This is a genomic window from Pacificibacter maritimus, assembly GCF_003814915.1.
Classification (GTDB): Bacteria; Pseudomonadota; Alphaproteobacteria; order Rhodobacterales; family Rhodobacteraceae; genus Celeribacter; species Celeribacter maritimus.
The window spans coordinates 468,608-526,278 of the sequence record NZ_RKQK01000002.1 but is presented as its reverse complement, the minus strand read 5'-3'; the positions used below and the strand labels follow the sequence as shown (position 1 = coordinate 526,278).

Sequence of the window (57,671 nt, the reverse complement as noted above, 5' to 3'; positions counted from 1 at the left end):
AAATAAGCGATGATTGCATCGTCCATGCGGTCACCACCAACGCGCACGGAGCGCGCGTAAACGATGTCACCCAAGGACAAAACCGCAACCTCGGTTGTGCCGCCACCGATATCGACAACCATATTCCCAGTTGGATCGGTGATTGGCATGCCTGCGCCAATCGCCGCGGCAATCGGTTCTGCGATCAGGCCAGCACGGCCAGCGCCTGCGGATAAAACAGAATTGCGGATCGCACGTTTTTCAACAGGGGTGGCGCCGTGAGGCACACAAACGATGATTTTTGGTTTTGCGAAAAGCGTGCGGCGGTGCACTTTGCGGATGAAATGTTTGATCATTTCTTCGGCGGTGTCGAAATCGGCAATCACACCATCGCGCATGGGGCGGATCGCTTCGATTGAACCTGGCGTTTTGCCAAGCATGTGTTTCGCGTCTTCGCCGACAGCCAAAACCTGTTTGCGACCATCTTTGACGTGATAGGCGACAACCGAAGGTTCATTCAGAATAATGCCTTTGCCCTTCACGTAAACGAGCGTATTCGCTGTCCCGAGGTCAATTGCCATGTCTGCAGAGAAAAGTCCGCGAATGCCCGCCATAATATATTCATCCTCGTCAAAGTAGAAAAAGGGAGAATCCCCCCGTAGACCGCCTTATAAGACGGTCTTTGCCTATGGGAAAGGGGCGGATCGGTGGGGCAGGCAAAGACTTGCTATTGCAGGTCTTTAGGTAGGCGCGCCGCAAACCTGCTGCGCGCCTAAGTTTGTTATGGCCTGAGCATCACTTTGCCCGCACGCCCTGTGACCTGTGCGGCCTTCATGGCGTCTTTTACATCTTCAAGTGCGTAGTCGCCGCCAGACGACAGGGGCAATTTGCCTTGGGCTGCGAGTGTGGCCAATTCTGTGATCAAAGCGACGCGTTTTTCAGGCGCCATATGTTCGCTGACCTTCGCGCCCCAAAAGCCTTTGAGCGTGATGTGTTTAAAGATCAACATCCCTGAATTTAACGTCAAAGGCGCGCCTGTGGCTGTGCCGAATGTGATCAACTGACCTTCCCAGCCCAGCAAATCCACCAAGTCTTCCGCCAAAGATCCGCCAACAGAATCGACAGCGGCTGTCGCGCCAGCTTCGCCAATCACAGCCTTGGCTTGGTCTTTCCAGCCGTCTTGATCTGTCGAGATCACGTTGGTCATGCCTAGGGCTTCCAGTTCGGCCACGGCATCTTGGCGGCGCACCAGATTGAGTGTTTTGAAGCCTTTTGCTTCAGCTAATGCAGCGAAAACTTTGCCCACCGCGCCGTTGGCTGCGGTTTGAACGATCCAATCACCTTCAGAAACGGTGATGAAATCCAAAAGCGAAATAGCAGAAAACGGCATTGCGATAAGCTGTGCTGCGGCGTCGTCGGGAATCGCATCTGGCAGCGGCACCACGCCTTGCGCGGGGGCTGTGAATTTTTCGGCCCATGTGCCGTGAATGCCAGCAGCAGCCACGCGTTTTCCGATCAAGGCGTCATCAACGCCAGCGCCGACAGCTTCGACGATGCCCACCGCTTCTGTACCACCAACTGCGGGCAGTTCTGGTTTGTAACCGTAGTCGCCGCGCACAGTCCAAAGGTCGTGATTGTGGATCGGAGAGAGGATAGTTCGGATCAAAACCTCGCCCTCTTGAGCCACAGGCGCGGTTGTTTCTGCGAATTGCATAACCTCGACGGGGTCGCCAAATTTTGAATGCGTTGCGCTTTTCATATCGTTTATCCTTTTATGCGTTTGGGCTTGATTTGCGCCTTCGGTTCCTCGGGTTCAACCCCATATAAGCCCGTAACGCTACGTCACAGCTTGCACGCATATCGGTCATGATGAGGTGGCATGCTTTTCCTGACCCACGTTTATTTTTCAAAGCGTTATACGGAAAAAGGCGCACATGGCTGTGCGCCTTTGGTACCGTTGCTGTGTATCTACGCGTTGCGCCAGTTTCTAGCCCGCGTCAGTGTATTTGACTTCTTTGGTGTCTGATCCAGGAGCGGATTTTGTACGGCGCACGATGAGGCGGTTGACCGCGTTGACATAGGCTTTGGCCGAGGCAAAAACAGTGTCTGTATCTGCGCTTTGGCCTGTTGCGATGCGTCCGTCTTCTTCCAAGCGCACTGACACCGTTGCCTGCGCATCTGTGCCCTCAGTGACCGCAGATACTTGGTACAATTGCAAACGCGCCTCTGTTGGAAACAGCTCTTTGATCGCTTTGAATGTGGCATCAACTGGTCCGTCACCTTCGCAGGTGCAAGACTGTTCTGTACCGTCAATATCCAACGTAATCTCTGCGGTTTGCGGGGCGGCCGACCCACAGATTACACGCAGGCTTTTGACTTTGATGTATTCGTTTTGACTTTCAGATCCTGCGTCTTGCATCAAAGCGATGACATCATCATCCATCACTTCTTTCTTGCGGTCTGCCAATTCTTTGAAGCGCACAAAGACGTCTTTCAACTGGTTGTCACCCAGTTCAAACCCAAGTTCTTCCAACTTGGCGCGCAAAGCTGCGCGGCCAGAATGCTTACCAAGCGGCAAGGATGTGCCCGACAGGCCCACATCCGCAGGACGCATAATTTCGAAGGTCTCCGCATTTTTCAGCATGCCGTCTTGGTGGATGCCTGATTCATGCGCAAAGGCGTTTTTGCCGACGATTGCTTTATTGGGCTGCACCACAAAACCAGAGACCTGCGACACGCGGCGAGAGATGTTCATGATCTTGGTTGTGTCTATTTTTGTAGCATAGGGCATGATGTCATTGCGCACTTTCAGTGCCATCACCACTTCTTCCAAAGCGGTGTTGCCCGCACGTTCGCCCAAGCCATTGATCGTACACTCGATTTGGCGCGCGCCAGCTTCAACCGCTGCCAAAGAGTTAGCCGTCGCCATGCCCAAATCGTTGTGACAATGGGTGGCAAAGACAATTTCATCAGCGCCAGGCACACGTTCAAGCAACATCTTGATGATGTCAGAGCTTTCGCGCGGAATTGTATAGCCAACTGTGTCTGGAATATTGATCGTTGTCGCCCCCGCTTTGATGGCGATCTCAACAACGCGGCACAGATAATCATGTTCGGTGCGGATCGCATCCATGGGCGACCACTGCACGTTGTCACACAGATTGCGCGCATGGGTGACTGTGTCGTGAATTTTGTCGGCCATCGCGTCCATCGACAGTGCCGTGATGTCACGGTGCAATGGCGATGTGCCGATAAAGGTGTGAATGCGTGGTTGGGCTGCGTGTTTTACAGCTTCCATGCAGCGATCAATATCGTTGAAACTGGCGCGGGCAAGGCCACAAATCACAGAATTTTTGGAATTCTTCGCAATCTCGGACACGGCTTCAAAGTCGCCTTGTGATGCGATCGGAAAGCCTGCTTCGATGATGTCGACGCCCATTTCATCCAAAAGACTGGCGATTTCCAGTTTTTCAGTGTGGGACATCGTAGCACCAGGGGATTGTTCGCCATCCCGCAGGGTCGTATCAAAAATCAAAACGCGGTTTTTATCGGATACAGTTGTCATAGGACTACTCTCTAAATCTTAGCAAATTGGAAATGTGTTGAATGAGGCGCGCTTTTCACTTCTGAGCGTCGCGCCAAAGGCACGCTCAGAAGCAGCTAAGAAGAAGTAACGCAGGACGGCGGGTCGCACGAAGAATGCGGTCAGCGGTCGGCATATGGTCAGTCATCAACATAGGCGCGACTATAATCACGCGACCCGTAAAGAAAACCCCAAATTGTGATCTTTTTCCATTTTCAAACGTATCCCTAACAAAGGAGTATTTTATGCAGGTTTTGATTGTGGGGGATACTGGGGGTATCGGCGGGGCTGTCGCTGCGCTTTTGCGCCATCAAGGCCATTACGTTTTGGGTTTGTCACGCAGCGCGGATGGCATGGACTTGCGAGATCCCGACAGTATTGATGCGGTCTTTGAGAAGGTTGAAGGCCCCTTTGATTTGGTCGTCATCGCCACAGGGCAATTACACGGGGCGGGAAACGCTCCTGAAAAGTCGTTAAAGGCGCTCACGGTTCAGGCCATGGCCGATCAGTTTGCGGTCAATACCATTGGTCCTGCGATGATCTTGCGCCAGTTGCCACGGATTTTGCCCAAAAACCACCCATCAAAAGTGGCGGTGCTGACAGCACGCGTTGGGTCTATCGGCGATAATAATATGGGCGGCTGGTACAGTTACCGTGCGGCCAAGGCTGCGACCAATCAAGTGGTGCGATCTGCCGCGATTGAACTCGGTCGATCACACAAGCAAGCCTGCGTTATTGCTTACCATCCTGGAACTGTCGCGACAGCTTTTACGGCCAACTACCAAGCGGCGCATAACACCGTGTCTCCCGATCAGGCGGCGCAAAATATGATGCAAGTGCTTGATCAATTGACGCCCGCCGAAACGGGCGGGTTCTACGACTGGGCTGGGCAGGTTGTTCCCTGGTGAGGGGGCGGTTAAATCGTTGTATCACTCAGGTGTTGGATTCGCATCTGGATCAGCCTCAGCGTTAAGCTCGGAAGATGTCTCAGCGGGTGCGGCGGCGTCATCTTCGTTCGCTGGTTCTGGCGCAGCGTCTTCTGGCGCGGTTTGATCATCGGATGTCTCTGTGGGCATCAAAGCCCCATCAGCCCATAGCCCTGTTGCGGTCTCACCCGATGCATAGGTAATGCTGCCTTGGCCATTGCGTTTGCCAGCAGCAAACATGCCTTCGTACACATCCCCGTTTTCATAGGTGGCTTTGCCCATGCCGTTGATTTCACCGTCTTTCCACTCGCCAGTGTAAGTGTAGCCTGTAGGCGTGGTAAGGGTGCCTTGGCCATTGCGCTGGCCTGCGGAAAAATTGCCTGTGTAGGTTGTGCCATCCGCATAGGTCGCTGTGCCTTGGCCTTCACGTTGGCTGTTGACCCATTCGCCGTCATAGATGAACCCATCTGTATAGGTCATTTTGCCCGTGCCGTGGTTTTGGGCATCCTTGAACATGCCCTCATAGATCATGCCGTTTGCATATTCAGCGCGCCCCATGCCATCGATCACGCCGTAAGACCAAGCGCCTTCATAGGTCGTTCCGTTTGGATAGGTGATTTTGCCAGCACCATGCGCCAGATCATCCAAAAACTCACCAGTGTAAACAGACCCATCAGGATAGGTGACTTCACCTTGTCCTTCTATACGTCCATCGACCCAAGACCCCGTATAGATATACCCATCGGTGCCCGTAAATGTGCCTGTGCCTGTGCGCTTGTCGTCGGCGAAGTCGCCCTCATAGACATCGCCATTGCCGTAGGTCACTTTGCCTGTGCCTTGGCGTTTTCCGTCGACCAGATCACCCGTGTAAACATCGCCGTTCGGCTGCGTAATCGTGCCCGTGCCTGTGCATTGGCCCGCGACCCATTGGCAATCTAAAGTCAGCCCGTCTGACAGGATCAAAACGCCTTGGCCTTCACGTTTGTCATTGGCCATTTGACCGTCATAGGTTGCGCCATCGGGATAGGTGATCTTGCCCTTGCCTTCTTTTAGTCCGTCAACCCAAGCGCCCTCATAGACATAGCCTGTCGGGCTTTCCATGCGGCCCATGCCATGGTGATTGTTGGCTAGAAAATCGCCTTCGTAGGTCACGCCGCTGGCGTATGTCGCCACGCCCGATCCTTCGATAACGCCGCTGTTCCAATCGCCTTCATAGGTGCCGCCATCCGCGCCGATGATTTTGCCGAATCCATGTTGTTTGCCCCGCTCAAAGGCGCCCTCATAGACCGATCCATCTGGGTAACGCGCAATGCCTTGCCCTTTGATTTCGCCTTCGTCCCATTCACCCGTGTATTCATAGCCATTGGGCAAAGTGTAGGTGCCAACACCGTGGCGTTGGCCGTCTTTGAACGTGCCCTCATAGATGCCACCCTCATCGTATTGTTTGGTCTGGACCTTGCCATCCTGCGCCAAGGCGGTGATCGGATGCGTCAGGCTGACGGTCAAGGTGAGCAGGGCTGCGGTCAGAAGGCGATTGGTCACGTTGAATTTCCTGATACGAGATTTAGAGGACACGAATTGAGTGCAACCTATGCAGTCTGCCCCCTATGGGCAAATGTTTTTGCTGGGATCGGCTTTCCCTTGCTGCTCAGTCTGCTAAACGTAAAGCAAATTCGAAAGGGCCGTGCCATGACCGACAGATTCCGCCTGACACTTGCGCAGTTGAACCCGACGCTTGGTGCGATTGATGCCAATGCCGATGCGGCACGCGCAGCCTATGCGACTGCAAAATCCGCCAAAGCCGATATGATCGCTTTCGCTGAAATGTTCATCACGGGCTATCAGACGCAAGATTTGGTGATGAAACCCGCATTTACGCTACACGCGATGCGCGCGATTGAAGCACTGGCGGAAATGACCCTAGATGGACCAGCGCTGGGCATTGGTGGCCCCTATGCGCGGGGCGATAAGCTGTACAATGGCTATTGGGTTTTGGCTGAAGGTAAAGTGCAGACCATCGTATTGAAACACCACCGCCCAAACGAGACTGTGTTTGACGAAGTGCGTTTATACGCAAGCGGCGATGTGCATGGCCCGTACCGTGTCGGCCCCATTCGTATCGGCACGCCAATCTGCGAAGATGCTTGGCACCCAGATGTGCCTGAAGCTTTGGCCGAAACGGGCGCAGAAATCTTGCTGGTGCCCAACGGATCACCTTATTACCGCAATAAATTTGATCGCCGCTTGTCCCATATGGTTGCACGCGTGACTGAAACTGATCTGCCTTTGGTTTATCTCAACATGGTGGGTGGCCAAGATGATCAGGTGTTTGATGGTGGATCTTTCGTGCTGAACCGTCATGGTGAAATCGCCCATCAAATGCCGGTTTTCGACGAAGCGCTGCGCCATGTGGATTTTGTTAAAACCGATGGGCTTTGGGCTGCAGAAACGGGCGAAATCACCCCGCATCCCGATGCCTTTGAGCAAGACTACCGCGCGATGGTGGACTCTTTGCGCGACTACATGGGCAAGACAGGGTTCAAAAAGGTTCTACTTGGCCTGTCTGGGGGCATCGATTCTGCGATAGTCGCCACCATTGCCGCGGATGCGTTGGGGCCTGAAAATGTACGCTGCGTGATGCTGCCCAGTGAGTACACGTCCCAAGGTTCTTTGGATGACGCTAAAGACATCGCCAATCGTTTGGGGTGCCATTACGATTTTGTGCCGATCAAAGCGGGGCGAGATGCGATCACACAGACATTAGCCCCCTTGTTTGAGGGCCGTGATGAGGACACCACAGAAGAAAACGTGCAATCGCGTTTGCGCGGACTTTTGTTGATGGCTTTGTCCAATAAATTCGGTGAAATGCTTTTGACCACGGGCAATAAATCCGAAGTCGCTGTCGGATATTGTACGATTTATGGTGATATGAACGGTGGCTACAATCCTATTAAAGACATGTATAAAACCCGCGTGTTTGATCAATGTCGTTGGCGCAATGAAAACCACCGTCCATGGATGGCAGCACCCGCAGGCGAAGTGATCCCCGTGTCTATCATCGACAAACCGCCCTCAGCCGAGCTGCGTCCAGATCAGCGTGATGACGACAGCTTGCCGCCCTATGAGGTGCTGGATGCTATTCTAGAGGGTCTTGTCGATCGTGAGCAAAGCGTGGCCGAATTGGTTGATGCTGGATTTGATCGTGCGACTGTAAAACGTGTCGAACATCTGTTGTATATTTCCGAATATAAACGGTTCCAATCCGCACCAGGCACACGTTTGTCGCCCCGCGCATTCTGGTTGGATCGTCGATACCCAATCGCCAACCGCTGGCGCGATCAGGGATAGCTTTATCAAGCGCTTTCGCCCGCCATATCGTATGGCGGTGGGGGCGCTTGAGGGGCAAAAAAATCTTGCGCAGCCGTGAAACTGCTTGTGTTGGCTTGTGCCCTTGGACCCCTTGCCGTACACCCGCACTTTATCTTTCGATGCAAGAGTGCGCCCCTATGGATTTAACTGTCGGTATTGATTTCGGAACCTCAAATTCGGCGGTTGGGCTGAACGTCAATGGTCAGCCTTGGCTGGTGGATGTCGAGCAAGGGTCTAAGACACTCCCGACTGCGGTGTTTTTTGATGCGCGCGGTAAAATGCGGCTTGGCACAGCGGCCAATCAAGCTTTGATTGATGGGGATGAAGGGCGCTACATGCGCGCGCTCAAATCTGTTTTGGGCACGCCCTTGCTGCGCGAAACCCGTTTGATTGGCCCCAAACGCCAAAGCCTGTTGGATGTGATTGCGCAATTCTTAACCGAGTTGCGCACACGCACCGAAGATAAGATTCGCCAGCCAGTAACCGGCGTTGTTTCGGGGCGACCCGTGCGGTTCCATTCAAAAAATGATGCAGCCAATGCGCAAGCCTTGGTCGATTTGCACGAGGCATACACACGCGCAGGTTTTAAAAATATCGACTTTTTGCCCGAACCCGAAGCCGCCGCTTTGGCCGCAAAAGATTTGGGTGCAGGTGAAATCGGACTGGTTGTAGATATCGGCGGCGGGACATCGGATTTTACCCTATTTCGGAAGCAAGACGGTAAGGCGGATGTGTTGGCATCTTACGGTGTGCGCCTTGGGGGGACGCATCTGGATCGCGCCTTGTCGCTGGATCATGTCATGCCGCTGTTCGGCGCGGGCACCCAAGTGAAACGCGCCTTGGCTGATGGGCTTTTGCCTGTGCCTGCGACGCTATTCAATGATCTGGCCACTTGGCAGAAAATCCCGTTTCTCTACACAAAAGACACATTGCGCTTGGTCAAAGATTTGCAGCGTCATGCGGTTGAGCCAGATAAAATTGACCGTCTGTACGAGGTGATCGAAGCCGAGCTGGGCCATGACGTCGCCTTCGCCGTGGAAGCAGGCAAAATTGCGGTCAATACCGATGGGCAGGGCGTGATTGGTCTGGGATTGGTTGAAAAAGGGCTGAGTGCCACTTTGGACGACACTTTGATGACTGCATCTTTGGCGGGCTACAAAACCGAACTTGCACAAGCGGTTCAAGAAACGCTGGCTTTGGCAGGGCTCGCCCCAGATGCCATTGGCGCAGTGGTCTACGTTGGAGGCACGAGTTTAATGTCTATCGTTCCAGATGCTGTGCGCAGTGTGCTTCCAAACGCCCGTGCGATCCAATCCGAAGCCTTCACAGCTGTGGTCGATGGATTGGCAATCGCGGCGGGGCAAAGGCAGATGGCTTAAAGGCCGTAGTCCCAAGTTGTGTCGATTGTGGCGATCTGTTCATCGGACCAACCAAAGTGATGTGCCAATTCGTGAACTGTCACATGGGCTACCATTTGTTGCAGGGTCACATCCCCGCGCAGGCACCATTCATCCAAGATAGGGCGGCGAAAGAGCCAGATCATATCTGATGAAGGCGCTTCATCCATGCTGGATTTTTCTGGCATCGGCAGTCCTGTATAGAGCCCAGTTAAGGCAAAGGGATCCTCAAGTCCGATTTCTGCCATCAGGTCTTCTGGCACAAAATCCATCACATTGATTCCCACGGATGCTGCCATCACTTTATGCGCGGCAGGCAGATTGGCAATTGTCATCCGAGCGATGGATTCGATGGCATCCAGATCTGGGGCGGTGGCGTTTAGCAGGGCGTCGGGCATTCACAGGGCTCCATTTGTCTCAAGCGGCGCTTAGATTTAGGGCAGGCGCATGCTCAGATATGGACTCTTTGGCCGCAATATGAAAGAGCAAGCACAACAGGAGATCACCATGACCGTCACACGTTTTGCACCAAGCCCCACAGGCTATATCCACGTCGGCAACCTTCGCACTGCGCTTTTCAACTACTTGATCACGCGTAAAGCAGGCGGCGAATTCATTTTGCGTATCGATGACACTGATCCAGTGCGTTCGAAACAAGAATATATTGATGCCTTGAAAGAAGACCTAACTTGGCTTGGTATTTCGTGGGACCGCACAGAGCGTCAGTCGGATCGCTTGGACCGCTACACAGCGGCGATGGATGAATTGAAAGCGGCGGGGCGTTTGTACGAATGTTTTGAAACCCCAGTTGAACTTGATCTAAAGCGCAAGAAACAGCTCAATATGGGCAAACCGCCCGTATATGATCGTGCAGGTTTAAACCTGAGCGATGCCGAAAAAGACGCCCTGCGCGCTGAGCGTGGCGATGGACACTGGCGTTTCAAACTGGATCAAGAGCGCGTTGAGTGGGCTGACGGCATCTTAGGCGATATTTCTATCGATTGTGGTTCTGTCTCTGATCCTGTGCTTGTCAAAGCCGATGGGCAGTTTTTGTACACGCCTGCCTCTGTTTGTGATGATATCGACTACGGCGTGACTTACGTTGTGCGTGGCTCAGACCACGTGACCAATACGGCCACGCAAATCCAGATCATCAAAGCGCTGGGCGGCACGGTGCCAAGCTTTGCGCACCACTCTTTGTTAACGGGTCCACAAGGCGAAGCTTTGTCAAAACGCCTTGGTACATTGTCTTTGCGCGATTTGCGTGGTCAGGGCATCGAACCGATGGCCTTGATGTCATTGATGGCGCGCACAGGGTCGTCGCAACCTGTCGAAGTGCGGTCTGAAATGGCGGAATTGATCGAAGGGTTTGACATCTCTACCTTTGGATCTGCGCCGACAAAATTCGACGAAAAAGACCTGTTACCGCTGACAGCCCAAGTTAACTTGGCACGCCCTTACGCAGATGTTGCAGATGATATCGCAGCCCTTGGTGTGCCCGCTGAACAAGCAGAATTGTTTTGGAGCGTTGTGCGCGAGAACATCACAGTAAAAGCCGATATGGCTGGCTGGTGGGAACTGTTCCGCGATGGCGCATCTCCACTTGTTGCTGACGAAGATCAGGATTTTATCCGCGAAGCCTTCGCGATGCTGCCTGACTTGCCCTACACCGAAACGACGTGGAAAGACTGGACGACAGCCGTGAAGGACGCCACTGGTCGCAAAGGCAAAGGCCTGTTCATGCCTCTGCGCAAAGCGGTCACAGGGTTAGAACGTGGACCAGATATGTCGAACGTTATGCAACTTTTGCAAAAAGCGCCAACATTATAGGTGCAGGGGCGTTTAATTGCTGTAAAACCCGTCATGGCCTTGCGCTTTGACGGGTTTTCTTTTGAACAAATGCGCGCAAATGTCAGCGAAGACTTGCCTGAATCAATTCTGTCACCTAGAGATTACGCACAATCTTCGTTGGGAGAACATGGCAAAGTGATTTGTACATGTGCCGAAGGAGCAACCGCCCCGGTAAACTCTCAGGCAACAGGACCTTCGAAGACAATACACTCTGGAGAGTGGTGCGGATGCACCCGCCGAAGGGATAACGATCTCAGGCGCAAGGACAGAGGGGGCATCAGGCAAAGGATGGCTTTGTCGTGGTGCCGGCTTTTATTCCGGTTTTGAAATCAGTGCAAAAGTGCACTTGGAGCGTACAAAATGACGGATCTAAAGCGGACTCCCCTTTACGATTTTCACGTGGCCAATGGCGGTAAAATGGTGCCTTTCGCAGGCTATGATATGCCGGTGCAATATCCCGCGGGCGTTATGAAAGAACATTTGCAAACGCGCAGCGCTGCAGGCCTATTTGATGTGTCGCATATGGGGCAGGTGGCTTTGACATCGACCGAAGGTCTTGAGGCATTGACGCTTGCACTTGAAACCATCGTGCCTGTGTCTGTTGCGGGCCTCAAACCTTTGCGCCAGAGATACGGGATTTTCACCAATGAAGCGGGTGGTATCTTGGATGATTTGATGATCGCAAACACGGGCGATCATTTATTTTTGGTCGTCAATGCGGCCTGCAAGTCCCAAGATATTGCCCATATGAAAGCGACTTTGCCAGACCATGTGACCGTGACCGAAATCACAGATCGCGCGCTCTTGGCACTGCAAGGCCCCGCTGCCGAAACAGCTTTGGCGCGCCTTGTGCCCACTGTCACCGACATGCGGTTTATGGACAGTCACCGCATGGATGTGAACGGTGTCGAATGGTGGATTTCGCGGTCTGGCTATACAGGCGAAGACGGTTTTGAAATCTCGATCCCTGCACAAATCGCAGCCGATGTTGCCGCAAAGTTGGTTGAAATGGATGAAGTCGAATTAATCGGCCTTGGTGCGCGCGACAGTCTGCGTCTCGAGGCGGGTTTGTGCCTTTACGGTCACGATATCGACACGACCACCTCGCCCGTTCAAGGCAATATTGCTTGGGCGATACAAGGCATCCGTCGCACGGGCGGTGCGCGTGCTGGTGGATTTCCTGGCGCTGATCGCATTCTAGCTGAACTGGAAAACGGCCCAGACAAGTTGCGCGTGGGCTTGTTGCCCCAAGGCCGCGCCCCAATGCGCGAAGGCACGCCTTTGTTTGCCTCATCCGACAGCAATGACCAGATCGGTGTCATAACATCGGGTGGTTTCGGCCCCACTGTGCAAGCCCCTATTGCAATGGGCTATGTCCCAACCGAATATACGACTGACGGGACCGAAATTTTTGCGGAACTGCGCGGCAAACGTTTGCCTGTCACAGTTTCATCAATGGCGTTTCGCCCCTCGACCTACAAACGCTAAATACAGTTACACTCTAGATATTCTACCTAAGGATCAGACCTATGAAATTCACTGAAGAACACGAATGGCTCCGCGTCGAAGACGATCTGGTCGTCGTTGGCATCACAGAACATGCAGCCACTCAATTGGGCGATGTTGTGTTTGTTGAATTGCCCGAAGAAGGCACCACAGTGACCAAAGACGAAGAAATTTGTGTGATCGAAAGTGTTAAAGCCGCTTCAGATATCTTGGCGCCGCTTGACGGTGAAATTGTTGAGGTGAACGGACTTTTGGTCGATGAGCCATCCAAAGTGAATGAAGATGCAATCGGCGATGCATGGTTTTTCAAAATGAAAATTGATGACCTTTCTGTGCTTGATGAATTCATGTCGGAAGCTGAATACAAAGCCTTTATTGGCTAAATTGATTGGGGGCGCGTGGATCTCCTGTGCCCCCATGCATTGCTCGCATGCTCGCGCTTGCATCAAGGTTTACTCGAAAAGGAATGCCTCGTGGCTTACACTCCGTCTACTTACAATCCCTATGATTTTGCCAATCGTCGTCACATCGGTCCGTCCCCTGCCGAGATGGATGATATGCTGAAAGTTGTTGGGGCCACGTCACTGGAAAACCTGATCGACGAAACCGTGCCTATGGCGATCCGTCAGCTTGAACCTTTGTCTTGGGGGCCCATGACAGAACACGAAGTTCTGGGCGCAATGCGCAAGGTCGCGGGCAAAAACAAGGTCATGACCTCTTTGATTGGGCAGGGGTATTACGCGACAGCCACCCCACCTGCCATTCAGCGCAATATTTTGGAAAATCCTGCATGGTACACGGCTTACACGCCCTACCAGCCTGAAATCGCACAAGGCCGCCTTGAAGCTTTGCTGAACTTCCAAACAATGGTGTCCGATATGACAGGCCTACCTGTCGCCAATGCTTCGTTGTTGGACGAGGCGACAGCCTGCGCCGAAGCCATGACCATGGCGCAGCGTGTTTCAAAATCTAAGGTCAAAGGCTTCTTCATTGACGAAAACTGCCACCCGCAAAATATCGAGGTGATGAAAACCCGCGCAGCACCTTTGGGGATCGAACTTATCATTGGGGCGGTCGATGATTTGGATGCCTCTAAAGTGTTCGGCGGAATTTTCCAGTATCCAGGCACTTACGGAGATCTGCGGGACTTTACACCCGAAATCGGCGCACTGCATGACCACAAAGCGATCGCGATCATGGCGACCGATTTGATGGCCTTGACGATGATCAAAGATCCTGGCGCGATGGGGGCAGATATTGCTGTTGGATCTGCACAGCGCTTTGGCGTGCCTATGGGCTTTGGTGGTCCGCACGCGGCGTTCATGTCATGTGCCGATAAAATCAAACGCTCTATGCCTGGTCGCATTGTTGGTGTGTCCATAGATGCGCGTGGCGAGCGGGCGTATCGTTTATCATTGCAAACCCGCGAACAGCATATTCGCCGCGAAAAAGCGACATCCAACGTTTGTACAGCCCAAGCTTTACTGGCTGTTATGGCATCTTTTTATGCGGTGTTTCACGGGCCGCAAGGCCTGCGCGCGATTGGGGAAAGCATCCACTTCAACGCGGTGCGTTTGGCTGAGGGTCTGAAATCTTCTGGGTTTAAAATCGCCCCCGCGGCCTTTTATGACACTTTCACCGTTGACGTTGGTGCGATGCAGGGCGTGATCTTGCGATCTGCTGTGGCCGAGGGGATCAATCTGCGCCCTGTTGGCAAAACCAAAATTGGCATTTCCGTTGATGAAATGGTCGATGCCGAGATCATCGAAAAAGTCTGGCGTGCTTTTGGCCACGAAGCTCTAGCAACTCGTGAGCCGACAGAATTGGGCTTTGACGCAGCACTCCTGCGCGAAAGTGATTACCTGACGCACCCGATCTTTGGCATGAACCGTGCCGAAGGCGAAATGATGCGTTACATGCGCCGTTTGGCCGACCGCGATTTGGCGCTGGATCGTGCAATGATCCCGCTTGGGTCGTGCACGATGAAACTGAATGCGGCCGTCGAAATGATGCCTGTTACATGGCCAGAATTTAACACGATCCATCCCTTTGCACCGCAAGATCAATCCGAAGGCTACAAGGAGATGATCGACGATTTGGCAGCTAAGCTCTGCGAAATTACGGGCTATGACGCCATGTCCATGCAGCCAAACTCTGGTGCGCAAGGCGAATATGCAGGTCTTTTGACCATCATGGCCTATCACCGCGCCAATGGACAAGGTGGGCGTGATGTGTGCCTGATCCCGATGTCGGCGCATGGTACAAATCCCGCGACTGCACAGATGTGTGGTCTCAAGGTTGTTGTCGTGAAAAGTGCCGAGAATGGCGATATCGATTTGGATGATTTCCGCGCAAAAGCGGAAGCTGCGGGTGATAAGCTTGCAGCCTGTATGGTCACCTACCCCTCGACCCACGGTGTGTTCGAAGAAACTGTCAAAGATGTCTGCGACATCACTCATGAATTTGGCGGGCAGGTCTATCTAGATGGGGCAAATTTGAACGCTATGGTTGGTCTGTCGAAACCTGGTGATATCGGGTCGGACGTCAGTCACTTGAACCTACATAAAACATTCTGCATCCCGCATGGTGGCGGTGGACCTGGCATGGGTCCGATTGGTGTGAAAGCACACCTTGAACGCTTCTTGCCGGGCCATCCTGAATTGGGCGGTGAAACTGGCCCCGTGTCTGCGGCGCCTTATGGCTCGGCATCTATTTTGCCTATCTCATGGGCTTATTGCATGCTGATGGGCGGGGCTGGTTTAACGCAGGCCACAAAGGTTGCGATCTTGAACGCGAACTACATCGCTGCGCGTTTGGATGCCGCTTTCCCTGTGCTTTACCGCGGAAAGCAGGGGCGTGTTGCCCACGAATGCATCATCGACCCGCGTGCCTTTGATGATAGCGTTCACGTAACCGTCGATGACATCGCCAAACGCCTGATGGACAGCGGTTTCCATGCACCAACGATGTCTTGGCCCGTGGCAGGCACTTTGATGATCGAACCGACTGAATCTGAAACCAAGGCCGAACTAGATCGTTTCATCGAAGCCATGCTGTCGATCCGATCAGAAATTGCACAGATCGAAAAAGGCACTTGGCCTGTTGATAATAACCCGTTGAAACATGCGCCGCATACGGTGAATGATTTGGTCGCGGATTGGGATCGTCCCTATAGTCGTGAACAAGGGTGTTTCCCGCCTGGCTCTTTTCGCGTTGATAAATACTGGCCCCCCGTTGGGCGTGTGGACAACGTGCATGGGGATCGCAATTTGATCTGTCAGTGTCCACCGCTTGAAAACTATGTGGAAGCAGCTGAGTAACACCATAACTTTACCAAGGCCTCGATTGTTCAATCGGGGCCTTGTGTTTTTTGGCTTTGGCTTGATATAGGCGAGGTCAGCCAATCAGAGAGGGCATCTATGAGCTATCCTGTAAAACTCAGTTGTTTGAAATGTGGGCAAGCCAATCGTGTCCCTGCGGAAAAGTTGGATGCGACCCCGAAATGCGGCAAATGCGGCGCTGTGTTGGTGACGGATAAGGTGGCAGAATTGAACCCGACGTCCTTGGCCAAAGCGGCCAAATTGGATGACATGCCTTTGTTGGTGGACTTTTGGGCACCTTGGTGTGGTCCTTGCCGCCAGATGGCACCTGACTTTGCCAAGGCAGCGGTGGCTTTGAAAGGCCGTGCGCGATTTGCCAAGGTCAACACCCAAGACTTTCCTATCGTGTCTCAAAAGAATAATGTGCGCGGCATTCCTGCATTGATTTTATACCAAGGCGGTAAAGAAATTGCGCGCCTAACTGGGGCGAGACCTGCGCGCGATATAGCGCGTTTTGTGCAGCAAAAAGCGAAACCTTTGGCTTAGTAATCTTTCTCGAAAAAGACCCCAAGGCTTGTGTCGCCATCAGCTGATGCAGACCCTTTGAAGGTCACTGTATCAGAAGCATCAAGGTTCAGGTTGATCACCGATTTTCCAGAGCTGTCTATGGTCACATCCGTATAGATTTCATCCGACAAATATTTGCCCAGTCGTAGTGCTGCATCGCCCTCGTCAGAGGTGGTGACATCCAAGTCATCCAATCCGATTTCATCGCGAATGTCGCCAACAATCCCATTGCCCCCGCCCGTCAATGTCGCAATCGCTGCGGCCATCTGTGCGGCTTGAAGCGGTGAAATATCAGATAACGCGCGACCAAATAAAAGTTGCGCAAATATTTCATCTTCGGGCAAGTCTGGCGCAGAGGTAAGTGTCAACTTTGGGGCGCTGACACGCCCTGAGGTGATCACGTTAATTATCAGGTCGTCGGTGTCTGTTACAGCGACCAATTCAAACACGGGGTCAAAATCACCTTGCAAAGAAAGCTGGCCTTCTTCCAAGTCCAGACGTTTTCCCAAGATGCTCAAGCGGCCACGGTTCAGTGAAAACCGTCCGACAGGCACGATGTTGCGGGTGCTACCGCGTAAGCGAAGGCTGCCGCCCAGTTCTGCATCCAATCCCCGTCCACGGATGAACATTTGGTTGGGGGCGTCGATGGTTAAATCCAAGGCAATGGCACGATTGGTTCCAGAGCTTTCACCATCGGATCCATCGCCCAGAACACCTGCTCGTTGACGGGTTTGACGCACATTGGCGGGCTCGTTTTTGTGCGTAATTTCGGGAATATCGCCGCCAGAACCAAAGGCCGTTGGTGCAACTTGGATATCGGTGCGCCCCAAAGCAATACGGCCTTCAAGCCGAGGAGACCCGAGCAAAGGTCCGTTGATGGTCAGCGCGCCTGTGGCTTCGGTCGTGTATAGATCAGGGTCGGCGACTGTAAGTCTATTCAACGTGATGTTCAGATCAGCAGGCATTCTTCCTGTGAGCCCAATTTGTCCAGAGGCCGTCACGCGCCCACCTGCATCTGATGTCGCGTTGGCGTTAAGGCGCGCCGTTGAATTGGATAAGGTGACGGTGGAAGGGTCGAAAACGAATGACAAACCAGCAGCAGGCACAACCGCACGCAGGCCTGACTGCGTGGTGATCGTTCCTGAAATTGAATCCAATTCAAGCGGGCCGACAAGTTGCATATCAACGGCCGCATCGCCTTGCAATAAAGTTGCTGTGGTAAAGGTATTGGCTAAGCCCAAAGGTACAGAGCCAATGGCACGTAATGAGGCGGTGTTAAAGTTTTGGGCGACTGTTCCCGATAGCTCCGCGGTGGACCCCCCAGGTCCGTTCAAGGTTGTTTCCGTTTCCCACGGGGCGTTGGCTTCGCGTCGCTTGACCGTTCCGCGCAGGGCTGCGGGGCCACTAATGCCTGCATCGAGGCGCGCCAAATCGTCAAGCTGTGCGGACAGGTTGAGAGTAGCTGTATCCGAGTTCAGCGCGCCGCTGGCTTGCGCAGAAAGAGCGTTGCTTTTCACATCGAATGACCGCAGATTGATCCCTGTTTCATCGCGGCTGGCATCTAGCGTCACAGTACCCTGCCCGCCCAAAAGCGCATCGATTTTGGGTATGCCGATGGCTGCGTTGCGGGTGTCTGCTGAGGCCTGCGCATCAAATCCTCCACCTAAAATGGCATAGCTCCCATCGATCTGCGCTGTGATCGCGCCCTTTAGGGGGCGACCTGCCAAGGGGGCAAAACGTGACACATCTGGTGCGCGCAGATTGGCTTGACCTACAAAGGTCAAACCTTCGGCAATACTGGAGAGCGTTCCAGATGATTGCAGCACCGTGTCTTGCGCTTCAAATCGGGCATCTTTGATGACAAACCCCACTTCATCGTTCCACGACAAGCTGGTGCGCGCTGACAGAGCGTCACCAATTGCAGTTTGTAACTTTGTGTCGGCAACGTCCAACCCGTTCAGCGCCATGTCGATCTGTGCGGTAACGGCACGCACCAGTTGAGATGTGGTTTGATTGCGGCTGCGCGATACGGTGCCATTAGCATCAATCGTCACATCTTGGATGGACACCCCGATTTGATTGAATCCAAGCAAGTTGGCCTCGGCTGTCCATTGCTCGCCCTGTGTTACATCGTATTGCGCTGAGAGGGTTGCGCGGTCGATTTCGCGCTTTGGGCCAGTAAGCGGAAGCAAGGTTGGCTTGCCGCCTTTTGCTGCAATCGAACCTGAAATATCAAAGGATGTTGGCAAGGAATCCGTACCAATATCGATTGTGCCCCCCAAAGACAGATTGTTGGTTTTCAGTGAGAAAGGTGAAAGAGACAAACGTCCGTCTGGGTAGGATGTTCCTTCGACCTTGAGGGCTGTCGATACGCCGAAAAACTCAGCATAGTCTGTCTCGAACAATGGGGAGACATCGCCTTGGATATCTGCTGAAAACACTCGTGTTTTCGGCTCAGGAGTATCTTGCGCGGTTTGGTCTTGTTGATCGTCTTCCAAAGTCGATAAACCAAGCTTACCTGACAGTCTGGGGGTGCCTTCTGTGGCCAATGTTATGTCAGCAATAAAGGTATCAAGCGGGCCTTCACCCTGCGCTGTCAATGCCATATCGGGGGCACCAGGCAAGCCGATCAACGTGGTGATCAAGCCACCTTTGCTTTCGGTCAATGATAAGTCTAAAGCGAGTTGTGTGTCGGCATTGTCATAAGATGCATCAAGTAAAAACGCACCAGACGGCCCAGACAGCCGTTGAATTTCGAGCTGTGCCGATCCTTGGCCATCAGCCAGATTGACGCCGCCAAGAAAAGAGAGATCGATAGGTTCACCGATGCCCAAAATATCTGCACCAAGTGTCACCAATGGCGCGTTCACTTCGTCGATAACAATGCTGACGGGCAGCTCAGGTAGGCTAAATGGTTTTGCTTCTGGGCTTTGGGATGTTTCCCCAGCATCAGGTTTGCGTAAAACATTGATTTCACCCGCTGACAGGCTGGTGACTTCTAACTTGCCAGCTAAGAGGGACGTGCGTTTCCAATCCAGTTCCACGTCATCCAATGTCAGCCAAACGCCTTGGTCATCGGCGATCGTCAGACGTGATAAGCTGGCTTGAGATGATAAAAGCCCTGTGAAATTTTCGATCCGTATTGTGCGCCCAGCACCTGATAAATTGTCTTCTAAGAAGGCGACAATCCTTGAACGATCACGATCTGTTTCTGTCTGATCCGCAACGGTTTGTGCCACAGCCACCAAGGGCAGACAAAGAGCGGGAAAGAGGAGAATTTTATGGTTCAAAACGCTTGTCCAATCCCAACGTAAATCTGCACACCCTCGCCAGTGTCGCCTGCTACAGGCGTGGCCACATCCAGTCTAATCGGCCCAAACCCTGTATCATAGCGCAACCCAAGACCCGCACCGGCATGCCATTCCATGGTGTCATCCGGTACGGAATTTGCGCCAACGGCACCGCCGTCGGCGAATCCAACGAGTGAAAAGTTGTCGTTGATGCCTGCACGAATTTCGGTGGATAGCCCTAGAAAGCTTGCGCCCCCTGTTGTGACGCCTCCTGAAGTGACATTGAGCGATTTATAAGGCTGCCCCCGCACTGTGCCCCCTCCGCCTGAGTAAAACAAAAGATCGGGGGGTGTTTCGGTCAAGTTACTGCCCAAGATGGATCCCGCCAAAAAACGCCCCGCAAACACAAAGCGGTCGTCTTCACCTAGGCTGGTATAGCCGCGCATATCTGCAAATAAACGCGCACCATTTTTTGATCCGTCTATGCCAAGATAGGGCATGATCTGTGCTGAAAAATAGGTACCTGATGTCGGTGAAAGCGCATTGTCACGGGCATCTCGCGCACCTTCAATTGGGAAAATCACGTGTGAAAATTGCCGCGATCCAATGTCATCGGTGACATCCGAATAGCGGTACCCAATGCTGCCCGTGAAATAGGTGGTTTCAGACAAATTGACCTCAGCCCCGATCAAAAACTCTGCCGATGTTGAGAGATAGTTTGGTTCATCCAAGCGGGCGAATTCTGCTTCTGTCACTAAGGTTAAAACTGGGCGTGTTGTGGCGGGGCGTCGATATGATGTTGATAGCGAGTAGTCCACACCAGTGTCCGATCCCAAACCTGCGATTTCAGCGTCAAATCGCAATCGGTCGGCATTGCCTGAAATGTTGCGGTGCATCCAATAGCCAGACAGAGTGCCACCTTCGAGCGAACTGATTTGCGCCCCAAAACCAAATCTGCGCGGTGTCGCATCTGTGATCGTCGCTGTCACGTCTAGGCTGTTGTCTGCGTTTAGGGTTTTGGCCTCTGCCAAGCTAACAGACCGAAAAGCACCTGTTTGGCGCAGGCGTGAGTTCACCGTATTTAACGTGGCGGGATCAAAAGGTTTGCCTGTGATGTCACCTGTGATCTCGGCCAAACGCGCATCGGTGACCTTTTTCGTACCCGCAAATGTAAGCCGACCAAACGTGGCCTTCGGTCCAGGATCAATGCCCAAAGCGACGTCTAGTTTGTTCTGCGTATGATCGGCGACGATTGACTGTGAACTCAAGGCTGCTTTGGGGTGAGATGCATCGCGCCAAGCATCTATTGCTGCGTCTTTCGCACCGCCCACGCGGCCCGATCCCGCGGTGCGTCCTGTTCTGAAATTACTCGGGATCTCTGTGCCTGCTGCGAGCGGCCCAACGGTTGCCTCGCCGAACTTGAATTTCGGCCCCGTGTCCACAGTGATCGTCACGTTGGATACCTGATCGGGCAGGGTTACCAGTGACAATGTGCTGCCTTCGCGCCCATCGACCGAAATTCGGATAACGGGCGCGTAATAGCCCGCGCGGTAAAGCGTGCCCAACAAAGTGCGGTAGTCTGATTGTACTGCCGCAATGATATCCGATGGCGCTGTCGTTCCCTCTTGCTGGGCTTGTAAAACCGAAGATGCCGCACTCAAAGTGTCTTTTAGACCAGTTGCGCCAGTGGTTTTTAAATCGGCCTCAAACCCATGGGCGGCTGCATTCAAGCCTGCGCATAGCACAACGGTCAATAAGGTCTTGTGAAATGCCATGTTTGAGGTCCAATCCTGCGCAAAGATTACCAAAGTTAATATGACGCCTTTGGATTAGATTTCCAGTGAAAACAGGGCAAATGGCGGTTTGTTGCTTGCTTGGATTCGGGGGCGGGCCTAAAGACATTACAACATTTGGAGGGCATTATGTCTGGTTGTGAAATTTGTGAAGTTCAAGGTGATGTAACGGCCGTTTCTGTGGAGCCTCGAAGCGATGTTGTGCAGCTGTGTGGCACATGTTCGGCGGGGCTAAAAGGCGAGGCTGTGCCAGCGGGGCATTGGAATGCTTTGACCACTTCTATGTGGTCTGAATCGGATGCTGTTAAAGTGCTATCTTACCGCTTGCTCACCCGCCATGCGACGGAATCATGGGCAGCGGATGCTTTGGAAATGCTGTACCTTGAACCTGAGGTCGAAGAATGGGCTAAGTCTGGCGGCCCTGATATAATTCACCGCGATAGTAATGGCGCGGTCCTATCTGCGGGAGACACTGTCGTGCTGATCAAAGACCTGCCCGTCAAAGGAGGCGGGTTCACTGCCAAGCGCGGCACGGCTGTGCGCGGTATTTCTTTGGTGGCTGACAATGCGGGTCATATAGAAGGCCGTGTGGAAAGCCAGCGGATCGTGATTTTGACTGAATTCGTGAAAAAGAAGTAACTGCGTCACAGCGAAATTGGTGTGATTAGAAACGACAAAAGGCGTGAGGGCAATCTCGCGCCTTTTTTTACATCAAATCACTATTTAGGCATAAAAAAACGCCCGATGCAAAAGCACCGAGCGTTATCTCAAACGAGAGTGTAGATTATTCTACAGTCAAGTTAATCGCAGATTCGCGACCGTCACGGCCAGCTTCGATGTCGAAAGTAACTTTCGCACCGTCGCGAAGACCTGTAAGGCCGGAACGCTCAACAGCAGAGATGTGTACGAACACGTCTTTGTTGCCACCTTCTGGCTCGATAAAGCCGAAACCTTTAGTGGAATTGAACCATTTTACTGTGCCATTAGCCATTGTATTTTCTCCTTAATCACTGCCCACGATATTGCGGCAGATCGGCGTGTCAGGTGTCTGATCGAAGACTGAGTGCCGGATAAGGGAAAACAGAAGGGTCGATAGAGATAACGTCGCAGGGCCTATAGAGCACATTTTTGACGCAGTGCAAAGACAATTCGCTCCCCCTCATTTTCTAAGCAAATTAGCGCTTTACCGTCTGACTATGCCGTAGCTTGGTGGGTCTGATTTTAGTAGGAGGGCCTTTGGTCACCTTCGTTGAAATCGCATGACGGGAAACTTTGGATTTTTTCACCGTGCCTGCCCAATGGATTGTGAGCTATGCTGCAGGTGCAAATACAAATTAGTGAGGACCCAGATGTTCAAATTCTTGAAATTCGGCCGAGGCTCAAAATCCAAAGTTGTGATCGAAACCCAGCGCCAGACCTTTGAACGTCTTGTCGGTGAGCTCAACGAGGCCATCGCCGCCTTGCCTGACATGCCCGCTGTGACTGTGAACCCTGTCACAAATGAGATCAGCTTTGCTCTGCCCGACACCTTCCCCGACGAAGCTTTGGCCCTGCCTGCGCCAGAGCCAGAGCCAGAGGGTGAAGTGGTTGAGGGGGCCGAGGCAGTAGAGGAATCGACTGAGGCGAAAGTGGTTGAAGACAAGAACGCCACGGCTGCATAAGCGGACGCGGCATTTCGGAAAATGGGAAAACGCTGGGGGGATCCTCTGGCGTTTTTTGTTTTTCGAAAAGGGAGAAGCGCAGTGTTCGACAGTCACGCACCGCGCGTCTGACCCGAGGGGTAAGCGTGAAACGCGCAGCCCCGTGGGGGCGGGGCAGACGCGTCAAAGATGCCAGGGCATCTTTGAAGGCTGGGGAATGTTGCAAAACTACGGGGATAGGGACCTGCCGATCCTTGGTGAGGTCTCGGGGTTACTCTAGCTGCCCGTTTTTCCAGTCACCATAGGTTATAGCTTGTCCCTCAATTAACCAGTCGGTGCGACCATTACGGGATGTCCCGAAAAGAAAAACTGCTGCGGCGCTCGGGCTGGAAAAGCCAATTGGTTCAGTCACTTCAAAACCGTTATTGGCGATCTTCACTATTCGTCCAGTCGCGAGAGATTGATCCCTCAATGATTTTAACTTTTCATGGAATGAAGCGGCTTCATTTAAATCGCCTTTAGATCCAGAAAGTAAGACAAATTCGCCGTCCACTTCCTCGGCTTTCGCTGAGATTCCCTTTTTGACGTGGGAAATCACAAATGTCGGAGCGTCTTTCTTATCTGGTTGGTGTGCGATGCTGGATTTTGTCAATGGACGGCGAAAGAAATCTACACCGACGACTGGAAGAACAAGTTGAAGTTCTTCTAGAAATGTTTCCATGTCGGAAATGTCTGCTTCGGGAAGGCGATCGAAGCTAGGTTCCGTTTTGTTGGCGAGTGTCGATTTCTTGGCATCCTTCAGTATGCTTATTAGGCGGCCTTCTAAATATTTAACATGAGCTTTTGTGAGGTTCATGTCTTTGCTTGTTACAGCTATAAAGCGTTCCCAAAAAGCCTTGTCGTCATCGCGTGAATGGCTGGAAAGTCTAAGGGAAATGTCATCACCTTCTCCGACATACACTTTAGGAACATCCGAATCTAAAGGAGTTCCAAATAAAATGTAGATTCCTGTTTTCTTTAATTCATCGCGCTTCAATGCGTTTTCTAAGCGGGTGCGCGGAGCAGACAGTACATGTCCGGTCCAATTTACGATTTCAGCGGTTAAAATGCCTGTCGGAGTGCCTTCAGCGAGGAATAGGCGGACTGAGCGACCGTGTGCCATATAAAACCCTAGAAAATGTTTAAGCAAAAAAGCCCCGCCAAATAGACGGGGCCTTTTTATCTTCGGGGTTTTAGGCGTTTGACGCAAGTATCACGTTTGGGGCTGCAAGGAGGAGCGAACGCATGTTTTCTTTGAAAACTTGCTGCCTCGCACCTCCCGTAACAAAACGCTTTGCGTTTTGTTACCTAACAAACTTCTTATGCTTCAAACGCTTAGGCTCAAGCGCATCAGGGCCCAAGCGGCGTTTTTTGTCTTCTTCGTAGTCTTCAAAGTTGCCTTCAAACCATTCCACATGCGCGTCGCCCTCAAAAGCCAGAATGTGCGTACAGATACGATCAAGGAAGAAGCGGTCGTGCGAGATCACCACAGCACAGCCTGCGAAATCTGTCAGCGCGTCTTCCAAGGCACGCAGTGTTTCCACGTCCAAGTCGTTGGTCGGCTCATCGAGCAGCAACACGTTACCGCCAGAGCGCAGCAGGCGCGCCATGTGCACGCGGTTGCGTTCACCACCTGACAGGATGCCGACTTTTTTCTGCTGATCGCCACCCTTAAAGTTGAAAGCAGAACAGTAAGCGCGGCCATTCATTTCCGCGTCACCCAGCATGATGATGTCTTGGCCGTCCGCGATGGCTTCGAACACATTGGCATTCGGGTCCAGATCATCACGGGATTGATCCACGTATGACAGCTTAACAGTGTCGCCGTATTCCACGGTGCCCTCATCAGGTTTTTCTTGGCCCGTGAGCATTTTGAACAGCGTCGATTTACCCGCGCCGTTCGGGCCGATGACGCCCACAATGCCACCCGGCGGCAATGAGAATTCAAGGTTTTCTACCAAAAGCTTGTCGCCCATGGCTTTTTTCAAGCCCTCGACTTCGATCACTTTATTTCCAAGGCGCGGACCGTTTGGAATAACGATCTGCGCGCGGCCGACTTTGTCACGCTCCGACTGGCTGGCGAGTTCGTTATAGGCGTTGATACGCGCTTTTTGTTTGGCTTGGCGGGCTTTTTGACCCTGACGCATCCACTCCAATTCGCGTTCAAGCGTCTTTTGTTTGGATTTATCTTCACGCGCCTCTTGCGACAAACGTTTGGCTTTTTGTTCCAACCAAGAAGAATAGTTGCCCTCGTAAGGAATGCCAGCGCCGCGGTCGAGTTCCAAGATCCAGCCCGTGATATCATCCAAGAAGTAGCGATCGTGGGTCACACAAAGGATCGTTCCTTTGTAGTCGATCAAGTGCTGTTGCAACCAAGCGATGGTTTCGGCGTCCAAGTGGTTGGTCGGCTCATCGAGCAGCAGCATGTCTGGCGCTTCAAGCAAGAGTTTACACAAAGCCACGCGGCGGCGTTCACCGCCAGACAGACTCGCCACATCCGCGTCATCCGCAGGGCAGCGCAGAGCCTCCATCGAAACGTCAACTTGGCTGTCGAGATCCCAAAGATTTTGCGCGTCAATCTCATCTTGCAAGGTCGCCATTTCTTCGGCGGTCTCATCAGAATAGTTCATCGCCAGCTCATTGTAGCGATCCAAGATGCCTTTCTTTTCCGCCACCCCCAACATCACGTTTTCGCGCACGGTGAGCGTTTCATCCAACACAGGCTCTTGCGGCAAATAGCCAACTTTTGCGCCTTCTGCGGCCCATGCTTCGCCTTGGAACTCTTTGTCCTGACCAGCCATGATGCGCATCAACGTAGATTTACCTGTACCGTTGACACCGACAACACCGATTTTCACACCGGGCAAAAAGTTGAGGCGGATGTTTTCAAATACCTTTTTCCCACCGGGATAGGTCTTGGACACGCCGTCCATGAAGTATACGAATTTATTGGCAGCCATGGGATACGCTCCTGTGCGGAAAATGGTTTTGTGGTGGTTTAAAGGATGTGGCGGACAAGGGAAAGGGGCAGCGTGCGGCAGCGGTGACAAAGGCGGTTTAGAGCCATATCAATCTGCCTGTATTCGCTCGTGCGACATCTGAGCACCTGTCACTTATGCGGCCATAGGCTAGCAGCCCAAAGCCACCAGACCTTGAGCGGCAGTCGCCTGATAGAGCATCAATGTTTTGTCGCCCTGCGCGCGCTGCACCAACTGAAGGGGGCGCGACGTTTCAAACATCTGCTCCGCTATAGCGCTTGGTGTTTGAAGCTGCGTGCTTTTAGATGAATTTCCGTCCGCTTTCTCGATCAACACTGCAGGAGCATCGCACAGCGCGGGATCAAAAGCTGGGCGAAAGCCGTAGCGCTGTGGATCGGTGAGGGCATAAACTGGCAGACTCGGAAATTGATAGGCCAACATGCCTGTACGCGCGTAGTCTGTTGTGGCGATCCACTGCGCGCCAGTGTCATCAATCAAGTTTTGAATTTCAACCTGTGCCGCCTTCCAGCCGCGCCCTTGATTGGGCGGCGTGTCATCGGTGCTGAGCGGCACCCATGGGTTTAAGAGCGCGCCCAGTAAAATCACGCTCAAGCCAGTGCCACTAACCACGGTTATGCGCGTCCAAAAACGTTGATGGGTGAGGCTGGCAAGTGCAACTGACGCCAAGATCGCGATGGCACCTTGGATCGGCGTTAACCAATTGGCTTGCACGGTGTCGTGGGTGGCGTGAAATGCGAAGTAAACCAGCACGGGCGCTAGGCTCCATAGCAGCAACGACATTTGCGGGGCTTTGCCTATACCTACGCCACGCAGGGCAAACCAGCCAACGAGTGGCGTTGGCAGGATCAACAAAGCAGCGATGTAGCCTGTAAAATCGCCAAAGTCGAACCCGCCCGCGTTCAGGCGTGACCCTTGGCGTTCAAATCCTAACCAGTCGTTTTGGATGTTCCAGTTAACATAAGGAATCAGTGGCAAGATCGCGGCGCATACAGCGAAATAGGGGTAGGGGCGTCGCAGCCACGCACGACCTTCGCGGGTCGATACGAGCCACCCTAACAGGCCGAAACCCAAAAACACATTGGTGAATTTCGACGCGCCGCCCAGCCCGATCAAAAGCCCTGCCGCAAGCCACCAAGTGAGGCAGGTTTTCGCTGGAGCCGCTTGACTTTGCACTGCCGCAATCGCGGCCCAAAGTCCTGCAATCCAAAATAGAGTTGAGGGGCTATCAGGTGTCGCGAAGCTTCCGATGGCCAGCGGTAAAAATCCGATATTGAACAACATTACTGCAAGCGCGGCATGACGCTGACCTAGGCCTAAACGCTGCGCCGTGTCGCCCACCAAAAGACTGGAGCAAGCTATGCCCAAGAGGCCAATAATGCGAATGCCAAAACTGTTTTCGCCAAAGATCTGCGCGCCCAAGTGAATGAAATAAGCGATCATAGGCGGGTGGTCGTAATATCCAGCCGCAGGCCAACGCGCCCAAAGCGTGTAATAGGCCTCGTCGTCGATCAAGGGTAGGGCTGCGGCAAGACTAAGGTGTAAAATAAGAAAACCAAGAGCGATATAACGCGTAGAAAACAACATGTGATATCCTCGGGCTTTCAATTTGAACGCGGATCAGAGTAAAAGGCGGCTACCAAAAAGACAAGCGCCCCAAGACGGGCAAAACCTGTGAGCCTGCCCCATGTATGATGTGACCATTGTCATTCCGACATTTAATGAACGCGACAACGTGCGTCCTTTGTTTGAGCTTTTGCAAAAGGCGCTGTCTGGGCGTGACTGGGAAGCGGTCTATGTGGATGATGACAGCCCTGATGGTACAGCCGATGAGGTGCGCGCTTTGGCCTTTGATCATGCGAATGTGCGTGTCATTCAGCGCATTGGTCGGCGTGGATTGGCAGGGGCCTGTATTGAAGGCATCCTATCATCTACAGCGCCTTTTTGCGCGGTGATTGATGCAGATTTGCAGCATGATGAGACACGCCTGCCTGTGATGTTAGATAAATTGCAAAGCGATCCTGATTTGGATGTCGTGATCGGCAGTCGCAACGTTGAAGGCGGATCTTCTGGCGATGGTTTGTCTAAACTGCGCAAATGGGGAAGTGATCAAGCGACATCATTGACGCGGCGGGTTTTGAAAATTACCGCCAGCGATCCGATGAGCGGCTTTTTCATGTTGCGCCGTTTGTCATTCAATCAGGTGGTCACAGGGCTGCAGACCGAAGGGTTTAAAATTCTATCCGATGTTCTTGCGGCCTCGAAAGGCACATGGAAAACAGCCGAAGTGCCTTATACATTTCGCACGCGCCACGCGGGTGAATCCAAAATGGATGCGGCTGTGACCTTGGAATTCTTATCGCTGTTACTGGTGCGTATGACCGGCGGTCTTGTGTCAATGCGATTCATCATGTTTGCCGCAGTTGGGTTTTCGGGCGTCTTTGTGCAGTTGGCTGTGGTGCGTTTGATGCTGGCCTTTATGCCTGATGCGTTTTTGCTCGCGCAGGCGGCAGGGGTGTTTGTGGCGATCAACACCAACTTTTTCCTCAACAACCTTGTAACTTACCGCGATCGCGCGCTGAAGGGGAAAGCCCTGTTGCGCGGCCTGTTTAGTTTTTATCTCGTCTGTGCCTTTGGTGCGTTGATGAATGTGGGCTTTGCAGAGCTTGTCTATAAGACCGTCAACAATTGGGCGCTGGCCAGCTTGGCAGGGGCCGTGGCTGGGGCGATGTGGAACTTTTTGGCGTCATCCTTGTTCACTTGGCGCGCGCGTTAAGCGTGGCGGTCGCCGTGGTGCATTGACTTAAGTGACCGCATTCGCCATTCATCCGCTTCATGCGATACAAGCTTCCATATGCGCGATCTGGCCAAGTTATTGGTTTATTGGGGGGGTCATTTGACCCTGCCCATGAAGGGCACGTGCATATTACAAAAGCAGCGTTAAAGCGGTTTGGTTTGGATCGAGTCTGGTGGCTTGTGAGCCCTGCGAACCCTTTAAAAACCAACGGTCCTGCGCCGTTGCAAAAGCGCTTGAAACACGCGCAAAAAGTCATGCAGCACCCGCAGGTTGATGTCACGGATTTGGAAAGCCAATTGGGTACGCGTTACACCGCTGAGATGCTGGATCGTCTGCATCAAATCTATCCTGGTGTAACGTTTGTATGGCTGATGGGAGCTGATAATCTTGCGCAGTTCCATCGTTGGCAAAATTGGCAAGGCATTTTGGCGACCACACCGATTGGTGTCATAGCTCGGCCCGGTCAGCGGATCGCAGCGCGGACTTCAGTGGCGGCCAGCATCTTTGAGCGTGCGCGCGTCCCCGCGCGGGCCTCGCAAGCCTTGGGTCGTGTCGGCACCCCTGCTTGGTGTTTTGTCAATGTGCCGATGAATGACGCATCATCGACAGAAATTCGCAATTCAGGTGATTGGACGCGCGAATAAAAACGTCGCCCACTTTGCGAAAGTTCCACGAAGATGTGCACAATTTTGCCTTGCCTGTGACTTGTGAGCGCCGCCTGTTCGCGGTTAACTTTGCACATGAAAAAAACGATTCCGCCTCATATCTCTCAGTCATTTAACCGCCGCGCAGTTCTTGGGCTTTTGCTTGCGGGGGCGGCAGGCACCGCCATGGCGCAAAGCGCAGGGGGCGACTTGACCACCTCGCCTTTCCCGCGGGCGAAGCCGAATGACTTTTATAAACGTGGCATTCCGACAGCGCAAAAGCTGATAGAACAGTCGCGTGTCTCGGGGCGTCCCAGCTTTGCTGTGGCAGATATGAACGGCACGGTGCTTGAAACGCATGATCCAATTAATCCCCTGCCGCCTGCTTCGGTCGCGAAAGTTATCACGGCGCTTTACGCCTTGGAGCATCTGGGACCGGACTTCGTATTCTCGACCGAAATCATTGCCACAGGCCCTCTTGTTGACGGAAAAATTCAAGGGGATTTGATTTTAAAAGGCAGTGGTGATCCGACCTTGGACAGCGACATGTTGGGTACTCTTGCGGGCACTTTGGTGGCGCAGGGGATTATAGGGATCACAGGCGATTTCTACGTGGATGGCACAGCCTTGCCGCGGATTGAATTGATCGACACTGAGCAAACCGAATACGCTGGCTATAACCCAACGATTACAGGGCTGAACGTGAATTATAATCGCGTGCATTTCGAATGGAAAAAGCAAAGCAACGGCTTTGATTTGAAAATGGATGCACGGGCTAAAACATTTGCGCCGCCTGTAAAAATTGCCTCTATGCGCGTGGTCGATCGCGGTTTGCCTGTGTTTGATCATGTCGCGGGACAAGAGCGCGATGATTGGACTGTGGCACAATCGGCGTTGGGCAATGGTGGTGCGCGCTGGTTGCCCGTGCGCCTGCCGACGCTATACGCGGGCGAAGTCTTTGCGGCGGTCGCGAAAGCACAAGGATTATCCTTGCCCAAAGCGAAAGCTATTGGGGCGCGGGTTGGAAAGGTTGGCGAAGCGCAGTTTTTATTGACCACGCACCAGAGCCCCAAACTAACTGTACTGGTCAAGGATATGTTAAAATATTCAACCAATTTAACGGCTGAAGTTTTGGGATTAACTGCCAGTCGTGCGCAGGGGCTTGCACCGCAAGATTTGCGCGGTTCGGCAAAAGCGATGTCAGACTGGGCTGAGCACAATCTGAACTCGCGTCATTTGGATTTTGTCGACCATTCTGGACTGGGGGGGGCGTCACTTGTGACCACCACGGATATGGTCAGGGTTTTGACGGCGTCTGGTGTGGCCGCACAGCTCGCGCCTTTGCTGAAACCCATTGCGCCGCGTGATGGGGATTACAACGTTATAAAATCACCAGATTTCAGTATAGACGCCAAAACGGGCACCTTGGATTTTGTTTCGACATTGGCGGGCTATGTAACGGGGGCCGATGGGCGAACATTGGCCTTTGCCAGCTTTGCGGCCGATGTACCTGCGCGCGTTGCGGCCAAAGCCAGTGGCGCGGAAGTGCCGCGCGGGGCCAAGACTTTCAACACCCGTGCCAAACGTTTGCATCAGATGTTGATCGGGCGTTGGGTCGCAACCTATGCCAATTCTGCCTAAGCGGTTGGCGGCGTTAGTGAGATGTAGCGCGCGCGTGCGCCGCGTTCGATGGCTGCTGCATGAAGGCGATCTAAGGCGAACTCATAGCGGATTTCTTCGAGCAGGCGCAGTTCTGCATTACGGATAGCACCATCTGCTGCGGCCACGTCACAGGCAAGGGCATATGCGGTTTCAAACAAGCGCGCTGGCAGGTTTTCACGGATCAAACCAAACAGCGCGTCTAGTCCGTCTTCTTCTGAAAACAAATCAAAGACAGTCGATGAAACCATCGAAATGCGGTCGGCATCGTAATTTGCGAAGACAGGCAAATGGTTGACGATGGTTTCGATTGTTAAAAGTTCCGAAGTGCGCACGTTTTCATCGGACATGGACACAGCAATCATGATCGCTACAAGGCAATCTTGTTCTGTCATCGAATGGGCTGTGTCGGTCATTTTCTATCCTTCTGACTGTATGTCTTTAAGATATGGACCGGTGGCACGTCATTCAAGCATTCTCAGTCCTTGTTGGTGATTTTGCCGCAGTTTTACGCCAGATCTGTTGACCAAAGCCTGCTTGCGCAATACATGGAGCACTTGCGGCCAAGGGGGTCGCGTTTCTGATTTCAAGGATTGCACTCATGACTGACCTGCGCACAGCTGGCATGAACTCTAAAGCTTGGCCTTTTGAGGAGGCCCGCAAAGTTCTTAAACGGTATGAGCAATCCAAGGACAAGAAGGGCTATGTGCTGTTTGAAACGGGCTATGGCCCGTCTGGCTTGCCGCATCTTGGGACCTTTGGCGAAGTGTTGCGCACCACGATGATCCGCCGTGCTTTCGAAGTGATTTCTGACATTCCCACCCGTTTGATTTGTTTTTCAGACGATATGGATGGCATGCGCAAAGTGCCTTCGAATGTGCCTAACCAAGAGATGATGAAAGCTGCAGAGCAACTGCCTTTGACGGATGTTCCTGATCCTTTCGGTACACATGACAGTTTTGGCGATCACAACAACGCCATGCTGCGCCGTTTCTTGGACACCTTCGGATTTGATTATGAATTTTATTCAGCGACAGAGCAGTATAAATCAGGTCAGTTTGATGAGATCTTGAAGCGTGCGGTTGATAAATATGACGACGTGATGAAGGTTATGCTGAAATCGTTGCGCGAAGAACGCGCAGCGAGCTATTCGATTTTCTTGCCGATCCACCCTGAAACAGGTCGCGTTTTATACGTGCCGATGAAGTCGGTGAACATAGATGATTACACCATCACGTTTGACGACGAAGAGGGCAAGGAGTGGACGATTCCAGTCACTGGCGGCAACGTGAAATTGCAGTGGAAGCCTGACTTTGGCGCGCGCTGGGCAGCCTTGGGCGTGGACTTTGAAATGTTCGGAAAAGACCACTCAACCAACGCGCCGATTTATGGCCGCATCTGTGATATTCTTGGTGGCAAGCGCCCTGAGAATTTCAGCTATGAATTGTTCTTGGACGCCAATGGTGAAAAGATTTCAAAATCCAAAGGCAACGGTCTGACGATTGATGAATGGCTCACCTATGCGTCGACTGAATCCCTGTCCTACTTCATGTTCCAAAAGCCAAAGACAGCCAAGCGGATGCATTTCGATGTGATCCCGCGTGCGATGGATGAGTACCACCAGCAATTGCGTGCATACCCAACCCAAACGCCAGATCAGCAGGCTGCGAACCCTGTATTTCACATTCACGGTCACGATGTGCCAAGCTCTGACATGGTTGTGCCCTTTACAATGTTGCTCAATCTGGCCTCTGTGGCGAATGCTGAAGAAAAGGGACAAATGTGGGGCTTTATGCAGCGCTACGCCCCAGATGCGTCGCCTGAAACCCATCCAGGTTTGGATGCGGCCGTTGGCTATGCGGTGGCTTATTACAACGATTTTGTGAAACCAGAAAAAACCTTCCGCGCCCCAACCGACGTCGAGCGCGCAGCTTTGGTTGATTTGAAAGCGGCCTTGGCTTCGCCTGAGGCGGCGCTTGACCAAATCGCTAAGAAAAACGCGATGATGGGCAAAGACGAGCCGCTGCCAGAGGCAGACATGACCGATGGTGATTTCTTGCAATCTATCGTGTTTGCTGTTGGCAAAAACCACGGGTTTGATAATTTGCGCGACTGGTTTAAAGCGCTTTACGAAGTGCTATTGGGCGCGTCACAAGGCCCACGCTTTGGTGGATTTGTCGCGCTTTATGGCGTGGACGAAAGCATCACGTTGATCGAACAAGGCTTGAACGGCGATCTCTTGTCCGCCTAAACGCAGGCGCTAAAATTGAAAAGAGCCTCCAGTGCGCTAGCTTTATGAGCACCACTGGAGGTTTTTTATGTTCAAACATTTTTTTCTAAGTGCAGCGCTCATAATGGCGACACCCATTGCTGCGATGGCTGATCCGGTGACCGATGTCATCGAGAACCAGCTTGATGCCTTTTTACAGCGCGATATGGAGCGCGCTTGGTCGCATGCCAGCCCGATGATCAAAGATATATTCATTACGCCTGACAACTTTGCCCAAATGGTTGAGCAGGGCTATCCGATCATTTTCTCTAGCAATCGCTACACCTTTTCCGAACGTGTTGAAAAAGGACCGCACGTATTCCAAATCGTTGTTGTGCAAGGTGAAAATGGCGGACGCGCGGCGTTCGAATATGATATGGTGCAGCTAAACGGCGCTTGGAAAATCAACGGCGTGCGCCCTGTGCCGCTGAATGAATTGGCCGTATAAATTCGATCCTATCCATCCATGTTGCGTTTGCGTCTACCCTTGCGCACGCTGCTTTAAGCGTCCCGTCAGACCCACGCGGTAGAACCATGCTGTCTGGGCATGCGTTGCGACGGCTTTCAAAATGAAAGACCCCAAAGGGACGGCGAATTCTTTGTCGGACCAGTTGCGCATGTGACCTAATGGATGTGTGAAAGGGGTTCGGATGAACAAGGCCATTACTGAAGGGCTGGTGCTGATGCCACCAGCATTCGCAAACGGTTTGGGTGTATATTCCAGCGAAAACGGGACGCCGGGCTCGGCAACCTACGCAAGCGCAGGCAATGCGGCTTTTGTCGCAGCTGATGCGGATTTTGGCGGTGCGCTTGAGATCGTCAAACAAAACACCACAACAAAGCTGCGCTACATGGGCGAAACACCTTTGCGCCCTGGCATGTATTTGCAGATCACCGCAAAAGTCAAAGCCGTCTCTGGCAATTTGCCATCGGTGCGGATCGCGGGATGGGCGGGCGATGCTGCGCTAAATCACGTGGGTGGTGTGAATGAAACAGGCCCAGAAGTAGCCCTTACTTCATACGGTGAGGTTGTTGAAGTCAAAGCGATTGTCGGCGCAGGAACGCGCGGCGGTGTCGATATGGCGTGGGGATTGGATGCCGTTTACGGGCACTTCGGTTTGGATTTTACTGGTGCCAATGGCGGCGTTGTACGTGTTGATGACATCGTAATCGAGGACGTGTCATCCTATTTCCTTGCCGACAGTATCGGCATCATTGATGTGCGTGATTATGGCGCGATTGGCGATGGTGTGACAGACTGTTCTGGTGCGTTTGAAGCGGCCGATGCAGCGGCAAATGGGCGCAAAATTCTGGTGCCTGCGGGTACATACCTACTCAACAACAATCTGACTTTGGTGCATGAAGCCATCTTTGAAGGCACAATGACTATGGCGGATCACGTACGTCTGGCTTTGCGTCGAGAGTTTCATTTGAACTCATATATTGATGCGTTCGGGGATGAAGTCTTGGCGTTCAAAAAGGCGTTCCAAGCCCTTTTGAACTTTACCGATCATGACAGTCTTGATCTATGCGGGCGCCGTATCGAATTGACAGAACCTTTGGATATGCAGGCGATTGTCGGCAATAAATCCACCTTTGAAGTGCGTCGAGTAATTCGAAATGGCCAGTTTAACTATCAGGCCTCATCGGCTTGGGACGTAGATGTCGCGACCTCATCTGCTAATTATTCATCCGCCAATAAGGGGCGTTTGAGTAACGTGAGTAACGTGGCAAATATTAAACCGGGTAGTCTTGTGACAGGCACAGGGGTCGGACGCGAAGTCTATGTAACTTCGGTCAATGTTGGGTCGCAATTGGTTTATCTAAGCCAGCCGCTTTATGGGCCGAATGCGACACAAAACTACACATTCACGCGTTTCAAATATGCGTTGGATTTCAGTGGATTTTCCAAACTTTCGCAAATTGTAATCGATGATGTGGAATTCTTATGTAACGGTCTCGGATCAGGCATCAATTTGGCGCTGACAGGGGCGACGTTTCAGGTCCGTGATTGCCATTTTAAATCGCCAAGTCACCGTGGGATCACGTCAACAGGAACGGGCTGTCAGGATCTTTTGATCGACCGGTGTTTGTTCGTGTCGAACGAACAGCAAGTGCGCGCCGAAAATCGTATTTCTGTGGCGTTTAACATCAATGCCAATGATGCAAAGATCCGTGATAATCGGTTCCAACGTTTTGGGCATACTGGCGTTATTTTTGGCAACGGCCATATTTTCACGGGCAATCACTGGTTCCAAGGTGACAGCGATACAGACAGTCCGCGCATGGCGGGTTTGGTGTTTACCTATCCCAATATGAAGTCGATCATCACAGGCAACTATTGTGACAACTCATTTATCGAGATGACCAATGAACATGATGCGACACCTGATTTTAACAGCGAATTTTCCTTTGGTGGCTTAACCATTACTGGCAATATCTTCACCGTGAATGACAGTGCTGATTGGTTTAGCTGGATCGTTGTTAAACCCTACGGGTCTGGCCATTTCATTCAAGGTCTGTCGGTGCAAGGCAACGTGTTTAAATCCCTCAATGGGTCTGTGGATCGCATCGATACGGTGGACACGAGCTTTGCCGATCTTGATTACTCGCGGATGCGCAATATCGTGTTTGATGGCAATACATTTAATTCGGTTTCGCAGGCCACGTTTAACCCTGTGAATTTGGAATTTACCCAATCGTCCGCAGCTTCGAATTGGACCTTGGATCCGAGCGCATATCTGCCGTTCGGCGGCTGGGCGCGTACGGTGGAATCGCTGGTGTTCGAAGGGCCATTGCGAGATGGATCGAACGCGGCTGTGGGAACCATTCCCTATGTCACGCATAACTACGGGACAGGGTCGAACAAGATCCTTTTGACCTTTCCGCAGGCGACAAAAGGCACTGTGAATATGAGCGTTCGGATGGATAAACCCATTTAAAACTTATTCTTTTCAGGTCTAAAAAAATAAAGGACGCATCGCTACTGGTCTGCGGTGCGTCCTATGAATATCGCGGTGCATGGTGCAGGTGGCGCGCTTATTTTCGCCCGCGTCGACCTGTATTGCCGCCACGCATGCCGCCACGTCCAGCAGTGCTGCGACCACCCGCAGCTTTCGCGCCGACCACCGCCTTTTCCACATCTGCTTGTTTGGCTAAAGGATCGTCGGCTACGGCCAATTCCACTGCTTCTAAGCGTTTTACTTCGTCGCGTAGACGCGCGGCTTCTTCGAACTCTAGGTTCTCGGCGGCTTTGCGCATATCGGCGCGCAGGCCTTCCAGAACTGTGGCCAAATTTCCACCTGCAAGGGGTGTATCTATGGTGGCGGTGACGCGGTTCATGTCAACGTCGCCTTTGTACAGCCCCGCCAAAATATCCTCGACGTTCTTTTTCACCGTCTGCGGCGTGATGCCGTGTTCTTCGTTATAGGCAATCTGTTTGGCGCGGCGGCGTTCGGTTTCACCCATGGCGCGTTCCATCGAGCCGGTGATCTTATCGGCGTATAGGATCACGCGGCCTTCGGCGTTGCGCGCTGCACGGCCGATGGTTTGAATTAATGAGGTTTCAGAGCGCAGAAAACCTTCTTTGTCCGCATCCAAAATCGCCACCAGCCCACATTCTGGAATGTCCAAGCCTTCGCGCAAGAGGTTGATCCCGATCAACACATCAAAAGCGCCCAAGCGCAGATCGCGAAGGATTTCGATGCGTTCAATGGTGTCGATTTCCGAATGCATATAGCGCACACGAATGCCTTGTTCGTGCAAATACTCTGTCAGGTCTTCGGACATACGCTTGGTTAAAGTGGTCACCAAAACGCGGCTGTCTTTGGCGGTCTGTTTGCGGATTTCATCCAGCAGGTCATCGACCTGCGTGTCCACAGGGCGCACTTCGATCACGGGATCAAGCAGACCCGTTGGGCGAATGATTTGTTCCGTGAATACGCCGCCTGTGAGACCCAGTTCCCAGTCTTTTGGTGTGGCCGATACAAAGACAGATTGCGGGCGCATGGCATCCCATTCTTCAAACTTCAGCGGCCTGTTGTCTTTGCATGACGGCAGTCGGAACCCGTGTTCGGCCAATGTGGTTTTACGCCTAAAGTCACCCTTGTACATTCCGCCGATCTGCGGCACGGACACGTGGCTTTCATCTGCAAAAACAATCGCGCGATCTGGAATAAATTCGAATAGGGTGGGGGGCGGCTCGCCAGGGCCGCGTCCTGTGAGATAGCGCGAATAGTTTTCGATACCGTTGCAAACGCCCGTGGCCTCAAGCATCTCGATGTCAAAATTGGTCCGCTGTTCAAGGCGTTGCGCTTCCAGCAATTTGCCTTCGTTGTTGAAATGATCAAGTTGCATCTTTAGCTCTTTTTTGATGCTGACGATGGCTTGTTTTATGGTTTTTTGCGGCGTCACATAATGCGAGTTGGCATAAACGCGCACCTGTTTAAACGTATCGGTCTTTTCACCCGTGAGTGGGTCAAATTCTGTGATGCTTTCCAGTTCTTCCCCAAAAAACGACAGTTTCCAAGCGCGATCATCCAAGTGAGCGGGCCAGATTTCTAAGCTATCGCCACGTACACGAAATGTACCGCGCTGGAACCCGTGATCATTTCGTTTGTATTGCTGGGTGATCAAATCTGCGATGACTTGGCGTTGATCGTATTCGCCGCCTACGCTTAGATCTTGGGTCATCGCGCCGTAAGTTTCAGCTGAGCCGATGCCGTAAATACATGACACAGAGGCAACGATAATCACATCATCTCGTTCCAATAAGGCCCGCGTGGCCGAGTGGCGCATGCGGTCTATCTGTTCGTTGATTTGGCTTTCTTTTTCGATGAACGTATCAGAGCGCGCGACATAGGCTTCGGGTTGATAATAATCGTAGTAAGATACGAAATATTCCACAGCGTTATCGGGGAAAAAACCTTTGAATTCGCCGTAGAGCTGCGCCGCCAGCGTTTTGTTGGGGGCCAGAATTATCGCAGGTCGTTGGGTTTCTTCGATAACTTTGGCCATGGTAAAGGTCTTACCCGTACCCGTCGCGCCCAAAAGTACCTGATCATGTTCACCAGCGTTGATGCCTGCTGACAATTCTTTGATCGCCATAGGCTGATCGCCCGCGGGTTCAAAGTTTGAATGCATCACGAAGCGTTTGCCGCCCTCAAGTTTGGGGCGTGCCGCGATATCAGGCGCAGGGTTGGAGAGAAGCGCGGTCTCATCCAAGGTGCTTTTGTCATTATGAGCGTAGGGCATGGCGATTGTCCTTTGGGTTAACATATACTTGCGGCGCTTGGACAAAGGTTCAAGGTGCTTGCTGTCACTTACTGACAGGAGATCGCGAATGTGACCATATATTCCAAATTAGCCCCAGCTAAAGCGATCCTCAGGGGGGCTGTAAGTCTATAGTGGCTGAATTTCTTATGGGTGCATTGTGTGCTCAAAACACAACCTATACGGTATTTATTCTTGCGCAGTCCAGCAACCTGTCCTAGGATTATAGTGCAAGAAGTAGAACGACTGCCCAACCTTGGATGTTTAACTCACCTCACCCCTCGCTTGTCATCCAAGATTGGGCAGTCACCTCCTCCCAGACCATGAAGAAATCTTTCCTAACCGCGCTGGTTGGGAAAGATGCTTTGCGAGTCTGATCCTTTTGTATCCATCTATGGTGCGGTTTAACTTGAATTCTTGCGCAGAACCTTAGATAAGGCAGACAGCAACCAAGGAGTCCCCAATGCGCGCCCGTATTTATCAACCAGCCCGCAATGCAATGCAGTCAGGTCAAGCGAAGACCAAAGACTGGGTTTTGGATTTTGCCCCTGCATCCGCACGTGGCATTGATCCTTTGATGGGATGGACATCCAGTTCAGACACCCAAGCGCAAGTGCGTTTGAAATTCGACAGCTTGGATGCCGCGATTGCTTATGCGGAAGAAAAAGGCATGGCTTACACAGTATCAGAGCCACAAAAACGCGCACATAAAGTGCGCCCTGGCGGCTACGGCGAAAACTTCGCAACCAACCGTCGTACAGTATGGACGCATTAAGCGTCGTGTAAATCGGGGTAAAGTTGTCTCGGAATCGGGTTAAAGATCCCGCGACGCGGACGGTTTTGCTATATGTTGTGCGGAAGTTTCGAACGCCTCTACATACTGAACCAGCGCGGGACGCTCTCATTCCTCAGGGCACCATAAGAGAGCTTGCTAACAATGTTGGGCATATTGGAGCGTTCTTTTGACGCTCTCCTAAAGACCTGACCATTCAGAAGATCGGATTTCATCTATGACCTTCTCTCAGGTGATGCGGCATTAAAATTGGCGCGCGGGCCAGGTTGATGAGGTAGTTAACTACGGCGGCTTGTGGCAATCGTCAGTCGGGGCGGAAAGTGTGATTTCGCTGCACCCGCGACGACACACTGTCAAACACATGAAAGCGGCCATTCGTTCTGAACGCGTCGATTTCAGGCTAAGTGCCCAATTTGACGGATGCTGCGCCTTGCATTTACGGTCGCTCTCAGTACAGATCAGTCGTTACAGGAAACAATGTAGTTCATAATGATATTTCGAGCGGCGAAGTCACTGGTTGCGAAACCAATAATCGTCCTTTCCCAAGCGGAAGGCCGCCTTTGACCGACAATCTCCAGTCACGATGTGGGGCAAAGACAATCATTGAGAAATTGGGCAGGAAAATCTGATGAATTTCGAACGATGAAGGGAAGAGATCGAAATGCTCCCTGCTGGTGTGGCTCAGGCAAGAAATACAAGAAATGCCACCTGAACCGAGCGGATCAGCCGAAGGATAATCCCTGGTCCGCCGTGGACGCTAATCGGAAGTCGTTTGGCAAGAAGAAGTGCTGCGCGAACGACGTAGGTTTGGGCCCTTGCGAAGGTGGTGTGATCAAAGCCCACACAGTTTCACGCGGACCCAATTTGTCTAAGATCGCCGAGAATGGTCACGTGCTTAAGTATGCTGCGGACGTTCAGAAATTGAACAAGATTGGCGGCAAACTATCAGTCAAAAAGGTCGGTATCAAAGACGCGTCGGTCTTCTATGGTTTTTGCGGCAAGCATGATCGCGAGCTCTTCTCTTGCATCGAAAATGAGCCGTTTACAGGCCGCCCAGACCAATGCCTTGCAGTGGCCTACCGCACGATGAGCAGGGAACTCTATGGGAAGGACGCGTTAGCCCATCTTCGCGAGACGTTGCGCGGAGCCGACAAAGGAATGCTACCTTTTGAACAGTTTATCGTCCAGAAGACGCTGGACAACATAAACACAGGAAATGAGGCTGCTCGGCGTGAGGCGAAGGTTACACATGACGTGCTGACCTCCGCATTGGTCGACAATCAGCCAGACACCATTGGTTCATATGTCTTTGAATTTGATGCGCCCTTGCCGTTCATGTTTGCTGGTGCTTGGTCGCCCTATACTGACTTCTACGGCAAAAAACTCCAGAACGGGTATTCGGACGAGCTTCTTCAGCAGATATTTGTCTCTTCATTTGCAGGAGATAATCGTGCGCTGGTTTGTATTTCTTGGCGGGATATTGACGGTGCGCCCGGGAAAGTCATCGCAGAACAGATCAAGGCGCTTCCCGCTGATCAACAAGCCTCCGCTTTATTTCAAATTGTGACGAAGCACGTAGAAAACATCTTCTTCAATCCGAGTTGGTACCAAGGCTTAGGCGACAAGCAGAAAGAGCACTTGAGCCGCTTGGTGACCGACGGCCTGGATATCATGGGTAGCGCTCCATCCTTGCCTGTCCGCCTGGAAATCGATTTTCAGCTACCGATCGCATCGAGATCATTCCAGCCGTGATCTTGGCATAGGGGTTTGCCTGCCCTTCACCCTCCTAAAATGCTGCACAATGCGCGAATGGCCGGTCTGGTGAAGCTGCGCTGCGACATCGACGTGACAGATTGGAGGCAGGAATGGGCCGTCCATGTCGAACGGCCCAAACGCTTAGATTTCAATAGCCTCTGCTATTGCCAACGCATCTTCGAGTTCAACGCCCAGATAGCGAACTGTACTGTCCATCTTGGTATGTCCCAATAGCAGCTGAACCGCACGCAGGTTGCCCGTCTTTTTGTAAATCTGGGTGACCTTCGTGCGTCGCATCGAATGGGTGCCATATGCGGTCACTTCCAACCCGATGGACGAAACCCAATCCCGCACAATACGGGCATACTGGCGTGTTGAGATGTGGAGCCGCTCGTGGAAACGACCCGGCCAGAGATATTCGGATCCGACCATCAACGGATCTTCCAGCCACTTTGCCACCGAGGCGCGGGTGCCTTCGGAAATCTCGAACCGCACAGGTTTTTGGGTTTTGCTTTGCAACACCGATGCACGTTCTTTAATCTGTCCAGACGCCATAACATCGACGACTTTCATTCGCACAAGATCACATCCGCGTAGCTTGCTATCGATCGCCATATTAAACAAAGCTAAGTCGCGAAGGTTCTCGGCAAGTTCCAGCCTGACACGGATCGCCCAGACATGTTTGGGCTTCAGTGGCCGCTTTTGCCCCACGATGCGCCCCTTATTCCAAGCAGGGCGAAGCGCGCGAATGGCCGGTAAGTTTGGTGTTTGCATGACAGTTTCTCCTGTCCGCCACGCCCTCCCACATCGACAACCCCACGTTGACGCCGTACCATATCACAAAATGCCGCGCCGCATCCGAGGTCGGCTTTGAGCCCAACTTGCCAAGATTTCGCGGTACAGCCAATGGCTGCTTTGTCGCTTGGAAAGCTAGGAAGCAATACTGAAATGCCCATCCATCTGGTCAAATTGTCCAGATTTTGGCGGCGTAAAGAGTCTAAATCTTTAGCCAATTTTAATCCTTACGAACGATTTTAAGGGTTTCGGAAGCAATGAACGGGATCTGCTTCATGACTGCAAGTCTGGACGGCATCATCTTTGATCAATTCTACGGAGACAATTCCGGCGGTGCGGAATTCGACACGGATGGTGACGGCATCGCCACGCAAGAGGATGAGTTCGTTTCTTTCACGAACACGTCGGGCGCCCCCGTCGATTTATCTGGCTGGCAAATCTGGTCGGATATGACGGGCGCCGGAGCACCGGATGGGCCGCAAGATGGCCTCTATCATACATTCCCACCTGGGACCGTGCTCAACCCGGGCCAGACGGTCTATGTTGTAAATGAGATCACTGGCACTCCGGCTTACAACATGCAGGAAGCCAGCGAAGGTGGGGTCGAATCCGGCGCAGGTGGAGCCAACACAAACTTTCTGTCGGAAGGCGCCGACAGCAGTTCCCAGCCTGAGAGCGTGGCTTTGGTCAACCCGTTAACGGGCGAATACATAGTCCTAAATTTTTCTGCCACTGAAGCGAGCAGTGTTCCGAGCCTTTCCGGCTTTCCAGGAACCTTGTTGATGGGAGAGGCCAACGCCGCATTGGACAGTGGAGTGGAAGACCAGAATGCTGGGGCGTCGTACCAGTACAATTCCACAACCGGCAGCTACGAATATACAGCCGTCACGGTGGCGTGTTACGCTCCTGACACCTTGATAGATACCCCGACAGGTCCGCGTGCCGTGCAAACGCTGCTACCTGGTGACCTGGTGCACACTCTGGATCACGGCCCGCAGCCCATCTGTTGGGTACGCAGTAGCGATCATCCGCTGGAAGCGACACGGGTGAATGACATGCCGGTCATAATCAAAGCAGGGGCCTTGGGCGCGGGCAAGCCGACTACTGATTTGATCGTGTCGCCGCAGCACCGGGTATTGGTCGGCGGCGGCGGACAGTTGGAGGCTCAATTCAAGACGGAAAGCCTGGCCCCTGCAAAATCACTGGTATCTCTGCCCGGCATTCGCCAGATGCAGGGCAAGAAATCCATCACGTGGATCCACTTCGCCTGTGAGCGACACGAGGTTGTCTCCGCCAACGCCTGCTTGACGGAGACGCTTCTCGTGGGTCCAATGGTTGTCAAGAACATGACAGACGCTGAGCGCATTGATCTGATCAAAGTCTTCGGGGCTGGCTCGCGATGCAAAGCAGCCTTGAACGGGCCACCCGCTCGCCCGTGTCTCAGGGTCGGCGGTGTCCGCCGCCTTCTCGCCGAGTATTCGAAGGAAAAAACGCGTAACACCGATAAGAGAATTGGCATATTGGAGCGCGATCTTTTGCTCGTACAATAGGAAGCTGAGGGGCTGTACACGGAACAGTTTCGGGTCCAGTCCAGCTAGGTGACGGACGGTGTCGCTATAGGTCAAAGCAGACTTTCGTCTCATCAGGACGATGGACCGCTCAGTCCCGCAATCCGGCCGTCCGATCAATCAAAATGCTGCGCAAAAGATCAACGTCCGCTTTCAGGAAGCTGCACTGCAACGTCCAGCACAGTCGCGGAGGTCGGCTTTGGGCCGTTCGTGACCATCAACATCAAGGGCGGATTGCAGACTTTCGCTGCAGTTACGAAGGATAGGCCGATGATTTGAGAAAGCAGACGTTCGACAGTGCGTTGCACTTTCAAGCGCAGCGAATGGCGGCAACGAGCCCTACTTACCAAAATTCTGCAATGCAGCTAATGTCAGTTCTTGGGAAAGCGCCTAGTTGCCTTCAAGAATGCCGCGTAAACCTTGTGCGGTTTCGCCTACTCTTGCAGCCCCATCCTCAAGCTCTCTAGCCAGTCGCGCTTGCTCTTCTACGTCCTCAAGCCGTTGTCTGGAAGTCTCAAGCCGTTGTTCGGAAGTCTCAAGGTCACTCTGCGCGGCATTCAAAGCCCTTACCGAACGTCTTATTTCCGAGCTCTCTGACAAAAAGTATATTTTTGCAATGCCAAGCGGTGCTTTGGCCGCAACAAAGCCTAAGCTTCTGGCCCCAATATCACCGCTTTCTCGCAACTCCATGAGGGTTTCCTCGAAGCCCGGGATTTCAAAAAAGTCATCTGCTCCATTTTCCAATGCTTCTTCAAGTATAGCATCTATGAGCGGCATCGGGATACGCAAGTCCTGCTCTAGCCCGTTATCCGTTGGTACGACTGCTTGGGTCACTTCCATAACCAATAGCTGGTCAGAAGCGGTCAAGTTTGAAAACTGTTCGAGCGCTGGCGCATAAAACTCAAACCCCAAGGCACGCGCTTCGACAAACCTGCGGATATCATCGTTACACAGGTCGAAGTTTTCGACCCATGCAGGTTGAGGACTAACGGGTAAAACCTCAAACTCGCATTGCATGAATTCATCAGCAAATGCCGGGAGTGGTGTCAAAACCAAGCATAAAGCCACTTTTTTAAAGCTATTCATTTCCCCCCCCAAATATAAGCTCATATAACCCGATTCTGCTTTGCCATCGTTGGGGGAAGACCTAGGATTGTTAGAAGAATAGATCCTACCGCAGGATTGCCGCGAAGTGTATCAATGAAAAGCTAGTCAATCTCGTGTTCGTGAATCCGCTTCATGCCGGTGCCATTTTTCTTTGTTGTACTAAATAGTCAATGTAATTCTACAATTCGTCCCGCATGGCGGCCACTCGCCCTACGGTTTGATGTTGAATTCGCGTGCAAGCGCACCCGACGGCAGTTGAGAGCCCAAAGTGACATTCAGGCATGCTGCAGCATGGAAGGCCTTCTCGGCCATCGGAGCCAGCGCGCGTGGTTAAGCCATCGCGGGAAAAAACTGGCAGCCTGCGCCAGGTCTAATCTTCGAGAGCACTTGCCCGTCTTGGCGAACTGTCCGGCCCCTCAGCCGTTCCTCGAGGTCACCACGTCTTGTCCCGAAAAACCGAGAACGACCATGCGCTCCTTTTATCGGGGCCGAAAGCCGATCGAACCGCGTGATGTTGTCCGAGGTCTTCTCGGTCTCAAAGATCGATAGGATCAGGCTGTTCTTAACGCCAATAACGCAATCCACACGACGGGAGTCCCGAACGTTGAGGTTCCAGTTTCCCAGCGTGGCATGGGCGACCTCGTCGTCAACGCCTTTTAAGAGCTTAGTGGCGTCCTGCTTGTTCAAGCTCACAAAAAGCACATTTCCCCGGAGCAGGTCTATATCGCCCCGTTCGATAGGCCTGTCGTAGAGTTCCTTGACATGATTTTCAATCAACCAGAACTCTCGGTCACCGTGGCCGGCGACCTTGTTGGTGTCGCCTAACAGTGGGATCAATGCTGTTTCGAGGGAGAAAGCTTGCGTGTCCGTCAACCCATGGCTGACGATGAGGACTTCGACGTCATTTCCCGCGCTACGAATTTCCCGAATCTTAGCGAGTTTATGCTCGCCTTCATTGAGGGGCGCGCCATCCGTCTCAATCTGGGCGTGGCTAAAACAGCGATTCCCGTTCCCTTTCCCGATGTAGAAGATCCGGTCCTTGAGCGCTCCTTTTTCGCGAGGGTCGGCGAGGGCATAGACGTAAGCTGCAAGCTTTGCGGACACCATGGCGTTGAATGGCACGCGATAATCCTTTCTTTAGAGGGTCAGATACAGCATTGATCAATCATGGCTGCAGATCAAGTAAACAGGCTTCGGGCGGCGTCCGCTCTGCGCCCTATGCGTCGCTGATGCTGCGAACGGCAGAAAGGTCCCGCGATGCAGTCATTAGAGCATTCCCGAATGCTGCGATCTCGACCAAGGCCCACTTTGCGGGCTGCGACTGCAGCATCTTGACCGGTTGGCCAATGGCAGCTTAGGGCCGTGAGCTGTCCGATAGTTTTGGCCGCTCGGCCAAACTTGGTTTCTCCAGGTTGAGCCATATGTCCCCTGCTTAAAAATTAAGTCGCAAGGCGTGGTGAAGAAAAGCTTCGAGTTAGGTTGCCAAAAAACCCTCTTCGTTCTGTGCTTCAGCCAGCCTTGCGAGCGCTTCTGGTAGGGACAAGGCGGCGCGAGCAATGGCGTCTGGTTTGAGACCTGTCGCCTTGCGTAATACCTCAGGGGTTGATGGTTCCATCAGCCCATACCAGCGCGATGTACTGCGGGCCCAATCTCCGTTTCCATCCAGCCCACATAATGGCGATGTACGGATCCAGCCATCGCCGACAAAGGGATGCCCACTTACCAGCCCTACTAGAGCAACGCCGTGTCCCACCGAGCTGCGAACCGGGAGCCACAATTTTAGGGTCGGCGCGTTTGATAAATCGCCAGGTCCGGACAGCGCGAGCTCGAAGGATCGATGCCGCATGCGTTCAAAAATTGCGGTCTTCGCTGCATGATAGACCTTCATCCATTCCGCCGCAGACATGCAGAAACGGCCATCACTGTCCGGTTGAAGCTTCATGAAGGGCGCCAACCCAACAAGCTCTGCCATCAGCGCTTCGCTGATATCATCCTTCGCCACTTCGCCGAAGTTACGCCATGAATGACTGTCGGTGTCGGCGACTTCGGCGAGGCGTTGCAGCAACGCGATGTCGTCATCATTGGGGTCCATGGTTGCTCTCCCAGATGCTTGCGGTTTCCAAATGGCCAAGCTGGTTTTGGCGATCTTCGGGATAGCCAATCGAGACATTGCGAATATCGCAGCCCGCAACGGTCTCTCTGAAATGACGATGGCTGTGGCCGAAGAACCAGGCGTCAATAGGGTGTTTGGTGAGGATGTCGGAAAGATCAGAATGAAACGCGGGCGTCAGCTTGTCGATGTTGCCTGCCGTCATCGGATGGGGCCCGTGGTGGGTGACCACGATGGTTTTGCCATCTGGTCCAGCGGGGTGTGGCGATGCGAGGTGCCTTTCCAGCCAAGCGCGTTGTTTGATATGCATATCGAGTACGTCTTTCGGTACAATCGCTTCATGACCATTGTTGTTCAGGGCTATCCAGCGATAATCATTCATTGCCTTTGCGGCAAACCGCATGGAGTCCTTCGGGGTGCCGAGCAGGGCAAAATCAGTCCAAAGGGTGCAGCACAGGATGCGAGTTTTACCGTGGTAGAGCACAGTCTCTTGCACAAAATTGGCACTGCAGCTTTGCGTTACTTTGGCGAGATCAGGGTCGTCCATCAAGCTGCCGCGATAATAATCATGGTTGCCGGGGAGCGCGTAAATCCGCTCAGGCGGGATGTATTGGGCAAGGAATTCGATAGCCTGGGGCCAGTTCGACCAAGGTCCGTTGATTAAATCGCCAGCGACGATCAGCGCATCAAAATCGGTACGCAAGAGCGCCTCAAGTTGGAAGTCCTTCAACGGGTTTCGACCAATCCGTTGCCAGTGGTCGAGATGTAGATCGCCCAACACCGCGATCCGGCCAGAGTTGAATGGGATGGTTTGATCGGGCACGGCATTAAGCTCCTTCATGGCGGTGTTTGTCTGGTGATTTTCCAGACAGGTGCCTTTAGGGGTAACGGTCGAAACGGCGCCATCTCCAGCAAAAAACGCGCAGCTCTGAACGATTGATTTGCGAAAAGTAAAACTGCGGAATTTTTCGAAAATGCCAGTTCCTGTGGGGGCGCACTTCTACATTGGTCGAAATGGAAGTCGAGCCCTTTCAAAAATGGTTTTTTCGCATGGGCCGCGCCTCCCATTCGTGTTGCATCGCGAACTCGCGTTGGGGAAAACCTAAAAGAATGCCCGGAAGTATTTGACAGAAATTTTGCAGAAATGGCCGTCACAAATAGTGGAATACGGCCGGCACCCGCCAACTGCGAAAATTACCCTCAAAATACTCATCGGTCGGTCTGGGAAAAGCGGCGTCCGAGGCGGCCTATACGACATCCCGAAGGCTACCCCGTTCGTACTTTCTCTGAGGAACCACAGCTGTAGATTGCCATTTATATTCTTCCATAGGATTGAGCCCCCCAGTCTCATTTGGTTGTGCGCACAGACTTATAGAGATTGTGCGCACTCACGAACAGGACATTCGCTGCGCAGTACATTGATGACTGTAACGCGGACTTTGCCGTCATTCAAATAGACCAAGGCAATAATCGCTTCTGGCTCGAGATGCACAGTCAAAACCAGCGCCGCCATATTGCGCTACCGGATGGATACGCGCTCACCAAGCCTAGCCGCGCTCGCGCACTCTAACCGTGATCGCGTCAGCGATGTCATTCAACAGATCTTCAAGTTCAACCGCTTTCGTTTGATCCGGTACAAAATCAAGATGCGACACGAACTCTGAGCCAGCCCCCTCGATTAAGGTTGCGGAAATGCGTCTGGCCAGCGACTGATCAGCGGGAAGATGGTGCGGAATGATATCCTTTTCTTCCTCCCGATCTAACAGTGTTACAAAGCAAGCCCTAGGCGTAAGCGGAACGATCACCCGCAAACCATCTCCAAGATCCCTGTTAACACTGAATCGGTCCGGTAGAACGAAGACGGGCTTCTCCGACTTCACGATTGCCCAGCGACTCCACATGATTGGCCGAGCAAATCGGTCGTAAAGCTCATTGTTTTGAAACAGCGTTTCGTATGCGCGGCGTGCCATTGTCGGATCGTCTCCGTGACCGCTTTCAGCGATTACGGGAGCGAGGGCTTTTTGGCTTCCTTCAATGAAGTCCGGGTTTCGCAGCATCTGGATAATCAGAAAGCCAACGAATGAGCTTCTTTGCGGATCGTTTAGAGGACGCATATCAAGAAGCATTTGGATTGGCTGCGTGGCATCCCCTTCTAGCAAGCTGAAGTATGCCTCAAGTTCATCGCTATAGAGGCCTTTGCGATATCCCCATTGTCCAAAGTTGCGTGAGAACGATGTCCAACCCTTGTCTGTGGGCCTCCATCGCAGAATTTTGTCGTTGGTAGCCCAGTTCGTTTTCAAAAACGATTTGGGGATAAAATGATTTTTCCCGACTGGTTTAACGGCAAGCTTTGTTTTTCTAGGGGTCTTTTCTCGTTCAAGAGCTTTTGCCGACTTCGGTTTCCAGCGTTCGTCCGTGATCTTTTTCCATATATGATCATAGGCCATGCGAGCTGTCCCTGAAATGATTTCAACTCCGTTCGGACCGAGACAGGCTTCTCGCTCTACATCAGGATTAATGGTGTTTAGAGGCCTGTTGTTAATGCGCCGTTCCACAACGCCTTCTCCTAGCCAAATTTGGAGGCGTGCAAGTTCCAACGTCATTTCACCGCGCATATTGATGTGGGGCTCGAATTCAGCAGAGGTCGCTAACCCCATCAGTTCCAGAGTTATCCTGTGAACAACTTCATCCCAAATGTGCGCAAGCGGAAAGACAACCTGATCCGAGAGTAGTGGTCCGTGCTTTCTCACAACGCTCAGGCAATGTGGAATCTTTGTTGGCATGAATATATTAGGATCTAGTTTCCAAGGGGGAGTAGTTGAACCTTTTCTCACTGAGAAGCGACCTTTATTTTTGTACCGTACCGACTTTTCAAAATGTTAGACAATACCGAGTTTCGCGCCAAGGCTACTCTGGCGTCTATATGCGCCTAGTAGGTTTAGCGGGCGTTCTGTTTCCATTGCTGCCGTTCATCGAATGCGCAGCATCGTCCAAAATGGGCTCGAAGCGGACTTTCGCCGCAAGTTGCATGAAAGGCTGCTTTACGGCATGGCGTTGCTACTCTTTTGGAGAGTGAAAAACTCTCGTATTGGAGTGATCATGCAATCTGGTTTGTCCGCACATGATATTGAACGCATCCATTGGATGACGCTGGCTCTTCGCCTTCCCGAAGGTGGGGTGATGGCTAAGTTTCAAGATAGTGATTCTTGTGTCGGTCATTTTGAAACTGTGCGGTGGCAGTTTGGGCTATACTGTCCCCGGTGCAAAGCGAGGGACATCGCACCGAAAAGTTCGCGAAAAACCTACCGCTGCCGAAAATGTGCCTACCATTTTTCCGCAACGGCAGGAACTTTTGCGCATGGCGCCAATAGAAATTTGCTCACATATTTCTTGGCTGCCGAGGACATCATCAAGCAAAAAGCAAGGATGAGTAGCTTCGAAAGCATCACTGGACACGAGTTCAAAGATCAACATGGACTGGCGTATATGACCGCGCGGCGTCTTCTCAAATTGTTGACGGAAGAACTTCTGCTTGAAGATGGTGGTCTCATTGGCCGCTGCATCTGCGCAAAGGAAATCAACGTACCACCAGATATTGAGTTGGGCGGACATGATCATTTCCACTGGCTGTTTGAAGCACTGCAGGCAAGGGGCATCCGATAGTCAGGCATTTGAACAAAGTAGACAGTCTATCCACATCTAATTTCTGTCTTTCTATTCCCAGATTTGAAATGTCAGCTTAAGTATCGGTCAAGTGATGTTCATGTCCGATGCGAATGCGAAAACAAACCAAGCTTTGAAAGCCGAGAGCACCAATGTGTCTGAGATTTTAATGGTAGTTGGAATTTTCGCTAAGCTCATGAATTAAATATGAAAAATGACTCGACTCAGTGCTGTGAAAATGCACTTTGGCTCTGTCTTGAAATGAATGGCCGGTACAGGCCCAAGACCAGATCTCCGATAAAAGGAGGCGTAAATAATAGCGCACCGTCTATGCGGCGTGCCGGAGTGAGGGCCCCCGTGCCCAGAAGTTGATTGCTAAACGACAGAGGTCCGCGAAGGCCTCAGCAACCAGGCGCTTTTGATCACTTCATAGATATTTTTCACCGCCCAGAATCTAGCTGGCGCGGACCAGTGGAGACGTGCCCGATGGGAGGCGAGACAAAATATCAAGCGGCGATCCTGTTGTCCGCAGTTGGGAACCGGGGTGCAACCGGCGTGCCTGGCTCAGAAGCCAAGTGTGCTGTTTGTCGTTTTGGCTGCCAGCGCTTCGCGGCCATGTCAAAACGCTGCGATGGAGTTTCGATCGACGGCTTCCACGAAGCTGAAGGTAAGGGCCGATGAGCACTGCAAGAAAACACCTGATGCCGCCGCCAGCGAAGAGCCGCGCTGTCCGTCCGATCCCAAAATCTTCAAAGGGCCATTTTGTCGGTGAGTTTGTCTATGACAATATCAAGGGGAAGCCACAGCGCCTCGGGTTTGCCAGTTATACGGAATTCAAGGCGGCAATTTGCCTGATCTATCGTGAAGATTTTGCTGATATCGAAGAGCAGTTGGCATCGCTGCCCTTCAATCACCCAAAGGGCGCAACAAGCCAACATTTCTTCGATTTTAGGTTCACGACGAAGGGTGGGCAAAGGATCTGCATCTCCGTTAAGCCGGAACGGATTGCCACGACTTATGCCTATCAGGCAATGATCGGCGCTGTGAAGAATGCTGCGATTGGCAATATTTGCGATGCTGTTGCAACGGTGACTGAGCGTAATATCAGCCCGATTGAACTGCATAACGCTGAACTTTATCACGCGGCGAGAAAGCCGGAGCCTGAGATCGATGCCATTGTTGTTGACGGACTGGCTCAGCTTGAAACTACGGTTTCAGTCAATGAATTTCTTGAGAGCATCGGCCTTTCAGGGCGAGGGTTCTTCAGTGTCGCGCGCGCCATTCGTTCAGGGCATGCGCGCCTTTTCACACCTGAAAAAATCCGGGGAAAGACCTTAATTGAACGCGGAGTGGCTGAATAATGGCCGCTCCGTTCAAGAAAAAGACCAGGGTTCTCCTTGAGAAGGATTGCGAGTTTGCAATCGGCACTCGCAATGGACGCGTCCTTGAGTTGCGACCCGAAGGTTACCTGATTTTTTGGGAAGAATGGACTAACCCTGAAACCGGCGAGTGCCATGAGAGCACGGCTGGTGTCATGTCCTATGGCGCCATCGTCACTGAGAACAATTACGGCAACCTAAAGGTTCTTCGGCGCCCCCTGGCAAAACACTTTGATCGAGAAGCAATCCGTCGAATTGAGCGTTTGCCAACTGAGGTGGCACGACAGCGTTTCAAAAAGCAATATGTGCTGGCGATCCAAGACATGCTTGATGCTGGCGAGCTTCAACCGATCCGTGATGATTTCTGTGACAATATCGTCAGAATCGTCGCTAGGGGCAAAAACCGGTACGATGAATATTTGGCAGCACTTGCAATTCGGGAGAACAAGCGGGGGGGTGCGCGAACCACAAAATCAAAGAAGGAAATCAAGAAGTCTGTTGAATTTCATCAAGGGTTCAAATGCGGTCAGACTATGTGGAAGTGGTACTGGCAGTGGCGCACTGATGGCGATGACGGTCTCTTCGACAAGTATCGGAACTGTGGGAAATACCAACGGTACGATGACGCGACCGACAATTTCATTGAGGGTATTCTTGGCACCCTATGGGACCAAGAACGTGTAACGATTAAGTCACTGGTTGAAAGCGTTCAAATGGCTCTTGATGCCGAAAATGAACGGCGGGAACGTCTTCCGGTTCCCGCAGCCAAGCTGAAGAAGGCTGGCTATGATTACATCCTACGCCTGATCAAAGAGAATGCCCCGCTTGATCACAAAATTCGAAAACACGGTTGGGACAAGGCCTATAAGGATCTCCACACCCTTGGGATGGGGATTGAAACCTCCCGTGCTTTGCAGCGTGTCGAGATTGATGAATACACGGTTGATCTGTTCGTGCTCATGCAAAGCACAGGTTTGTTTGATCACATGCCGCAATCTATCAAAGACATTTTGGGGCTGGATGGTTTCGCGCGGCGTGTCACGTTGTCTGCAGCGATCGACGTCCACACGCGCTGCTTCCTAGCGCTTCAGATTGTGCCCGAGGGCATCGAAAGCCCCCTGAAACAAACTGTGGAAATGATCTATACCGATAAAAATTCCATCGCAGACGCAGCAGGTGCAAAGTTCGGCTGGCCGATGGCGGGGGCGCCTGAAACCATCGTGCTTGATCGTGGGGCAGGGTACGTCACGGATGATGCTTACGACGTTCTCGCAAGCCTCGGCATTACCAACCTTGGTGCGCCGGCTGGCAAGCCTTGGCTGAAACCATTTATCGAACGCGTATTCCGGACGATCCACAGCGATCTTTTGCAGCGTTTTTCAGGGCGTGCGTTTAGCAATGTCCTCGAGCGCGAAGAAAATGACGCTGCAGGCCGAGCGACCCTTACTTTGGAGGCGTTTCTGGTGTGGTTGGTGCGTTGGACCGTCGATGCCTATCACACAAAAAAGCATACCGCTCTTGGCATGTCGCCAAATCAGGCATGGGAAGAGGCGATCAAGGAATGCACGCCGCGCTCACTCAGCAGTGACGAAATGCGTGAAGTCTTCGGTGTGCCGGGGCGGCGCAAGCTAAGTCAGATGGGACTTCGCGTGTGTCAAATCGACTATCAATCAGATTCCCTCATGCAGCAGTTCGTCGATTCAAATGCGGAGTATTTTGAATTTCTAAGGTGGGATGGGGATATCGGCACAATCAGCGCTCGTTGCGATGACGGGCCGTGGTACACGGTGCCTGCAAAAGACGAGCGGTGGATCGGCAAGAACGATATCGATCTGCGCGAATGGCTTCAGCAACAGCAAGATGAAGACCCCGACGAATTCCGCGCGCGCCGTGATCTTATCAATAATGCCAACCGGGAGTCATTTCGACTGAAGCAGTTGAAGGGGCTAATTTCTCTTCCGAAAACACCCGCAGAACTTCGCAAAGACGTCGAACGCTTCGTACGTCATGCGGACACGGCAGAGCGCCGTCACAAAGCAGGGCCTTATCGTGGGCTGCTTGACGACGCTGATGACGGCACGCGCAATCATCCTGAAAACCTTAATTACGTGGCCGAGGCCGCACATGAGCCGGTGTGCGATGGCGGAACAGATTTTGACGACGATTCAATGGAGTAAGAATGAACGAGATGACTAATACTACCCCCGGCTCTCTAACCGAAAAGCTTACTTGGCTCGACGAAAGGTATTGGAAATTCGGAACGGAACGCGATCTTGAAGACCATCTGATCGACATCTTTCAAATGGATGACGATGGTCAGAGGACAACTGAGCCGCGCTTTGATCCGCTGACTGGTGAAACCAAAGGCTTGATGGTCCTTGGCCAATCTGGAAACGGAAAGACGGCATTGTTGAAAAGGGCTCTCCGCGTCGATCCTGTTCTGACGCAATTCAAGATTAATCAGGGCGGCAACACTCTTTTCATCACGGTCCCTCCAGAGGCGACGATCAAGAAGCTTGCGGAGATCATTCTGGCAGCAACGGGCTATGAAAAGGTCGATAAAAAATTGCGGGCCGCAGACGCCTGGGAAATAGCGAGGCATCGTTTTGGCCTCGTTGGGATCAAAACCTTGATCATCGACGAGTGCCATCACATTTTTCGTCCTGGTGCCGGACGGGACATCCCTGCTGCCATTCAGGCCTTGAAACACATCATGCAGTCTCAGGATCGCGTCGCCCTAATCATTGCTGGCGTTCCGAACTTGAAGTCAGCGATCCAAAGCGAGGTCACTGGTGAGACGATGCGCCGCTTTAACGAGTTTTCTTTAGGCAGGATCCGTCCAGGTTCCCGTGGCGCAAATACCTTTGACAAAAACTTCATGAAGTGCGCCCAGATTTTGGGGATTAATATCGCCGAAGGGGATGCGTTGCCTCATCGTATTCTTTTCGCAGAACATGGGCAGATCGGCAAAAGTGTAGCTTTGGGCAAGGACATCTTGCGCTCTGTAATTGTGAGGAAGCAAGAAACGGTCACCCTCGAAGCTGCCGAGCGGGTCTACCGTAAATCGAACTCAGGCTTGGACATGACACCTTTCAACAGGGCGGATTGGAGTGTTGTGAAGGCTGAATTGGTTGCAATTGGCTGGGGGCAGTCATGACCTTGTGGCCAAGCCTTACCTATGACCCAGAAGAAACTTTGCTCGGACATGCGGACCGGCTGTCTATGTTGCATACCGGTCGCGGGATGGAGCGGCTCATCAGGGACATCGGTATAAACGTCGAGCATTTTACATCTGGCCGCAAAGAGGCAGTCTCGGCTTTCGCAGCAGCGGTCGGATTGCCGTCGGAAGATGCTGAGAAAGGGGCCATCCGCGTATCTCAGCGAGCAGCGTCGTTTCGCGGCGAAGACATCTCCAAAACCTTCTTGAGCCCGCGTGCTGCTCGCTATTGTCCGTCTTGTCTCGCTGAAGACGGTCACATGAACCATCGTAGGTTCCGTCTCATTTGGGGTTTCCGTCATGTGGTCCGATGTGATCATCATTCGTCGTGGCTCATTGATACCCCTTGCAAGAACGAGACTAACTTACGTCTGGCCATCGGCACTAAAATTCTCGAAGAAACTCAGACTACTTCCAGAGAGACGCCAGACTATCTGTCGTGGCTAAGGACACGCCTCCATGGTCAATCTCCCACCGGTAATCCCTGGCTTGATGACCAGACCCTAGAACAGGTTCTTGCTGCATCTGAAATGCTGGGCGCAATATTGGAGCATGGCCACCGTGTTGCTGTCATGAAGCTATCCCCGGAGCAGACTGAAGAGGCCACCGATATCGGTTTCTCCATATACAGAGAGGGGCAAGAGGCGGTCATTGAGGCACTGGATACGATCCGGACGACATCGCCAGCCCTAGCCGTGCAAGCTGGGCCACTGGCCCATTATGGCAAGCTCTATGATTGGCTGCATCGCCGCAGCAACACGATTGACCCTGGGCCGATCCGCGACCTTTTGCGGGACCACATTGTTAAGAATTCTGCTGTCGAGCCAGGCACTAAGGTTCTTGGTGTTGAGATCACAGAGCGAAAATATCATACCCTGCAAAGCTTATCCGCTGAGGTCGATATACCGCGGGTGCGGTTATCACGGGTTTTGAAAAAACTTGGTCAAGTGCCGGAGGATGCGACGGAAGTTGACTGCGGCAACGCGGTCTTTGAGGCAAAGAAAACCGTGCCAATGATCGAGGCATTCAAGTCTGCAGTTCGGTTGCAGGACGTTCCTGATTATCTCGGTGCAACCAAAGGTCAATTCGAGGCGCTGTATCGGATGGAAATTGTGAAGCCGCTGGTTCCGCGGACGGGCCGTGGTTCAGTTCGAAACGTCGTCTTTTCGCGGCGGAATCTTGATGATTTTTTGCAGGGTTTGCAGGAATTGCCGCTTCTTACGGATGACATTGAAGGCGATTTCCACCCTGTCACCTATGCTTGTCAGCGTGGTGCCGGGCTGTTCGAAGATGTCTTCGTCGATATCCAGGCTGGCAGGATCCCTGGATACCGTCATCCTGACAAGGTCGGCATTGGTGCTGCTTACGTAGACGTCAGTTCGCTTTCGAAGCTCAAGAAGTCAGCTTAAAACCATCATAAATCGCCAAATCGACAGCCCGCTTCGGCGGGCTTTTTTTGCGTCTTTTAGAGGGTTTCGCGTGATCTTGCCCCGATTATCGTGGGATCCTTGGCCCCATTGTAATTTCACTCAAAATAAGCCATTGTAATTGCACGTTAAATCTTGCGGCTTCGAGACAACTTTGGCCGGATTTACACGTCGCGAGACAATTTCCATGACATGAGTTAAAGGCGGTCCTGAATGCGGGCCGCTTTTCCATTTCTGTATCACTGATCTGTGGCGATATTTACCAAAAAAATTTCAATGACCCAGCCAGTTGAACGTTTGTGCCAGCGCAGCGCGAAATTGCAGGCCTGCGCGGGCTAAATTTCAATCGGCAGTGCGCCTGCGACTTTGATTTGTCTTAGGATAAAGTTGGTTGTCATCGTTCGCACCACGCCCAGCCGCAAGATCTTTTGCATGATGAAATGTTCAAGCGCCTCAGGATTGGCGGCCGCGATTTTCAACATGAAATCAAAATCACCTGTGATCGAGGCACATTCCAGCACTTGTTCGCTGTTTTCTACGAAGTTGTGAAAGGTGTTTAGCGATGCCTCACTATGATCAATCAGTGAGATTTGGACATGTGCAAAGGCGTGTAATCCCAATTTTTTGCCGTCCAAAATGGCTGCATAGCGCGTGATGAACCCATCGTCTTCCAGTCGTTTCACCCGCCGCCAACATGGTGATGATGACAATCCCACTGCGTTTGACAGCTCTTGCGTGCTTGCGCGGCCATTTTGCTGAAGCATCTTTAGGATGCGCTTTTCGAACTCATCAATCATATTTCTCAATTGCTCAGTTTTGAGGTAAAATTTGCCTGATTTAAGCTCATACTCATCGAAAAGGGAACAAAAATATCCTTGGCGTAGTCTAACCTTACTTTAAGAAGAGGGAGGGTGCTGGATGCCAAAAAACACGAAATACAGGGCGAAAGAGCCAGACGAAA

Annotated in this window: 46 protein-coding genes and 1 riboswitch (2 of these 47 running past the window's edge); of the genes, 25 read left to right on the top strand and 21 right to left on the bottom strand. The window is 52.4% G+C overall.

Going from position 1 to position 57,671, the window contains the following annotated elements; genetic code table 11:
- The 3 genes from EDD53_RS09035 to EDD53_RS09025 all read right to left on the bottom strand — a co-directional run.
- Positions 1 to 593 carry the 5' portion of a rod shape-determining protein gene (locus tag EDD53_RS09035; protein WP_123792889.1) on the bottom strand. The gene continues 445 nt to the left of window position 1, outside the view, so 593 of the gene's 1,038 nt are visible here — the first part of the coding sequence; the start codon lies at positions 591 to 593; its stop codon lies off the left edge, out of view.
- A gap of 167 nt (positions 594 to 760) precedes the next feature.
- Positions 761 to 1,738, bottom strand: coding sequence for a zinc-binding dehydrogenase (locus tag EDD53_RS09030; RefSeq protein WP_123792888.1), 978 nt, complete (start codon positions 1,736 to 1,738; stop codon positions 761 to 763).
- Positions 1,739 to 1,966: 228 nt separating this feature from the next.
- Positions 1,967 to 3,544, bottom strand: coding sequence for a 2-isopropylmalate synthase (locus EDD53_RS09025; protein WP_123792887.1), 1,578 nt, complete (start codon positions 3,542 to 3,544; stop codon positions 1,967 to 1,969).
- 263 nt (positions 3,545 to 3,807) lie between these two features.
- On the opposite strand from EDD53_RS09025, the gene EDD53_RS09020 reads away from it, so the two are divergent.
- Entirely contained in the window at positions 3,808 to 4,470 is a 663-nt protein-coding gene (locus EDD53_RS09020) for an SDR family NAD(P)-dependent oxidoreductase (protein WP_123792886.1), read from the top strand.
- A 21-nt stretch (positions 4,471 to 4,491) separates the two neighbouring features.
- On the opposite strand, the gene EDD53_RS09015 is transcribed toward EDD53_RS09020, so the two are convergent.
- Entirely contained in the window at positions 4,492 to 6,030 is a 1,539-nt protein-coding gene (locus EDD53_RS09015) for a 2-isopropylmalate synthase (RefSeq protein WP_425464056.1), read from the bottom strand.
- Between the two features lie 147 nt (positions 6,031 to 6,177).
- On the opposite strand from EDD53_RS09015, the gene EDD53_RS09010 reads away from it, so the two are divergent.
- The gene (locus tag EDD53_RS09010) at positions 6,178 to 7,836 is read left to right on the top strand and encodes an NAD+ synthase (protein WP_123792885.1); all 1,659 of its coding nucleotides are present in this window, start codon (positions 6,178 to 6,180) and stop codon (positions 7,834 to 7,836) included.
- A 158-nt stretch (positions 7,837 to 7,994) separates the two neighbouring features.
- Positions 7,995 to 9,236 (top strand): Hsp70 family protein, encoded by a 1,242-nt coding sequence (locus tag EDD53_RS09005; RefSeq protein ID WP_123792884.1) that lies wholly within the window; start codon positions 7,995 to 7,997, stop codon positions 9,234 to 9,236.
- On the opposite strand, the gene EDD53_RS09000 is transcribed toward EDD53_RS09005, so the two are convergent.
- Positions 9,233 to 9,652: a metallopeptidase family protein gene (locus EDD53_RS09000; protein WP_123792883.1), complete on the bottom strand. Its 420-nt coding sequence runs from the start codon at positions 9,650 to 9,652 to the stop codon at positions 9,233 to 9,235. The genes EDD53_RS09005 and EDD53_RS09000 overlap by 4 nt on opposite strands.
- A 109-nt stretch (positions 9,653 to 9,761) precedes the next feature.
- Between EDD53_RS09000 and gltX the strand changes: the two genes are divergently transcribed.
- The 5 genes from gltX to EDD53_RS08975 all read left to right on the top strand — a co-directional run bounded on the left by gltX (position 9,762) and on the right by EDD53_RS08975 (position 16,477).
- A complete protein-coding gene (gene gltX / locus EDD53_RS08995) occupies positions 9,762 to 11,084 on the top strand; it encodes a glutamate--tRNA ligase (protein ID WP_123792882.1) in 1,323 nt (440 codons plus the stop codon).
- 129 nt (positions 11,085 to 11,213) lie between these two features.
- Positions 11,214 to 11,310, top strand: a riboswitch (glycine riboswitch).
- A 155-nt stretch (positions 11,311 to 11,465) separates the two neighbouring features.
- Positions 11,466 to 12,593, top strand: a complete 1,128-nt coding sequence (gene gcvT, locus EDD53_RS08990) for a glycine cleavage system aminomethyltransferase GcvT (protein WP_123792881.1) — start codon at positions 11,466 to 11,468, stop codon at positions 12,591 to 12,593.
- Between the two features lie 41 nt (positions 12,594 to 12,634).
- Positions 12,635 to 12,994 carry a glycine cleavage system protein GcvH gene (gene gcvH, locus EDD53_RS08985; protein WP_123792880.1) on the top strand — a complete coding sequence of 120 codons (360 nt, stop codon included), beginning with the start codon at positions 12,635 to 12,637 and terminating at the stop codon, positions 12,992 to 12,994.
- A 90-nt stretch (positions 12,995 to 13,084) separates the two neighbouring features.
- Positions 13,085 to 15,931 carry an aminomethyl-transferring glycine dehydrogenase gene (gene gcvP / locus EDD53_RS08980; RefSeq protein ID WP_123792879.1) on the top strand — a complete coding sequence of 949 codons (2,847 nt, stop codon included), beginning with the start codon at positions 13,085 to 13,087 and terminating at the stop codon, positions 15,929 to 15,931.
- A 99-nt stretch (positions 15,932 to 16,030) separates the two neighbouring features.
- The gene (locus tag EDD53_RS08975) at positions 16,031 to 16,477 is read left to right on the top strand and encodes a thioredoxin family protein (protein ID WP_123792878.1); all 447 of its coding nucleotides are present in this window, start codon (positions 16,031 to 16,033) and stop codon (positions 16,475 to 16,477) included.
- Here the strand turns inward: EDD53_RS08975 and EDD53_RS08970 are convergent.
- Together EDD53_RS08970 and EDD53_RS08965 are read right to left on the bottom strand one after the other, a co-directional pair.
- Positions 16,474 to 19,788 carry a translocation/assembly module TamB domain-containing protein gene (locus EDD53_RS08970; RefSeq protein WP_123792877.1) on the bottom strand — a complete coding sequence of 1,105 codons (3,315 nt, stop codon included), beginning with the start codon at positions 19,786 to 19,788 and terminating at the stop codon, positions 16,474 to 16,476. The genes EDD53_RS08975 and EDD53_RS08970 overlap by 4 nt on opposite strands.
- Entirely contained in the window at positions 19,785 to 21,563 is a 1,779-nt protein-coding gene (locus tag EDD53_RS08965) for an autotransporter assembly complex protein TamA (RefSeq protein WP_123792876.1), read from the bottom strand. The genes EDD53_RS08970 and EDD53_RS08965 overlap by 4 nt, the downstream gene beginning before the upstream one ends.
- Positions 21,564 to 21,710: 147 nt before the next feature.
- Here EDD53_RS08965 and EDD53_RS08960 point away from each other — a divergent pair, with 147 nt between their 5' ends.
- On the top strand, positions 21,711 to 22,220 hold the full coding sequence (locus tag EDD53_RS08960; RefSeq protein ID WP_123792875.1) for an alkylphosphonate utilization protein: 510 nt from the start codon (positions 21,711 to 21,713) through the stop codon (positions 22,218 to 22,220).
- A 145-nt stretch (positions 22,221 to 22,365) separates the two neighbouring features.
- Here the strand turns inward: EDD53_RS08960 and EDD53_RS08955 are convergent, their stop codons facing one another.
- Complete coding sequence (locus EDD53_RS08955) at positions 22,366 to 22,572, bottom strand: cold-shock protein (RefSeq protein ID WP_085848732.1); 207 nt, start codon at positions 22,570 to 22,572, stop codon at positions 22,366 to 22,368.
- Positions 22,573 to 22,930: 358 nt separating this feature from the next.
- Between EDD53_RS08955 and EDD53_RS08950 the strand changes: the two genes are divergently transcribed.
- Positions 22,931 to 23,242: a hypothetical protein gene (locus tag EDD53_RS08950; RefSeq protein WP_123792874.1), complete on the top strand. Its 312-nt coding sequence runs from the start codon at positions 22,931 to 22,933 to the stop codon at positions 23,240 to 23,242.
- Between the two features lie 250 nt (positions 23,243 to 23,492).
- Here EDD53_RS08950 and EDD53_RS08945 read toward each other — a convergent pair whose 3' ends face one another.
- The 3 genes from EDD53_RS08945 to EDD53_RS08935 all read right to left on the bottom strand — a co-directional run bounded on the left by EDD53_RS08945 (position 23,493) and on the right by EDD53_RS08935 (position 27,843).
- Positions 23,493 to 24,383, bottom strand: a complete 891-nt coding sequence (locus EDD53_RS08945) for a GIY-YIG nuclease family protein (RefSeq protein ID WP_123792873.1) — start codon at positions 24,381 to 24,383, stop codon at positions 23,493 to 23,495.
- Positions 24,384 to 24,564: 181 nt separating this feature from the next.
- Complete coding sequence (ettA, locus tag EDD53_RS08940) at positions 24,565 to 26,220, bottom strand: energy-dependent translational throttle protein EttA (RefSeq protein ID WP_123792872.1); 1,656 nt, start codon at positions 26,218 to 26,220, stop codon at positions 24,565 to 24,567.
- Positions 26,221 to 26,388: 168 nt separating this feature from the next.
- Positions 26,389 to 27,843 (bottom strand): ArnT family glycosyltransferase, encoded by a 1,455-nt coding sequence (locus EDD53_RS08935; protein ID WP_123792871.1) that lies wholly within the window; start codon positions 27,841 to 27,843, stop codon positions 26,389 to 26,391.
- 100 nt (positions 27,844 to 27,943) lie between these two features.
- Between EDD53_RS08935 and EDD53_RS08930 the strand changes: the two genes are divergently transcribed.
- From EDD53_RS08930 to dacB, 3 genes are all read left to right on the top strand, one after another.
- Positions 27,944 to 29,032, top strand: coding sequence for a glycosyltransferase (locus tag EDD53_RS08930; RefSeq protein ID WP_123792870.1), 1,089 nt, complete (start codon positions 27,944 to 27,946; stop codon positions 29,030 to 29,032).
- Positions 29,033 to 29,091: 59 nt separating this feature from the next.
- Positions 29,092 to 29,697, top strand: a complete 606-nt coding sequence (locus tag EDD53_RS08925; RefSeq protein ID WP_123792869.1) for a nicotinate-nucleotide adenylyltransferase — start codon at positions 29,092 to 29,094, stop codon at positions 29,695 to 29,697.
- Between the two features lie 96 nt (positions 29,698 to 29,793).
- On the top strand, positions 29,794 to 31,338 hold the full coding sequence (gene dacB / locus EDD53_RS08920; RefSeq protein WP_123792868.1) for a D-alanyl-D-alanine carboxypeptidase/D-alanyl-D-alanine endopeptidase: 1,545 nt from the start codon (positions 29,794 to 29,796) through the stop codon (positions 31,336 to 31,338).
- Here the strand turns inward: dacB and EDD53_RS08915 are convergent.
- Positions 31,335 to 31,772 (bottom strand): tellurite resistance TerB family protein, encoded by a 438-nt coding sequence (locus EDD53_RS08915; protein WP_123792867.1) that lies wholly within the window; start codon positions 31,770 to 31,772, stop codon positions 31,335 to 31,337. The genes dacB and EDD53_RS08915 overlap by 4 nt on opposite strands.
- 185 nt (positions 31,773 to 31,957) lie before the next feature.
- On the opposite strand from EDD53_RS08915, the gene EDD53_RS08910 reads away from it, so the two are divergent.
- From EDD53_RS08910 to EDD53_RS08900, 3 genes are all read left to right on the top strand, one after another.
- Positions 31,958 to 33,607 carry a lysine--tRNA ligase gene (locus EDD53_RS08910; RefSeq protein WP_123792866.1) on the top strand — a complete coding sequence of 550 codons (1,650 nt, stop codon included), beginning with the start codon at positions 31,958 to 31,960 and terminating at the stop codon, positions 33,605 to 33,607.
- Positions 33,608 to 33,674: 67 nt separating this feature from the next.
- Positions 33,675 to 34,073, top strand: coding sequence for a DUF4864 domain-containing protein (locus EDD53_RS08905; protein ID WP_123792865.1), 399 nt, complete (start codon positions 33,675 to 33,677; stop codon positions 34,071 to 34,073).
- A gap of 202 nt (positions 34,074 to 34,275) precedes the next feature.
- Entirely contained in the window at positions 34,276 to 36,567 is a 2,292-nt protein-coding gene (locus tag EDD53_RS08900) for a glycosyl hydrolase family 28-related protein (RefSeq protein ID WP_123792864.1), read from the top strand.
- 97 nt (positions 36,568 to 36,664) lie between these two features.
- Here the strand turns inward: EDD53_RS08900 and uvrB are convergent, their stop codons facing one another.
- On the bottom strand, positions 36,665 to 38,878 hold the full coding sequence (uvrB, locus tag EDD53_RS08895; protein WP_123792863.1) for an excinuclease ABC subunit UvrB: 2,214 nt from the start codon (positions 38,876 to 38,878) through the stop codon (positions 36,665 to 36,667).
- Positions 38,879 to 39,359: 481 nt separating this feature from the next.
- On the opposite strand from uvrB, the gene EDD53_RS08890 reads away from it, so the two are divergent.
- Entirely contained in the window at positions 39,360 to 39,671 is a 312-nt protein-coding gene (locus EDD53_RS08890) for an ETC complex I subunit (RefSeq protein WP_123792862.1), read from the top strand.
- Positions 39,672 to 40,292: 621 nt separating this feature from the next.
- Complete coding sequence (locus EDD53_RS08885; protein WP_123792861.1) at positions 40,293 to 41,441, top strand: SEC-C domain-containing protein; 1,149 nt, start codon at positions 40,293 to 40,295, stop codon at positions 41,439 to 41,441.
- A 144-nt stretch (positions 41,442 to 41,585) separates the two neighbouring features.
- Here EDD53_RS08885 and EDD53_RS08880 read toward each other — a convergent pair whose 3' ends face one another.
- Positions 41,586 to 42,218, bottom strand: a complete 633-nt coding sequence (locus tag EDD53_RS08880; RefSeq protein WP_123792860.1) for a tyrosine-type recombinase/integrase — start codon at positions 42,216 to 42,218, stop codon at positions 41,586 to 41,588.
- Between the two features lie 296 nt (positions 42,219 to 42,514).
- Between EDD53_RS08880 and EDD53_RS08875 the strand changes: the two genes are divergently transcribed.
- Positions 42,515 to 43,789: a Hint domain-containing protein gene (locus EDD53_RS08875; RefSeq protein ID WP_170162726.1), complete on the top strand. Its 1,275-nt coding sequence runs from the start codon at positions 42,515 to 42,517 to the stop codon at positions 43,787 to 43,789.
- 158 nt (positions 43,790 to 43,947) lie between these two features.
- On the opposite strand, the gene EDD53_RS14845 is transcribed toward EDD53_RS08875, so the two are convergent.
- The 6 genes from EDD53_RS14845 to EDD53_RS08850 form a co-directional block, all read right to left on the bottom strand.
- The gene (locus EDD53_RS14845) at positions 43,948 to 44,115 is read right to left on the bottom strand and encodes a hypothetical protein (RefSeq protein WP_170162725.1); all 168 of its coding nucleotides are present in this window, start codon (positions 44,113 to 44,115) and stop codon (positions 43,948 to 43,950) included.
- A gap of 82 nt (positions 44,116 to 44,197) precedes the next feature.
- Complete coding sequence (locus EDD53_RS08870) at positions 44,198 to 44,893, bottom strand: hypothetical protein (protein WP_123792858.1); 696 nt, start codon at positions 44,891 to 44,893, stop codon at positions 44,198 to 44,200.
- 351 nt (positions 44,894 to 45,244) lie between these two features.
- A complete protein-coding gene (locus tag EDD53_RS08865) occupies positions 45,245 to 46,036 on the bottom strand; it encodes a GIY-YIG nuclease family protein (RefSeq protein ID WP_123792857.1) in 792 nt (263 codons plus the stop codon).
- A gap of 352 nt (positions 46,037 to 46,388) precedes the next feature.
- Positions 46,389 to 47,006, bottom strand: a complete 618-nt coding sequence (locus tag EDD53_RS08860; protein WP_123792856.1) for a DUF6634 family protein — start codon at positions 47,004 to 47,006, stop codon at positions 46,389 to 46,391.
- Entirely contained in the window at positions 46,993 to 47,865 is an 873-nt protein-coding gene (locus EDD53_RS08855) for a metallophosphoesterase family protein (protein WP_123792855.1), read from the bottom strand. Before EDD53_RS08855 ends, EDD53_RS08860 begins: the two co-directional genes overlap by 14 nt.
- 706 nt (positions 47,866 to 48,571) lie before the next feature.
- A complete protein-coding gene (locus tag EDD53_RS08850) occupies positions 48,572 to 49,807 on the bottom strand; it encodes a DUF4238 domain-containing protein (protein WP_123792854.1) in 1,236 nt (411 codons plus the stop codon).
- A gap of 193 nt (positions 49,808 to 50,000) precedes the next feature.
- Here EDD53_RS08850 and EDD53_RS08845 point away from each other — a divergent pair, with 193 nt between their 5' ends.
- From EDD53_RS08845 to EDD53_RS08825, 5 genes are all read left to right on the top strand, one after another.
- On the top strand, positions 50,001 to 50,687 hold the full coding sequence (locus EDD53_RS08845; RefSeq protein WP_123792853.1) for a transposase: 687 nt from the start codon (positions 50,001 to 50,003) through the stop codon (positions 50,685 to 50,687).
- Positions 50,688 to 51,364: 677 nt separating this feature from the next.
- Positions 51,365 to 52,048 (top strand): hypothetical protein, encoded by a 684-nt coding sequence (locus EDD53_RS08840; protein WP_123792852.1) that lies wholly within the window; start codon positions 51,365 to 51,367, stop codon positions 52,046 to 52,048.
- A complete protein-coding gene (locus EDD53_RS08835; RefSeq protein ID WP_123792851.1) occupies positions 52,048 to 54,243 on the top strand; it encodes a DDE-type integrase/transposase/recombinase in 2,196 nt (731 codons plus the stop codon). The genes EDD53_RS08840 and EDD53_RS08835 overlap by 1 nt, the downstream gene beginning before the upstream one ends.
- Before the next feature lie 2 nt (positions 54,244 to 54,245).
- Positions 54,246 to 55,223 (top strand): TniB family NTP-binding protein, encoded by a 978-nt coding sequence (locus EDD53_RS08830; RefSeq protein ID WP_123792850.1) that lies wholly within the window; start codon positions 54,246 to 54,248, stop codon positions 55,221 to 55,223.
- Positions 55,220 to 56,692, top strand: coding sequence for a TniQ family protein (locus tag EDD53_RS08825; RefSeq protein WP_123792849.1), 1,473 nt, complete (start codon positions 55,220 to 55,222; stop codon positions 56,690 to 56,692). The genes EDD53_RS08830 and EDD53_RS08825 overlap by 4 nt, the downstream gene beginning before the upstream one ends.
- A 353-nt stretch (positions 56,693 to 57,045) precedes the next feature.
- Here EDD53_RS08825 and EDD53_RS08820 read toward each other — a convergent pair whose 3' ends face one another.
- Positions 57,046 to 57,507 carry an Lrp/AsnC family transcriptional regulator gene (locus EDD53_RS08820; RefSeq protein ID WP_123792848.1) on the bottom strand — a complete coding sequence of 154 codons (462 nt, stop codon included), beginning with the start codon at positions 57,505 to 57,507 and terminating at the stop codon, positions 57,046 to 57,048.
- A gap of 121 nt (positions 57,508 to 57,628) precedes the next feature.
- Between EDD53_RS08820 and phhA the strand changes: the two genes are divergently transcribed.
- On the top strand, positions 57,629 to 57,671 hold the 5' portion of the coding sequence (gene phhA / locus EDD53_RS08815; protein WP_123792847.1) for a phenylalanine 4-monooxygenase. Its footprint extends 749 nt past the window's final position; the window shows 43 of its 792 coding nt (coding positions 1-43); it begins with the start codon at positions 57,629 to 57,631; the stop codon falls past the right edge of the window.

Coding starts and splice junctions, on each gene's coding strand:
- EDD53_RS09030 (WP_123792888.1), bottom strand. CDS start 1,738: ATGAAAAGCGCAACGCATTCAAAATTTGGCGACCCCGTCGAGGTTATG.
- EDD53_RS09025 (WP_123792887.1), bottom strand. CDS start 3,544: ATGACAACTGTATCCGATAAAAACCGCGTTTTGATTTTTGATACGACC.
- EDD53_RS09020 (WP_123792886.1), top strand. CDS start 3,808: ATGCAGGTTTTGATTGTGGGGGATACTGGGGGTATCGGCGGGGCTGTC.
- EDD53_RS09010 (WP_123792885.1), top strand. CDS start 6,178: ATGACCGACAGATTCCGCCTGACACTTGCGCAGTTGAACCCGACGCTT.
- EDD53_RS09005 (WP_123792884.1), top strand. CDS start 7,995: ATGGATTTAACTGTCGGTATTGATTTCGGAACCTCAAATTCGGCGGTT.
- EDD53_RS09000 (WP_123792883.1), bottom strand. CDS start 9,652: ATGCCCGACGCCCTGCTAAACGCCACCGCCCCAGATCTGGATGCCATC.
- gltX (WP_123792882.1), top strand. CDS start 9,762: ATGACCGTCACACGTTTTGCACCAAGCCCCACAGGCTATATCCACGTC.
- gcvT (WP_123792881.1), top strand. CDS start 11,466: ATGACGGATCTAAAGCGGACTCCCCTTTACGATTTTCACGTGGCCAAT.
- gcvH (WP_123792880.1), top strand. CDS start 12,635: ATGAAATTCACTGAAGAACACGAATGGCTCCGCGTCGAAGACGATCTG.
- EDD53_RS08975 (WP_123792878.1), top strand. CDS start 16,031: ATGAGCTATCCTGTAAAACTCAGTTGTTTGAAATGTGGGCAAGCCAAT.
- EDD53_RS08965 (WP_123792876.1), bottom strand. CDS start 21,563: ATGGCATTTCACAAGACCTTATTGACCGTTGTGCTATGCGCAGGCTTG.
- EDD53_RS08960 (WP_123792875.1), top strand. CDS start 21,711: ATGTCTGGTTGTGAAATTTGTGAAGTTCAAGGTGATGTAACGGCCGTT.
- EDD53_RS08955 (WP_085848732.1), bottom strand. CDS start 22,572: ATGGCTAATGGCACAGTAAAATGGTTCAATTCCACTAAAGGTTTCGGC.
- EDD53_RS08950 (WP_123792874.1), top strand. CDS start 22,931: ATGTTCAAATTCTTGAAATTCGGCCGAGGCTCAAAATCCAAAGTTGTG.
- EDD53_RS08945 (WP_123792873.1), bottom strand. CDS start 24,383: ATGGCACACGGTCGCTCAGTCCGCCTATTCCTCGCTGAAGGCACTCCG.
- ettA (WP_123792872.1), bottom strand. CDS start 26,220: ATGGCTGCCAATAAATTCGTATACTTCATGGACGGCGTGTCCAAGACC.
- EDD53_RS08935 (WP_123792871.1), bottom strand. CDS start 27,843: ATGTTGTTTTCTACGCGTTATATCGCTCTTGGTTTTCTTATTTTACAC.
- EDD53_RS08930 (WP_123792870.1), top strand. CDS start 27,944: ATGTATGATGTGACCATTGTCATTCCGACATTTAATGAACGCGACAAC.
- EDD53_RS08925 (WP_123792869.1), top strand. CDS start 29,092: ATGCGATACAAGCTTCCATATGCGCGATCTGGCCAAGTTATTGGTTTA.
- dacB (WP_123792868.1), top strand. CDS start 29,794: ATGAAAAAAACGATTCCGCCTCATATCTCTCAGTCATTTAACCGCCGC.
- EDD53_RS08915 (WP_123792867.1), bottom strand. CDS start 31,772: ATGACCGACACAGCCCATTCGATGACAGAACAAGATTGCCTTGTAGCG.
- EDD53_RS08910 (WP_123792866.1), top strand. CDS start 31,958: ATGACTGACCTGCGCACAGCTGGCATGAACTCTAAAGCTTGGCCTTTT.
- EDD53_RS08905 (WP_123792865.1), top strand. CDS start 33,675: ATGTTCAAACATTTTTTTCTAAGTGCAGCGCTCATAATGGCGACACCC.
- EDD53_RS08900 (WP_123792864.1), top strand. CDS start 34,276: ATGAACAAGGCCATTACTGAAGGGCTGGTGCTGATGCCACCAGCATTC.
- uvrB (WP_123792863.1), bottom strand. CDS start 38,878: ATGCCCTACGCTCATAATGACAAAAGCACCTTGGATGAGACCGCGCTT.
- EDD53_RS08890 (WP_123792862.1), top strand. CDS start 39,360: ATGCGCGCCCGTATTTATCAACCAGCCCGCAATGCAATGCAGTCAGGT.
- EDD53_RS08880 (WP_123792860.1), bottom strand. CDS start 42,218: ATGCAAACACCAAACTTACCGGCCATTCGCGCGCTTCGCCCTGCTTGG.
- EDD53_RS08875 (WP_170162726.1), top strand. CDS start 42,515: ATGACTGCAAGTCTGGACGGCATCATCTTTGATCAATTCTACGGAGAC.
- EDD53_RS08870 (WP_123792858.1), bottom strand. CDS start 44,893: ATGAATAGCTTTAAAAAAGTGGCTTTATGCTTGGTTTTGACACCACTC.
- EDD53_RS08860 (WP_123792856.1), bottom strand. CDS start 47,006: ATGGACCCCAATGATGACGACATCGCGTTGCTGCAACGCCTCGCCGAA.
- EDD53_RS08855 (WP_123792855.1), bottom strand. CDS start 47,865: ATGAAGGAGCTTAATGCCGTGCCCGATCAAACCATCCCATTCAACTCT.
- EDD53_RS08850 (WP_123792854.1), bottom strand. CDS start 49,807: ATGCCAACAAAGATTCCACATTGCCTGAGCGTTGTGAGAAAGCACGGA.
- EDD53_RS08845 (WP_123792853.1), top strand. CDS start 50,001: ATGCGCAGCATCGTCCAAAATGGGCTCGAAGCGGACTTTCGCCGCAAG.
- EDD53_RS08840 (WP_123792852.1), top strand. CDS start 51,365: ATGAGCACTGCAAGAAAACACCTGATGCCGCCGCCAGCGAAGAGCCGC.
- EDD53_RS08835 (WP_123792851.1), top strand. CDS start 52,048: ATGGCCGCTCCGTTCAAGAAAAAGACCAGGGTTCTCCTTGAGAAGGAT.
- EDD53_RS08830 (WP_123792850.1), top strand. CDS start 54,246: ATGAACGAGATGACTAATACTACCCCCGGCTCTCTAACCGAAAAGCTT.
- EDD53_RS08825 (WP_123792849.1), top strand. CDS start 55,220: ATGACCTTGTGGCCAAGCCTTACCTATGACCCAGAAGAAACTTTGCTC.
- EDD53_RS08820 (WP_123792848.1), bottom strand. CDS start 57,507: ATGATTGATGAGTTCGAAAAGCGCATCCTAAAGATGCTTCAGCAAAAT.